The organism is Candidatus Synchoanobacter obligatus (assembly GCF_024259865.1).
GTDB classification, from domain to species: domain Bacteria; phylum Pseudomonadota; class Gammaproteobacteria; order Comchoanobacterales; family Comchoanobacteraceae; genus Synchoanobacter; species Synchoanobacter obligatus.
The window spans coordinates 288,357-346,027 of record NZ_JAKUDN010000001.1; the positions used below are offsets into that span (position 1 = coordinate 288,357).

The following is a 57,671-nucleotide window of genomic DNA, read 5'->3' on the forward strand; positions in this document are numbered from 1 at the left end:
TGTATCCGATCCAGCACCAACACTCTTGCTTGTTGGCTCACATCAATAGTGGCCAGTGATGCATATTGAAACTGAAATGTTGCCGCAATCCCTTGATGGCGATAAGCCTTAAACTGCGCAGGAAGCTGTTTTAAAACAGTCACTGCAACCTTTTGTTGCTTGGCTTTTTGAACCAAAGCTTGGTATATTTTATGCTTTGCAGATTCCACATATAATGTTGCAGTTTCATGATGCGGGGAAGACAACAATGCCTTAACTGCATGATCCCCATAAACAATTGTCATAGCTAACCTCGAAATAACTCTATCCTACCCAAGGTTTTCATTTTTATCAATAGTCTTTAAAAATCAGTTTACATTATTAACGTTTTCATTCATATTAATCTCATGGATGATTATGAGGCTTCACGATGAATAAACACAATGGCACCTTGGCATGTATTCGCCCAAACAACCAAACTTCATTAAGTATGTTTACAGTATGGATGATCGTGCTTGCCGTATTATCATCTCCAATCATTTCAGCCACACCGCTATCTGGTTTTGCACAAAAGAACTTACTACTGCCGCCACCACCGACTGTCAATGCTGAAGCCTATATTATCATCGATGCAAAAACGGGTTCCATTTTGTCTGAAAAGAATGCGCAAAAAAGAATGGCTCCTGCAAGCCTCACAAAACTGATGACCAGCTATGTTGTCTTTCACGCCCTAAAACAAGGCCACCTTCACCTCAGTGATGACATCCACATTAGCACAAATGCCTGGAAGACTGAGGGCTCAAGGCTATTTTTAAATGAAAACAGCACCATCAATCTACAAACCCTGTTAAAAGGTGTGATTATCACCTCTGGCAATGATGCCAGTGTTGCTATCAGTGAACACTTTGCAGGATCTGAAGATAACTTTGCATTGATCATGAACCGCTATGCTGAAAAAATTGGTTTATCCAGCAGCCATTTCATCACAGCAACAGGCCTTGATCATGAGCAACACTATTCGACTGCCCAAGATCTAGCAACCTTATCTTCTCATATTATTCATGACTTCCCTGAATATTTTCATTGGTTCCACGAACAGTCCATAACCCACAATGGTATCACGCAAAAAAACCGTAACACCCTATTATCCACCCATCCTGAGATTGATGGACTCAAAACAGGTCACACCAATAAAGCGGGATACTGCCTTGCAACAACGGCACAACAAAACAATACCCGTCTGGTTGTCATCACCTTAAACTCGCCTTCAAAAAAGAGTCGTGACAATGATACAATCGCCCTACTCAATTATGGTTTTCGATTCTACGAAACCGCATTGCTCTACCCAAAAGATACCATCATCTCCAATACCCAACTATACCGTGGCGTGATTAGTAACATAGACATAAAAAACAAAGAAACCTGCTGGGCGACCATTCCAAAAGGCACCCACAACAGTATGCAGATTGATTTAGATATCCAAGAACCGCTAACAGCCCCCCAATCACAGGATGTGTCAATTGGGACACTTACTGCAAGCATTGAAGGTCATACTGTTGGTGAGTACCCAGTATACCCCAATGATGACATTCAAGAGACCTCTGGAATAAAATACATGATTGACACCCTCAAGCTATGGGGGCAAGGATGGTTCCTGTAAGCATCAATGGGGTGCTGTCTCCACCAATGATATCAGTATTTGACAGAGGTTTTCTATTTGGGGAGTCCGCTTATGAAGTCATTCCAGTCTACCATCAGCAACCCTTTCAAATTGATGACCATTTGGCACGATTACAAACCAATTGCCAACAGTTAAGTCAAATAACTATTTCAAAGTCTCTAATCAAACAGTGGATCTTCAAATACCTTAGTATGGTCAATAACTGCGATAATCTCTACGTACAAATCACTCCCGGAGCGATTCCTATTCGAAACCACCTATCCCGCACAAACCATTTCACCTGTATCATTCACCAAAGCTTTCATGAAAAAATTGACTTTGATCGCTATAAGATCGGCTTTAATGCCATCACAGTCGCCGACACACGATCAAGTCATTCGCATCTCAAAAGCATACAACTGGCACTCAACACTCAAGCGCTACAAGAAGCGCATGCTCGTGGGTATGATGACGCCATATTTATTAAAAATGGTTATATCACCGAGGCTGCATCCAGCAATGTCTTTGCTGTCATCAACCAAACCCTTGTCACACCACCCACCCAAGGCATTGTTGCAGGGCTTACCCGTCATGCTATTTTAAATATCGCCAAGAACAATCAATTAAAGCACTGTGTTCGCCCCCTATCATTAGAGGATCTTCAATCAGCCAGTGAAGTCTTTTTATCATCATCCATTAAATTATTAAAACCCATTAAAACAATCGAGAAATTCTATCAAAACCTACATGGGCATCCATACTGGGAACAGCTATTTCAATTATTGATGAAGCACATTGACCATGCAACGCACCAAACCCAATATTGAGCACTTAGGACGGGTAAATTATCAAACCCTCTATCCAAGAATGCTTGAGCATGTTAAACAACAAAAGCCCTGTGCTATCTGGGTTTTAGAGCATTTTCCGGTCTATACCCAAGGTAAACGGTCCCTGCCAGAGCATATTCTCCATCACAATACCATTCCCGTTGTCTCAACCGACCGTGGCGGCCAAGTTACTTATCACGGACCTGGGCAAATGATTGTCTATCCCCTGTTAAAATTAGACCAATGGCATCTCTCACCGCTGGAACTGGTTAAGCGCTTAGAAATATGCACCACGAAAGCTTTAGCACAATTTAACATTAAAGCCTATCATGACCCTGATGCCAGAGGTGTCTATATCAACCAACAAAAGATTGCATCCATTGGTTTAAAAATCAAACAAGGTATGTCCTATCATGGCATTGCCATTAACCTCAACACCAATCTAGATGCCTTTCAAGCCATTGTGCCTTGTGGCAACCCCAGCCTCACGTTAACCAATCTCTGCCTTCATACCCCAACGTTTCATCAATTCCCAAATGTCTGGTTAAAACTCTTCCTAGAAATGCTTTGAACATAACGGTATACTGTGGCTAGTGACAGAATGGACATTCATGAACGACACAACGAAACAGCGCGGCTATCAAAAGCTTCAGCACATCACCATTGAATCAACGACCCCGATACCTCGGCATAACAAGCCCAAAATCAGACCCTCAGCAAAACAAATTCAAGAAGTCAGTCAACTTAAGAAACTTTTTTCTCAACAAAACTTAGTCACCGTCTGTGAAGAAGCCAACTGCCCGAATCTAATCGAATGCTATAGCCATAAAATTGCGACTTTTATGATTATGGGTGACAAATGCACCAGACGTTGCGCATTTTGTGATGTTGCCCATGGCAAACCCAACCCACTGGATCCTGAAGAACCCAGAAAACTGGCTGAAACGATTAAAAACATGGGCTTAAAGTACATCGTTATTACCTCCGTAGATCGTGACGACTTAAGAGATGGTGGGGCCAATCACTTTGTGCAATGCATTCAAGCTATTCGGCAAACAATACCCAAAATAAAAATCGAAGTCCTGGTACCTGATTTCAAAAAACGTCATCAATTGGCTTTATCTATCCTCAAACAATCTCCCCCAGACGTATTCAATCACAATATTGAAACCATACCTCGATTATATAAAACCGCTCGTGTGGGTTCAGACTACCAGCACTCACTCACACTATTAAAAGAGTTTCATGACCAACACCCATCCATTCCCACAAAGTCTGGGATTATGGTTGGGCTTGGAGAAACTGATGAAGAGCTGATAGAAGTATTCCAAGACTTACGAGACCATCATGTCTCTATGATTACCATTGGCCAATACCTTGCACCAAGCCCACATCACATGCCTGTATCCAGGTATTTATCAGAAGAAGGCTTCCTAGAACTGGGATCCATGGCTCATGAAATGGGATTCAGTAGTGTTGCAAGTGGGCCATTGGTTCGCTCATCCTACCACGCCGACAAACAAGCAGAGACATTGAATGACACTATATGATATCCTACCCGCCATTGGGAGCTTTTTTCAGTCACACCCTTATTGGGGGATTCTACTCTCTGGCTTTATTGCTTTTATTGAGTCCTTAGCCATTATTGGCAGTATTGTCCCTGGTTCTATTGTCATGACCATTGTCGGTTTTCTCTTAGGCATCGGCGCCATCCCTCTAAAGGCCACACTGATTAGCATCTTTATTGGTGCATTTATTGGAGACTTCATTAGCTATGGCGTTGGCTATTATTATAAAAACAGTATCGCGCAACATCATTGGATTCAACCTTACAACCATTGGATCCTTCATGGTGAAGCCTTCATGCGAAAACACGGACCATTGAGTATCATCATTGGACGTTTTTTTGGCCCAATGCGTAGCATGATCCCTTTAATTGCGGGGATAACAACCATGAACCTAACCGCCTTCACACTCTCAATCATTCCCACCATTATCCTCTGGTCCTTTGTGTATCTTACCCCTGGCGCACTGATGGGCGCCCTTTCCATTGATATGGGAGAGTCCATGTTCACTGCCATGGTCTACAAGACGTTAATGGTTGCTTTCTATATTGCGCTGTGGCAAGCCACTGCGATCATAGTCAGCATCATCCATCCATACATCAAACGTCTATTACCCCAGCAATTAACGGCAGTCAACCTAACACATCTCCTCAAATCTATGGTGCTCCTGATGGTCATTGGGATATTATTTCATGACTACTTACTCCAAAAAGATTATATCTTATCACTCAACAAAGCCTTTTATCATTTAAGCGAGACTTATTCATCCACCCAACACATTTTATTATCTCAAAAGATTTCTGCTCTAACAGACCCCGGCACCTCTTTGCTCATTATCAACGCATCATTTTGCTCGGTACTGTATTACCACCGCCACTCCAAGTTGCTACGACACTGGATCCTCATTTTAGCGGGCTGCTATACTATTATTACCGCACTGAAATATAACCTACACTTTGAGAGACCATCAACATTACTAGACAACACCAGCTTCCCTAGCGGCCATGTTATCATACCAGGGATTATGCTACTTCTCGCCTCCACTGTGATTGAATACAAATCCTATGCCATCGCCATTACCCTACGCCGCTTTAGCGTGATCTTATTACTCCTAGTCGGTTTATCACGGATTATTTTACAAGCCCACTGGGCCATAGACATTTTAATCAGTTACTTGGTTACCTGGGCAATATGGCATTTGATCTCAGTATGGAAAAATCARCTAATCCCCATGATTAGCTCTCGTCATATTAAACTGCTTAGCGCCAGCACCTTTATGGCTATCATACCACTGCTGTTCCTATACCCTTATATGTCGGCACCCATTTTACCCAAAAGCCCCCTATTACTAACAGTCAACCAATCCAGTGACCTTAAAAACCTGCCAACCGTTCGATACTCAAGAACCGGACATATCAATGCGCCGCTAAACATCATTTGGTCAAAGCCCCGAACTGATATTGAAAACACCCTACTCAGTAATGATTGGAGACAATTACCAAAAACACAAACAGTATCCGGACGGTTGATGGGCTTTTTACGCTTCAATGACTACCAAGAAACCCTACCCTTATTACCACCGCTGCTTAACTTACACGGTCCTGATTTGGTTTTTGTAAAAATTACTCAAAATACCTCCTATATTATTCAGCTATGGCAACTTGAAGGTGCCATGACAACATTCATCGGAACCATTGCTGCAGAAGACTATCCAGAGTCATTCTTTACCAGTAAATTATTCCGATGCCAGACTGGAAGGTTCAATATTGGCAATAACCTACCCAAAGGCTATCAAACTGTACAGCGCGAATCAGAAACACTTGAAAATAGTATTGAATCATTCTGTTGGGATGGTAAAGTTGCCGTATTTACCCATTAAATAATTTGGTATTTAACCTTAGATAAGGTATGATGAAAGTACGTTCGCAAGATGGATTTGACGATGAACCCAAGAAATATTGTATTAGCCTTTATAACAGCTCTTTTAGCCGCTAATGCTTCCTCTAAATCAGTTGATTATCCCTTAGAATCTACCCCTGAATTTTTTCAGTCGCTCACTATGGGACGGTATGACTTGCATGTCAATGTGCCTCATGACTATCAAATTGTTCAGCACTCTTTAGAACACAAGGAGCACACCATTGGTTTCGTTTTAGATGATCATAACCTCAACAATTGGCGTGAACATATTGGTGTTCATGTCTCTGTTGATACATCAGAAAGTGCCAGTGCCCATATCCGCCGCATCCAAGACTACATTATCAAAGAGCACCCTGGTGCAGAAATCCTGAAATCAGATATTGCCAGAAACAGCAATGGGATCCAAGATTCTCATACCAGTTTATTGTTTAATGATGGCACCAGTGATGTGGTCCTGGCCGCATCATACTATTCTGACAATAGCACACTGACTGGCGTTGAAGTGTCGGTTAGAGTCAACAAATCCGTTAAACGATCTCTCAGAAAAGCCGAGAAGATGGCAAGATCGATCATATCCCTTGATTAATCTTTGGGCGCAACCTTTGAAAGCATCGTGCGCCAAAGTTTCTCTAGCAGCAACATATAGCCTGAACCATTCTTCAACTGAGTGATTGATTCATCAGCTTTCATTGCTGCAGTCATCAACGGCACGTCAATAGAAGGATCGATACGGTCAGGCAGCAGTTTACACGCATAGCCAAGAGCTGACAATCGAGCGCGACCCAATAAGCTGTCTTTTTCTGTTTGCTGTGATGCGGCATACTCTAAATAAGATGCTGCAAAGTCCCTCATCCTGCCACGCGATGACTCAGCATCCCCAGGCCTTCCTCCCCAACAAGATACAGGAATTAATGGCCTACCCTCAGCAATTGCTTCAGCCATTGAAAGAATATTATGCTTCTCGACCAAATCACTGGTATAATCTTGCTTTAACAAGTGCGCCAAACTACTGGCATCAAAGCTACCATAACTGGGTAAAAACAACACTGCACCAATATGTCGATGACACATATTGACACTATTGGGATGCCCCACCACATCAAATACTTTTCTTTTACGAATACTCAAATAATTTTTTAGGTGCTTGCTCGCAGACCTAGAAAAAACACGATTAAAATAGGAAGAAACCAAAGAATAGCCTCCTGGACTATCAAATGAGTATATAGCAACAACCCTTTCCATCACCTGAAACGCTACTTGCCTAGCCTTTACATCATCCCCTTGATAGGCAACGTACGCTTGAGCCAATAACATATCAACGATTTTTCCTCCCATTGAATGCCCTGTTAACACGATAGAACCTTTGGGGTTCGATATCACATATGCCAACAATGTCTCATAAGCATCCTTTTGATAGTCTGAAATACCTTCTTGAGAAAACGCATGCTGAATGCCATCATAACGACAATCATCCACACCTATGGTTCCTCTCACAGCTATTGTCCTATATGAAGGATATGCCTTCTCTTCGACACAAACCATATATAAAGACGTTTTGGTCGGAAGAACCTTTGTGATAACCTCTTTGAAAATCTTGCTAAATATCGGATCATTAGACCCATACCTAAAATACGCAAAATAAGCCAGCCTAGCCGCTTCTGCCATGTTGTGTTGTTTTGGGAACAAATAATAAAACCAGTCTTTCATCTATATGATTTATTTAGCTTACTTTATCATAAATAGATAATAACAAAACGTCAATGACAAAAAAAAATACCACAATAAATACTGTGGTATTTTTTAAAAGCGACACGAATGGGTTAGATTCGAAAAGTGAGTATATCAGAACACTCGACATCACGAGCAGGAGAAACAACCTGACGAAAAGCCAATTGAAGTCTCGCGGGAATGCCAATATTTCCATCATTAATCTCTTTATCACTATAAAGATTATTTACTTTTTCTACCATACCATGATCGATAAGAGCCAAAGTGACTTTCAAGGACACCCACGCACTTGTTACCATCAATACAGGTAGAAAGGCAGGCGCAACTGCCTCTACCACAGACTTTAAAACTGCTAATGAGATTGCTAAAACACCAAATACACCTGACTCAGAAAAATCTCCCCCATGATGGTAAACATCAGCATATTTAAAAATCGCTAATAATATAACCTGGTAAATGGATGCCTTAATAATCAAGCCTGCAAACGTTGGCATGACTAAACCTAAAGCAGCGGTAGCCACGGTAATCCTCATTAAAACATCTTTTATATCACCATGCTCAGTCCCCAAAAGATAGTTGACTCTACCCTTGCTATTAGCAAGCATACGGCTGAATCTAGCTCTGAAAGCATTGACTGTAATCATCATTTTCTCCTTTATGTTCTAAATGCAGCATAACCTACAAATAAGAACAAATCAAGATTAATACATCATAATCAATCACATCCAAACCTTAACATCAGTAAAAAAAGACCTCGATCCTTATGAAGCGCAACGTCAGCTTGAAAAGCTCTTTTAATACCCCACTCACCATATACAAAAACTTCTTGGTATGGAGATAATTTTTAACAAGTTTTTTGATAATCTTGCTAAATATTGAGTCATTGGCCTCTACCTAAAGCAACTGCCGTCATGTTGTTAAGCTTACTTTGTCATAAACCAATAATCACAAAACGTCAATGACAAAAAAAAATACCACAGCGAACTGTGGTATTTTTTAAAAGAGTCACGAATGGGTTACATGCCCCATGTGAATATATCATCGATCTTTACAAGATTAGAGGCGCAAGCAATAGATCTAAGTGAATTTTCAGCTCTAGATTTGTCCAAGCTTCCATCAATAATACCATTAAAACAAGCTTTAACTGGTTCAACCACATTATTGTCTACAAGAGCCAAGGATATTTTTAAAGACACCCATGCACTTGCCATCATCAACATAGGAAGGAAGGCTGGTGATGTCAACTCTAAAGCAAGCTTCAGGGCTGGTATCGATAATGCCAAAAGCCCAAACGTAAACGTTTCAGAAAAATCTTCCTCGTTTTGATAAGCATGAGCAAACTTAAAAATCGCAAATAATGCAATATTGTAAAATGCTGACATAATCATCAAACTTGCATACGTTGGTATGACCATACCTAAGGCACAAGAGATGGCGGTAATACCGATCAAAAAATTCTTTAAACGTCGATGCTGATCAGGGACAAAAGCATTCTTAATGTTAGTTAACAACCTTTTTAATCTGTATTTGCTCATAATTTTCTCCTTTTTAATTTATAAAACTATAACATAAAAAAACAATAAATCAAGTTTAATCTTTTATGCTCAAATAGATATCAACCTGAACCTCTGCCGATAATGGATCTTCATAGTTATGAAACTCAAAGTCTGTTTGAAAAGCCCTTGTCACGCCCAGCTCACCTGCTTGGGTTTTTGCCCAAATCTCTTGCCACACCAAAGGAAGAACCTGATTAATCGGGCCTCTTTGTGAGGGATAACGCAGGTAACGTCCTCCAGGAATATCGAAGATTTCACAATCACTAGGCATGTCTTCTGGATCAATCACTTGATGCCCAATCGCATAGGTATATTCTCCAGCCTCATCACTGTCATAGTCCGTATAGAGCGCTATAATTCGATGGTCTGACTTCTCATCAATTTTTTCACTCATATTGTCTGCCATAAACTTTTCATACAACGATGAGATCTGTCCACCAGCCGTTGCCTCTAATTCATTACTGGTTCTAATTGCCGGTCCTATAACTGTAATCGGACTTAAGGTTATAATGTCATCATGCATCAACGAGCTCCATCTGAATAGATTCAATTTGGGAGGCTTCTACCATAAAACAGCGCCGACACATGGACTCATAGCGCTCATTGCCTCCAATTTCAACTTGCTCCCCCGTCATGACCATTGAGCCAGAACTGTTCATCCTAGCATTCATGGTCGCTTTACGCCCACAACGGCAAATGGTTTTAATCTCTATTAACTCTTCAGCCCAGGCCAGAAGGTATTGGCTTCCAGGAAACAAATTGCCTTTAAAGTCTGTTCGAAGCCCATAAGCCAGTACTGGAATCTTAAACTGGTCCACCACTCTAGATATTTCTTTAACTTGCACAAAGGTTAGAAACTGAGCTTCATCAACCAAAATACAGCTGATTTTTTCATCCTGAATCTTATGCTTTGCATAAGCAAACAGTCCCGTTGATTGATCATATAAGTCTGCTTCACTTTTCAGCCCAATACGAGAACTAACAAAACCTGTTTTATCTCGATCATCTAAAGCAGAGGTTAATATAGCAACCCGCATCCCCCGTTCACGGTAATTGTGTGCCGACTGTAGCAAAACTGTTGACTTCCCAGCATTCATCGCTGAATAGTAAAAGTACAGCTTAGCCATTTGAATCCGCCTCTGCTTCTTCCTCGAAACAGTCATACCGCATCATATTAAAGACACCAAACATCTTAAACCCTAAGGACCTGAGCAGTTTCTCAGAGCTATGAAGCCCAAAACCATAGACCTCTTCGCAACCAGCGTCTTTAGCAATATTCATTCGCTGTAACACCATCATACTTCCAACACCTTGACGCCGGTACATCGGTAAAACTGTATCCCAAAGTAATAATGATTGGTTGTCTTTCACAAACATGCCACAGCAACCAACAGACTTTTGATAAATTTGCGCCAAATACATGTTAACATTACCTGCCGCTGATTCATTCAGCTTAAAATACGCTTCAACATCTTCAACCGGCATGCCTTGACTCACCGAGAAGACATGACACCACTCATAAAATTGCTCATCATTTGAGACCTCAACCAATTCGACAGCCGGGTGGGATGTGAAATTAGGCGCATTGGATGACAGATGAAACACCCCCGCTTGAAGCTGTCCACGCTCTTCTAACCCTTCGTTAATTAAATATTGCTGTGAATGAATATGGTTATCCAGCAACAGCCATATAAATGGCTTTCTCTGATTACGTGCCAACTCTAATAATGCCGCAGAATTTAATACATTTGTTGGCTCTGTATGACCGCAAATCACATTAAATATCGGTGTATCTAACAATGAGTGCGCCATCAACCACCCTTCTTTTTCATCCGTAATCCCTACACTTTCTGAAATATAACGATAATAATATTGCAGTAACGTGATTATTGCTTCTGTTTTTTCAGTACGTTTGATCATTAACACAAGTAATACCCTTTTATTGATAGCACCAGCATAGCACGGCCGTATTGTTCTCGCAAGCCACATCAAGATGGAAAGTGGATAAAAAACTTGCAAAAACTGCCCTGACATCTTATGATTTTAGTTGAAGACAAATGGAGTTTTTTCAGCATGAAAGCTTATCTAATTTTGCCACTATTGTTCACATCCTCCATGTTACACGCCTTTACATTAAGGGACCAAGGGTTCTTCGACGTTGGTTTGGGCCCTAAACGAATAGACCCTATTACAATCAATAGGGAAAAAACGGAATACTATATTGGTCCCTGTTTTCAAACCAGTGTTGGTATTGGCTACAAAAACGGTTTAGGCGTTTCCTTGGTTTACCAATTTAACTACAACAAACGAAAAAGCGGACCGCTAAATCCTACCGACCCAACAGTGAATGAAAAATATGCCACAGAGTTTACCAACTATATTGCAGGCTTGAATTTCATCTATAAATTATTGCCCTCGTCGGAAGTTGCCTTTTTCCTCCAAGGTGGGCCTGGGATTGTGGTGAATACCGACCAAAAGCTTTCACCCACCACCTCCACCCAAACGGATACCACTGAGACAACCGTAAAGTCTGATGGCACATCATCCGTAGTCACAACTGAAGATACCACTCAAGAAAGTGAAGCCTTTTCTTTTTATGAGAACATTACCTTTGGCTATCAAGTAGGTGGTGGTATCGAATACCGCCAAGATGCTCATAAAGCCATTGTCATGCAAGTGAACTATCTTAGCACCCATATTTACCAAAGTACCTTTGATCCACAAGATTCAACAAGTGTGATCTCATCACTTGATGATGAATTGGAAGGACTCTCTGGTCACTTGTCATTACGCTATTATTTATAAAATCCTGAAGGCACTTGCAATAATGGCAACTATGTGCTGAAATACTTTCGTGAGGGTTAGCCTGTGGCGTTACTCCATCAACCCCGTCAGACCCGGAAGGGAGCAGCGGTCGTGGATTTAATGGGTGCAGGTGTGACTCTCACACTCATAACGATTAGGAACCCATGTCATATATTGTACTCGCCAGAAGATTACGTCCCAAAACATTAGATGATGTCATTGGTCAGCCATTGGTTGTGCAAGCACTCACCAATGCCTTAAACAATCAAACTGTTCACCCTGTTTACTTACTGACAGGCACCCGTGGTGTTGGAAAAACCACCATTGCGCGCATTATTGCCAAATCTCTAAACTGTGAAAATGGACCTCATCCATGCTTGAAATGCGATAGCTGTACCATGATTCAACAAGGGTCTTATCCTGATATGTACGAGATTGATGCCGCATCGAGAACAAAAGTTGAAGATACCAGAGAGATATTAGACCAAGTACAATACATGCCCCAGATAGGACGGAAAAAAGTCTATCTTATCGATGAAGTGCATATGTTATCCCAGCATAGCTTTAATGCCTTGCTAAAAACATTAGAAGAGCCTCCTGCCCACGTACAGTTTATCTTGGCCACCACAGAACCTGAAAAAATACCAAAAACCATTCTATCCCGGTGTTTACACTTTAATTTAAAATCCATTACTGCAAGCGACATCCAAGCATACCTTGCCACCGTACTAACTAAGGACAATATTCGTTTTGACGACGATGCACTACAACAAGTGGCTGAAGCAGGTGATGGCAGCATGCGGGATGCTTTAAGCATCCTTGACCAATGCTTGGCCATATCTCCTACCCACTTATCAAATGAGACCACCCAGTCATTATTAAATACCATCGCTCATACCCAACTACAAGAAGTCATACAAGCCATTGCTAACCAAGACATTGCTGCACTAGAAGAACGTTGCCATGCTTTTGAAAAGAACAATATTGACTTTAGAGACCTGTTAAAACAAATGGCAAACTTATTAATCCAAACATCTATCCACCAACTACAAGGGAAGACCTCTCCCTATACCGGTCTTTGGTCAAATGAATATCTTCAGGTTCTGTATAGAATGATTATGCAGGGTATTCAAGATCTCGAGTACAGTCCTAGCGTTAAACTCGGCGCACTCATGTGCATGGTTCGAATGGCTGTATTCAAACCCTCTCAAGAGTCTTCTACGCCCCAACCCAAGGTTACCGCAACCCCCAGACCTGTCAAAAAGAATCAAGAACCCGCTACAAATTTAGCGCCAAAGCCAACAAGTCACAACTGGACTGACATCATTGCTCAAATGACATTAACCCCGATGCTCAAAAATTTAGCTGAAAATGCAACGTTAGAATCTAAAACGGATCAGCAATGGACCCTGATATTAAATCAATCCCATAAACACTTGCTGTCTGATACCATCACCAAGAAATTAGAGCACGCAATCAATCAAACCTTTAATAAGACCATAAACCTTGTGATCAAGCTAACTGAAGCACCACAACAAACACCTGCTGCTGAAAAGAAAGCTGTAAAAGATACCAACGATGCCCAAGCGAAAGAAAAGATGCAAAAAGACCCTATCCTCAGTAGCTTGCTATCTGAACTTAACGTGGCTGATGACGCTGTTAGTATCACCAGCCACGAATAACTACCCCAGCATCAGATCTGACAACATGCCCTTCAAGGCACGCCGTTGCGACTTTAAAATAAACTTAGACAACCCAAAATGATCACTCTCATCAATAGAAAGATCTTTAACTGTTAAGTCCCCCACTTGCTCTTTTAACCAAGCGATTTGTTCTTGACGGGTTGATATCCCATCAATGAGTCCCAATGACAAACTCGATTTTGCAGCATAGACCTGAGCATCCTTAATCGCCTGGACTGATTTCTGATTTAAGCCGCGTCTTTTAACAATCAAATCTAAAAACCATTGGTTGTCCTCCTCAAGCATTATTTGTAAATGTTGGCGGACCTCTGCTGGCATGTCTTCAAAGCTATTTGGGTACCCTTTATAGCGTCCCGTTGTAATCTTCTCTTCTCTAATGCCTATTTTTTCCATCAGCTCTTTCACAATAAGATTACTAAACACCACCCCAACACTACCAATGATTGATGAATTATAAGCATAGATTCTATCCGACCCTAATGCGCCCATATAAGCACCTGATGTCGCTGAATTCTCCACCAGCACTGTTAGTGGCATTTTTGCATTTAACGCAGCAATCTCATGGTACAGTCGCTCTGAGTCCCCAATCCCTCCACCAGGAGAATTCATAATCACAATAGCCGCTTTTGTTTGCATATTGACTTTTTCGAACTGCTCCCAAAACTCACTTCGAAGTGAGATAGGCTCATCAATATGAATCATGGCGATATGATCTAAGACTTTTGCTTCTGGCTGACTGCCTCCTCTAGAAAACCACTGACTCAATAGGACCACCAACAGTAGCAATGCCAAATTACGCCACCTTTTATGCCAAACATCCCGGCGATTAACAGCAGATACTGCCTCTGCTATATCTTTTACTTCCTGTTTTGTCATCCTATCGTTCCTCCTATAACCTGACTAACCATTCCCAATATACCTTGTGGCAACACCCCAAACACAATCACCAACAGTGACAATCCAACCAGCACATAGTTCTTGTCTAGGGCAACTTGACTCTGTTCTGGGAAATACATGGTTCTCACAATATTCATATAATAGTAGGCACTCACAACAATGCACAGACCAGTCCATATCATGGTTTTATAATAGCCCTCAATGGCTAAGGCATAGAATACATTGACCTTAATAATAAAACCAACCAATGGTGGGATACCTGCCATCGCTGCCATGGTAATCAACATCGCAAAAGATTCATGCGGCAGTGATGCCGCCAATCCAGTAAGCTCTGAGACTTTCTCAATTCCTTTTGTGGCAAAAGATAACAGGACAGCAAATGCCACTGTTGTCATCAACACATAACCCATCATATAAACATAGGCACTGGTATATGCCATCGCCCCTGTTAAACATAATGGCAATAGAACAAATCCCATATGTGAAATGGATGCATAAGCCAATAACCGTCTTAGATTGTCTTGCCGAATGGCCATCAATACCCCATAGGTCAATGACAATAGAGCTATCCCCCATAATAACAGTGATACTGAAGGCACTTGTCCGAGCCCGGTTATTTGAAAGACTTTCAGTAACATCGCCAATAATGCCACTTTGGGTACCGTAGCAAACCAATACACCACCCCAATTGGGGCACTTTCATACACATCAGGAACCCACATATGAAACGGTGCAGCACCCAGTTTAAAACAGATCCCTGCCAATAAAAACACCAGTGCCAAACTTAACAGCCACATTGTATCCAAACCTCCCAACAATGGCGTAATACTTTGGTACATCAGACTGCCTGTTGACAAATAGAGAAAGGAGATGCCATACAATATAAAACCTGAAGCCACAACCCCCATGACAAAATATTTCAAACCCGCCTCACTCGCTGTCGGGTGTGATTTATCCAAAACACATAAAGCATAACTCGGAAGCGCCATTAACTCCAACCCCACATAGCACATAACCCATGAGGTCGCTGAGGTGATAACCAAAGCCCCCAAAATGGCAATCAATATCAGCACCACAGCAAATAACTGTTGCTCTTTTTTAAATGAGTGCTCACCAATCCATAGAACCCAAGCACTGAGCAATAGACAAATCCACTGGCTGATTTGGGCTAAGCCATCAACACGCCAATGCGTCCCTTCGGCATACCCATTAAAATACACCATCATCGCTGCCAACAATAGAATGCCAACAGCAACCGGAAACAATCGCTTGATCCAATCAAAACATGACCCTAGGATCAACCCCAAAGTCCCTATAATAAGTGTCACTTCTGCATATAACATACCTACACCAATAGTTTACTTGATACCGCCGCATCCAATAACTGGGTTATTGGTGGGTACAACACTTGAATGAGTCCCTGCGGATAAATCCCTAAGGCCAATACAACAAGCGATATAAACAATAGTAATGTGACCTCCCCCCGATGAATATCCCTAACTTTCTCTACAATATCCGATGGCATACCAAAGAAAGCTTGCTTGTACATCGTCAATAAATATGCTGCGGAAAGAACCAATGTGATGGCTGCACAGAGACCCACCAAAGGCATGGTTTGTAACGCTGTCATGATCACCAAATACTCTCCTACAAAACCTGCGGTTAAGGGCACCCCAATTGTCGATAGTACAAACAGTAAAAAGAACATCGAAAACCAGGGCATCTTTGTCCCCAAACCACTAAATTTGATGATTGATCGCTCATGGCATTGATGATACAAAAGCCCGAATGCACAAAATAATGCACCTGAGCCAAAAGCATGGGAGATCATTTGCACCACAGCCCCCGTCATCCCCAAACTGGCCATATCTGCATCACCAGCCCTATAAATTAAAAACAACCCCAAGGTCACAAACCCCATATGAGCCACCGAAGAATATGCAATCAAGCGCTTCATATCTTGTTGACTAAACGCCACAATCCCCACATACACAATAGCAATCAGCGACAAACCAATCATAAGTGGTGCAAAATACGCACTGGCATCGGGTAAGATTGGCATACTAACCCGAATCAAACCATATGCCCCAACCTTCAACATCAATGCTGCCAAGATCACTGAGCCCGATGCAGGGGCTTCCGTATGCGCATCAGGCAACCAAGTATGAAAAGGGAACATGGGTATTTTCACTGCAAAAGCTGCCAGTAGTGCTAAAAATAGCCACTGTTGCTCAAACAAACTTAAAGGCACTGAGGCCATTTGTAAAAATGAAAAGCTTTGGGCTTGGATGCCTAAATAAATAAACCCAACCAGCATCAATACCGATCCTAAAAATGTGTATAGAAAAAACTTCATCGCTGCATACGAACGCTGTGATGAACCCCAAACACCAATACACAAATACATTGGTATTAACATGCCCTCCCAGAACATATAAAACAATATCGCATCATAGGCCAAAAACACCCCAATGACCATACTTTGCATCAAAAGAAACAATGCCAAATAAAGCCGCATGCGGGTATAATTGACCAAATACGAACCTGCTATCACAATACAATTGATTAATAAAGTTAACCCCACCAATGCCCAAGACAACCCATCAATTCCTAACATATAACGGACGTTAAAGTAAGGAATCCAAGGCAGTGACTCCATCAATTGAATACCGCCATCAGAAAAGACCATTTGCTGAGTTAACCCATAAAAAACCCACAAGCTTATCAGAACAGTACCTGATGCAATGTGCCGACAATTAATCCTTGATCCTAATGCCATCACACCCAAACCACCTAAAAGACCACTTGCAATCAGTAAGCTTAAATACATCATACCAACCCCAACAATATTAGAACCAATGCCACCAGCATCACCAAGATGTAATGGTACAACTTTCCATTTGCGATACGCGCCAGTGGACCCGAAGCCTTTTTAACTTGAGCCGAAACCCCCATCACCAATCTTTGATCAATCAACCCACTGTCGACTATCTCGGAACAGTAAATACTGAGTCTCTGATACCCTGTCACCATATAACGCTCAAACAATGCATTCAGCCCATACTGACTGGCAATAAAATCGTACCCCCAAGCAAGCCGTTTTATCAAACGATCCAATACACTGGGTTTCTTCCAATACACATAGGTCAACACCGTTACAGAAAACAAGGTGAGTGTTAAAGGCAATGATGTCAATGCATGGTCAATAAACCCTGCAACATCCTGGATATCTTTAATGACCAGAACCGTTATCTGGTTACCCACATCAACAGATCTCAGTAACACCTCTAGATACGGCACCATGGCATAACCTAGATATATTGAAGCCGCACTAAGAATCCATAACGGCCAGCATATACTGTAACCTACTGGAACCGTCTTATTAATGGCACGATTCTGCCAAAATAATAAATAATACAAACGGGTTGAATATAACGCAGTCAATACAGCACCTCCCACCATCACCACATACGGCCACAATGACTGCTTGGCACTGAACATCAACATCGCATCTTTAGAAAAGAACCCACTCAATGGTGGTACAGCAATCATGGATAATAAACCAATAAACATCGATAAATGTATGGTTCGATGATTTGCCATACCAGAGATCTTCCTTAGATCTTGTTCATGGTTTGATGCGATGATAACCGCTCCCGCACTTAAGAACAATAATGCTTTAAAAGCCGCATGGGTTGCCAGATGATACAATGAAAACACATAACCGGATAACCCACAAATCCCAACCATCATCCCTAACTGAGATAAAGTTGAATACGCAATAACCTTTTTAATATCATTGGCAACCAATGCCACAATCCCCATTAAAATCATTGTTGAGAACCCCACCCACAGAACAATCGACAATGTTATCGGCGATAACTCAAACCAAGGTGCAAATCGGCAAACCAAATACACCCCTGCTGTTACCATAGTTGCTGCATGAATCAATGCCGAAATGGGTGTGGGACCGGCCATAGAATCTGGCAACCATATTTGTAATGGCATCTGAGCTGACTTTCCCATAGCACCCACAAATAGTCCCAAGCATATAAAGTCAATCCATCGCCAACCATGCCATACAACCCCCAAAAGCTGAGAGCCTCTACCCAAAATATTGGCATACTCTAAATCACCCAATTGTAGAAGGATCAATCCCATCGCAATGATTAATCCCATGTCTCCCACTCGGTTAACCACAAATGCCTTGATTGATGCACGTGCTGGATACGCTTTGGTTTGCCAAAACCCAATCAACAAATAGGATGCTAAGCCCACCCCTTCCCAACCAAAAAATACAAACAATAGATTATTGGCCATCACCAATATCAGCATTGCAAAGGTAAAAAAACTCACATAGGAAAAGTAAGTACTTTGGTTGGCATCCTCTTGCATATATCCTAAAGAGTAAACATGCACCAACAAAGACACTGACGTCACAATCACCATCATCATGAGTGACAGAGAGTCCAGAAGAAAACCGACTTCAAAATGATACCGGCCAATATCGACCCATGAGAACTGATAGAGATCAACCGCCTTCCCTATAAAGGCCACATCCCGAAATAGCGCACAAGCAAACAACCATGAAACCGTGATGGTGACAATCGTCAACCAACGGGCGTAAGCCCAATGACAGTAAAACCTTGCTGCCACAGCACCCAATAAAGGTGACAGCAAACAGATTAAAGCCATTTCATTCACTAACATCACTACCCCTTTAGTTGTGCAAATTTTTCAGTTTCAATAGACGCATAACGCTGATACAGTACAATGAATATGGCCAAACCTATTGCTGCCTCTGCTGCGGCAATGGCCAATATAAAAAACACCATGATTTGTCCATCCACCAGATCCAGATAACGGTCTATCGCCACAAAATTAATATTAATTGCCAAAAGCATCAGCTCTAAACACATCAAAATCGCAATCAAATTATTCCGATTCAGGACCATACCCAATAGTCCAATGGTAAAAACAATCCCCGCTAATACTAAAAAATGCATCAATCCAATCATGGCTTCATCCATGTTATACAATCTTCTTCCCGACGGTCCATTTGCTGACGAATATTTTGATATTTGGCCTGACTGTCTCTTTTGCCAACCAAGGCAATCGCTGCAACCATCGCACTTAAAAGAATCATCGCAATGTACTCAAACTCTAACCCATATTCTTGAAACAACCGAACACCAATGGTTCTTGTATTCGAACTATCCGTTATAGGTGCCAACATATTGTTTGGCAATACACCATATGCTCGCCAAATAATCATTAAAAATGACACCAGTAGTAATGAGATCATTCCCATCATCATATAACGGGAAATGTGAGACTTTAAATGATCAATATTGATCATAAATACAATAAACAAAAATAACGCCATCACTGCCCCAACGTAGACGAATATCAATGCCAATGCTAAAAATTCAGCGCCGATACTCAACCACAATACTGACGTTAACACAAATGCGCCAATCAGTGATAAAATACTGCGTACTGGGTAGGGACTTAATGCCACTGACAATGACGCCACGATCAATCCTAAAGATAAAAGATAAAATAACGCATCAACCATCATTGTCCTCACGTAAGTTATGCTGAATTCGGTCCTCATACATATCACCAATCATCAGCAATTGATCTTTTGCCAAAATATTGTCACCGCGTTGAAGAATGCTGTAATGCATTTCATCCGTACACACAATAGAATCTACCGGACAAGCCTCCTCACACAAACCACAGTTAATACACTTAAATGTATCAATATCAAAACGGGTTGTTTTTCTCGCCCCATCAGCCCTTTCTTCCGCCTCAATGGTAATGGCCAATGCTGGACAAATGGATTCGCATAGCTTACAAGCAATACAACGCTCCTCGCCATTCTCATAACGTCTTAATGCCAGAGCACCCTTAAACCTTGGTGATATTGGTAATTCTTCTCCTTCATCAGGATAATGCTGTGTGATCTTACGACGCCAAAAAGCACGCCCTGTCACTCCCAAGCCTTTTAGAAAATCCACCAGCAAATAACGCTTAAGCTGCTCTGAGCCAATCACCAACCAAGTTATGATAAGAAAAAATAACAATGTTGCAATAACAGCGCCAATATTCATACCCACTCCAATAGTCTCATCACACTCACCACAGGAATCCAAACCAATGCAACTGGAATCAGTTGTTTCCACCCTAAGGACATTAACTGATCATAGCGATAGCGCGGGAATGATGCCCGCATCCATAAATATAAAAATATAAAGAAACTCGCCTTACCCAAAAGCCAAAAAATCCCAGGAATAGGCAAACTGCCCAATAAGGGAATGCCTTCAAACGGTGACAACCATCCCCCAAAAAACATCAAGGTGGTAAAGACCGAGATAAAAATCATATTGGCATATTCAGCAATAAAGAATACTGCAAACATCATCCCTGAATACTCTACGTGAAAACCCGCAACCAATTCGCTTTCCCCCTCAGCCACATCAAATGGTGCTCTATTGGTCTCAGCAATCGCACAGATCCAATACACCATAAACATCGGGAGTAATGGCAACCAATACCAGTTAAACAATCCCCCTGATTGTCCTAGAACAATGGTTTTTAAATTCAGGCTTCCAGATAAAATCAACACCCCCACCAAAGCAAAACCCATCGCAATCTCATAAGAGATAATTTGTGCACAGGCTCTCATCGCACCAAGCATGGCATATTTAGAATTAGACGCCCATCCAGAAATTAAAACCCCATAAGCACTGAGTGATGTCATCGCAAAGACAAACAATACCCCAGCATCAATATTGGCAAAAACCCACTCGGAAGAGAATGGCACCACTGACCATACCAATAATGATGGAACTAACATTAACTGTGGCGCCAAGACAAACAAACGCCAATCCGCATCCTTAGGATACACCAATTCTTTTGTCACGAATTTAATGGCATCGGCGATTGGTTGTAAAACACCCGCAAAACCCACCCGATTTGGGCCCGTTCTCAATTGCATATAACCAATAATTTTCCTCTCAGCCGTCGTTAAGTATGCCACACAGACCACCAATGGGAGAATAATCATCAAGGCATATATCATCCAGAGCAACCACTGATTCATGATACATCTCCATCGTCAAGAGGACCCATCGTTTCAGCATAAAACACCTGCCCTCGTTCATAAACCAAGGTGCCTGGTGCAATCGTATCACTGTATTTTAAATTGGTTATCTGACCTTCTATCGATGCCTCTTGTGTCTCTGCCAACAGTACAAACTCCTCAATAGGATAAGCTTGTTGTAATGCGGCAGCATGTCTCACCAAGCCATCTCCCCGAACCCATGAGCTTAAGCCTACCCGCATCCATTGTGCCGAAATAACTTTAGGTTTTTCCACAGGAACCTGCTCAATATCTGGCCAAACCATCGTTCCATAAGCGCGATCAACATCCTGCGACAAAGTATCATAATCTTTAGCAACCACTTTTGATAACATAGACCCTAGTACATGATAGATACTCCAGCCCATTTTCGCCTCACCCCGTGGACTTGAAGCTGCGACAAACTTTTGCTGCAATCCCTGATAATTGAGGTAAGAACCTGGTGTTTCAGGGGCCAATGCCAATGGTAGTATCACATCAGCACAATCTCGTAAACTCGCTGTATCATAAGCGCTCACCGCAATTGTGAATGCTGATTTCAACAACTGGTATGCCCGTTTGGGATCAGACACATCTTGCATGGGATCCACTTGATGCAGCCACATCACATCCATCGTGTTTCTTAACATACGATAATAGCTTAAACCATTGGCTTTTGCAGCACCCCAAGCTTTATAATCGGGGGTACACCCACTGGCAGCGAGACCAAGACTATTAGGCCCCGGCGTTAATAGCATATACTCGCTTTCTGATTGGTCACACCAATGATGAACCATGGCCTGAATCTGTGCAATATCAACATGTATTAACGCCTCTTCCCCTAACAAGAATAACACCTTTCCTGACAGCGAACCCTGACCAGAAACCGGTGGATGTAACAGTTCAAAAACCCGCATAGCAAGTTCTTGCGGTTGGGTTAGATGGCATTGATATGGGAAATAATACTCATGTGCAATCGCACCAATACTGATAATATCCGAGCCCTTTTCTGATGCTTCTTTCAAACGCAAAGCCAATATAGGCTGCTCATAACGAATATTTGAGCCAATGAGTACGATGGTATCAAAGCTATGAAGGTCTCCTAGAGCAACACTCGATGGCCGTTGGTATAGTGGCACATCGGCATTCATCCATAACCGGTGATCAATATTTTCAACCCCCGAGCTTCGAAATACATGTTGTGCTAAATAACCTTCCTCTAATGTCATTTGTGATGACAACCACACCCCGACTTTCTCGGGATCAACGGCAACCATTCGGTTATAAATCAACGTCAGCACTTCCTCAAAACTTGCCTGACGCCAATGATCACCTTCCTTTAATAATGGTGTCTCCAAACGTTCTGAAGCATACAAACCTTCATAGCTAAAACGGTCTCTGTCTGCCAGCCAACCTTCGTTCAAAGCCATATTGGTATAAGGCACAACCCGCATCACATCGGTTATATTCTCATAACCTTTAGCCATGGTATGATACACAAGATTTGAGCCAATACAGTCATGTGAAGAGACACCTCGCTGCTGCTTAAACCCCCAAGAACGACCTTTAAAACGAAATGGTTTCGACGTTAATGCACCCACAGGACACAAATCAATCACATTGCCTGATAACTCAGACTTTAGGCCTCTGCTTAAATACGTACTGATCCCCGCAGTATCACCTCGGCCAATAAACGACAACTCAGGAACACCAGCCACTTCTTTCCCAAATCTCACACAACGCGTACAGTGTATGCACAAAGACATATCGGTTTTCACCAAAGGTCCTAGATCCTCATCCGCAACAACACGTTTTGACTCACTATACTCTGATACCCCTTTACCATACCCCATTGCTGTATCTTGAAGCTCACATTCCCCCCCTTGATCACAAATGGGGCAATGTAATGGATGGTTAATCAATAAAAATTGCATGATGGCTTTTTGTGCATCAATGGCTTTATGAGACTGAGTTTTTACCACCATGTTATCAGATACCAGTGTTGCACACGCTGGCTGGGTTTTCCCAATCCCTTCAATATCCACCAAACACATCCGGCAGCTGGCAACCACGGACAATTTTGGATGGTAACAAAACCTTGGAATATAAATACCTTCACGCTGAGCGACATCAATCAACCGCTCTCCCGGCTTTGCCACAATGACCCGCTCATTGATCGTTAACTCTATTGAATGACTCATATTACTTATTCCACATTGCGATTCACATGCTCATGCCAACTAAAACCTTTTGCTGGATCATGAACCAATGACTGACCATGCTCTGCAAAATGAGCAAACTCATCATAAAAATGCTCAATAAAACTGGTTACTGGCCAACTCATTGCTTCCCCAAATGCACAAATGGTTTTGCCCTCTATCTTTTTAGCAACGTCATGAATTTGCCCCACCAACCCTGATGACGCCTGCCCTTTTAAGATTCTTTGTAACATCTGCAATATCCAACCACTGCCTTCACGACAAGGTGTACACTGACCACATGACTCATCATGATAAAACCGCATCATATGGGTTAAAGCAGATACCATACAAGTGCTGTCATCCATAATGATCACGCCACCTGAACCAATCGATGAGTTCACCTTCCGCATCGCATCATGATCCATCGTCAATCCCTCTAAATGCTTTGCTGGAATCACCCGCATTGATGTTCCACCAGGAATCACCGCTTTAATAGACCGACCATACCGAACACCACCACATCGTTCTAATAATTCCGTAAAAGGTGTTCCCATGGGTAATTCAAAAACCCCTGGCTTATTCACATGCCCACTCACACAGAAAATCTTGGTACCCGCAGAATTCTCAACCCCTAAGCCTCTGAACCAATCACCTCCTCGTTCGATAATAATGGGTACCGAGGCTAAAGTTTCAGTATTATTGATTGTGGTCGCTTTTCCCCACAATCCTTTTTGTGCTGGAAACGGCGGTTTGTTCCTTGGCATGGCACGCTTGCCCTCAATCGACTCCATCATGGCCGTTTCCTCACCAACAATATAGGAGCCTGCCCCCAAGAGATGATGTACCTGAATCGATATCCCTGAGTTTAAAATATTCTCACCCACCAATCCTGCTTTGGTCGCTTCTGCCAGTGCGTGTTCGCACTGATTAAACTCTCTAATATACTCACCCCGTAAATAGTTATAAGCCACTTTGGCACCAATAACATAAGCACAAATTAATATCCCCTCGAGCAATTGGTGGGGGTTATGCCGAAGAATCAATGTATCTTTACAGGTTCCTGGCTCTCCTTCATCTGAATTACACACCAAATACTTATCACCCGGGGCATCACGGTTCATAAAGCCCCACTTAATCCCTGTCATGAAACCCGCACCACCTCGGCCTTGTAACTTGGACGCTTTGATTTCTTCTAAGACCACTTCAGCTGAGAGTTCACCACTCACCAATCTCTGCCAAACTTGATAACCACCAATAGCTTGATACGCCTCAAGGCCAGGATCATTGACCCTTAAACAAACTTTATTCATGTTCAACCTCTTGCTGCAAAGTCTCCAACAATTGATCGACTGATTTAGGCGTTAAATGCTCATGATAATCAACATCATTCACAATCCCTACCGGTGCGCCCTGACAAGCCCCAAGACATTCGGTTTCTTGTAGCGTCACCTGTCCATCCGATGTTGTTTGACCTAAAGAAATATTCAACTGCGACTCAATCTGCGCAATCACATCATAAGCCCCAGTCAAGCAACAAGATAAACTGGTACATATTTTCAAATAGTGTTTGCCTCCAGGCTGACGTCGATACATGCTATAAAAACTCACCACTTCATAAACATCAACCTTCTCAATCCCCAAATACTCTGCCACAGCATCTAAGGATTCATCAGACAACCAACCATGTCGGTCTTGTAAGATTCTTAAGGCCATTAGAACAGCCCCTTTAGGCTCAGGAAACTTCTGAACCCAGTGATCTATTTTGGTTTGATCTTCACGACAGATCATCGATCTATTTCCCCCAATACAATATCCATCGATGACAGTATCGTCACGACATCTGACAACATATGACCTTGACACAATTCACCAATTGCAGCTAGATGTGGCCATCCAGCCGCCCTCACCTTCATCCGATAAGGCTTATTAGCGCCATCTGAAACCATATAGATCCCAAACTCTCCTTTAGGATGCTCAACACTACTGTAAACCTCTCCCGGAGGCACAATAAATCCCTCTGAATACAATTTAAAATGATGAATCAACGCTTCCATATCATCCTTCATATCCACCCTAACTGGTGGGACAACTTTAGCATGATCGGCCAAAATAGGCCCTGGGTTGTCTCTAAGCCACTGAATACATTGTTGGATAATCCGATTGGATTGCCGCATCTCATGAATACGAATCAAATAACGATCATAACAATCACCATTTTTGCCTAAGGGCACGTCAAAGTCCAAACGATCATACACCGAATATGGCTGAACCTTACGCAAATCCCAAGCAATCCCTGTACTACGTAACATATGCCCAGTAAACCCTAAAGCTTGCGCCCGTTCTGGCTCAATAACACCAATACCAACAGTTCGTTGTTTCCACACCCTGTTATCAGTCAGCAAGGTTTCATATTGATCAATACATTTTGGAAAACGGTTGGTGAAGTCCTCAATAAAATCTAATAACGATCCTTGTCGCGCAGCATTTAACTGACTCAACTGCTTTTGAGTCTTCCAACTACTCTTTTTATATTGTGGCATGCTTAATGGTAGATCTTGTTTCACGCCCCCAGGCCGAAAGTAAGTCGCATGCATTCTTGCCCCTGAAACAGCTTCATACATATCCAACAGATCTTCTCGCTCTCGAAAACAATACAAGAACACACTCATGGCACCCAAATCTAACCCATGAGCCGCCAACCACATCAAATGATTTAAGATCCTTGTGATTTCAGAAAACATGACTCGAATATACTCAGCCCGAACAGGCACTTCAATATCCAACATCTTTTCAAGCGCCATCACATAAGCATGCTCATTACATAACATGGAGATATAACACAATCGATCCATATAGCCTATGGACTGTAAATACGGCTTGGACTCAACCAACTTCTCTGTGGCACGGTGCAATAACCCCACATGAGGATCAATCCCCACAACCGTCTCACCTTGCATCTCAAGGATCAACCTAAGGACACCATGCGCTGCAGGATGCTGTGGACCAAAGTTAATGGTATAATGTGATTCCTGTTTCACGATTGCGCCCTGTCTTCCTTAACGTAACGGTGATCATCCCGGATCACTTTGGGAACACCCACTCTATTTTCTATAGAGACTGGCTCATACACACACTGTTCCTTTTCACCATCATATCGCATCTCCACCGTTCCGATCAATGGAAAATCTTTCCGAAAAGGAAAACCTACAAACCCATAGTCTGTCAAAATCCTTCGCAAATCAGGATGACCTGAAAATATCACCCCAAATAAATCATATGCTTCCCGTTCATACCATAATGCTGATGGCCAAACCGTAGACAATGTCGGCATTGTTAAATCATCACCCAAATGAACTCGAACCCGTAACCGACGGTTGTGCACTATAGATAAAAAGTGACACACAACCACAAAACGTGGCCCCGTCCAGGTAGACTCCTCTGGCAACACTTCTGCTACAGCCCTTGGATAGCCTTGTGACGTTGAGCTCTCTCCCCCCCATTCTGCGACACCATAGTGGAGGTAATCCACCACACACACATCCAATAGCTGCGACATCAATAACTCTGGATGATCACGCAACACTGTCATCATCTGCCCCATCATGGATGGTTTAACGGTTAGGGTTAACTGATCTAACTCCTGACACTCAATATTTAACCAAAGCTTTTGGATAACCTCTTTCATCCACCCTCTCTATCTTGTTCCCAGCGTTTGCGGTATTTCACCTTCATCATCAATTGAATGACACCATATACCAATGCCTCTGCTGTAGGTGGACAACCTGGCACATAAATATCCACGGGGACAATACGATCACATCCCCGTACTACAGAATAAGAGTAATGATAATACCCCCCACCATTGGCGCATGATCCCATCGAGATCACATACCTTGGCTCTGGCATACTGTCATACGTTTGTCGAAAGGGTAATGCCATCTTGTTACATAAAGTGCCTGCAACAATCATCACATCTGACTGCCTGGGGCTACCACGATATAGTCCCCAACCAAATCGATCCATATCAAATCGAGACGAAGCACAATGCATCATTTCAACCGCACAGCACGCAAGCCCAAAACTCACTGGCCACATCGAGCCACCACGTGCCCAGGCAACCAGCTCCTCGACACTGGTTAATCCGTAACCTTGTTGTTGAACATCCATATTACTTCCAGTCTAATGCGCCATGTCGCCATTCAAAAACAAACCCAATGGTTAATATCAGTAAAAAAGCCATCATGACAAAAAAGCCATACCACTGAGTTTCGGACAGGGACACCGCCCACGGAAACAAAAAAGCCGTTTCTAAATCAAATAGAATAAATAACAAAGCCACCAGATAATATCGAACATCAAAAGGCACACGCATCGATCCCTGCGCAGGAAAGCCACATTCAAATGGTGCTATTTTTGCTTTGGTCGGCCGGTGTATCGCTACAATACGCGCCAAAATAACAGGGAGACCCCCTACAAGCATTGCCAAAAACAAAAATAACATAATCGGCAAATATTCCATCATCGCCACAACCAACCCTCCAAGACTGGTGCCGAAGGCCGGAGTCGAACCGGCACAGCGTTAATCCGCTACTGCCCCCTCAAGGCAGCGTGTCTACCTATTCCACCACTTCGGCTATCACATCTTCATCAACTTCTGATAAAAGTTGATGCGCCAACTGATTCTCTTTCATTCCTAGTGCGAGCGACGTCGCAAAAAACAAGATGGCACAAACTGTGGTCACTTTCACCAAAAATGACGTACTACCACTTGCACCAAAAACACTACTGGCATTACCACTACCATAGACAATTCCTGCATCCGCACCTTTGCCTTGCTGAACCAATACCAATACAATCAAAAACAAGCATACAATACAATGTATCAATAAGATCGCTGTTTGCATAATTTGACTACCTCCAACATTACTTTGGGCTTTAGTGATGCACCACCCATTAAAAAACCGTTAATATCTGCGTCGGCTACCGCCTCACAGTTATTTTCATTTATACTACCTCCGTATAGTACCGTAGCTTCTCCAGAATTACCAGGAATATTTTCGAGCAACCATTGTCTAATCATTGAAACCGCAGCATTTATATCATCAACTGATGCGACAACCCCTGTTCCAATACTCCAAACTGGCTCATACGCTACCATCACCTGGTCTAATGTCGTCAAATCTGCCAACTGAGCTGACAACACATCATCTCGTTTTCCTGACTCGTAAGCAGAAATATCCTCACCAATACAATAAATCACCCGAAGGCCCGCAGCCTGCGCCAATGCCAACGCTGCTTTAAAATCGCCACCTTGCTGCCTAACCTCACTGTGACCAATCATCACCGTACCCACACCCAGCTCTTGCAACATGCCAACAGACACCTGACCAGTATGAGCTCCCTGTGCATGCCCTGAAACACTCTGTGCTCCCACAACAACATGGGTATCTTGAAATAAATGTGCTGCTTGGGACAAATAAGGATGAGGCACCAGCAGCCCTAAACGCGTATCACCCACCAATGATGCATACTCTCTTAATAAACGCCCTGCAGCATGCATTTTAAAATTTCCGAAAATATGAAAGTTAGAGGTCACGTTCTAATCCTGGTCTGTGTGCTATCGGCACAAAAAACGCCGCCATTGCAGCAAAAAACATACTCATGGGTAAAATATTCAACCCATACTGATAATCATACAAGGAATACGATGATAATAAGTCCGCATCATGCTGAAAGTCAATCAGCCATGCAATCAACAAAGACAGCAAAGGCCCAAAAATCGTTGAGAGCATATTGGTAAAACCTATTGACGTACTTTTAGACCCTGGCCGTACATAATAATGGGCGATCGTAAAGGGTATTAAATACGCTGCTGAGAAAAATCCTGTCAAGAACAAACAGCACCGCATCATGAACAAATCCATCATGGGAAACATCACCACCAATGACAACAAAATGGAGGTCACCAACGCAGACAAAGACATCACCGAACGAATGTGTACAACCTTTGGGATGGCCAGACTCAATAATGGACAGGCAACCACCAGCCCCATGGTAATAAATGTGCACATACCAGCCGCATCTTCAAAGCTCATGGTGGTTGCATTCGATAAGAAATTAGGCCCCCACTGTGCCACAAAGCAGCTCAAACATGAAAACAACAGTCCTGAGTATATTCCATTGGCCCACATCATATGATCTTTTAAAAATCCTTTTAACTGCACCAACAAATCCCCCAAACTGATAAAAGGCTGCTGATCCTCTAAATAGTCCGGTCGATCCCTAATACACACAAAGGCCAGAACAGCCAACACCATCGCGGCATAACATATCCCTTGAATAAAAAGCCGCCACGAGATCTCTTGCAATGCCACCGCCAAGTACCGCATCACCCCAACAGTAAACGACAATGCAATCATCTCTGCAATACAAAACATCTTAGAGAAATCATCTTTTCGCATCCAATTGGCAATCAAATAGGCCATAGAAACAAAAGCAAAAGACAAGCCTGATCCCATAATAAGCCGAAAAACACACGCTGAAAAAAACGAATCTGCATGAGAAAACCCATAAGCACCAATTGAGCAGACCACCGCGCCTACTGACAGCACTTTTCTAGCACCAAACCGATCTGTGACAATACCTGCAGGAATCTGAAAACAAATATTGGGATAAAACACCATCCCCATCAACACCGCCACTGAAACCGCATCAAGAGAAAACTCTTGAGACAACTGTGACGCCAACATACCTGATGACACCTGAATCGTTAACTGCACTAAAAAACACGATACAGCAATTCCCCAGTTAATATAGGGTAGTAGCTTTTTTCGCCATGAACGCAAAACCATTTTCAGCCAATGTCACTATCAGTGACTATAGTATATTATATCAATATCCTAAGTGCTATCGCTAAATGCACATTTGACATATTTTCTTTAGACCCTTAATATAAAATAGATTTCACATTACAAGGAGTACCCAATGCAAAAAAGAACATTCATCATCAGCTCATGTATCAGTGCTGGAATTCTTCTACTTGGAATTCAAGCATTAAAAATATCCTATGTCACCAAAGAACTAGAAGCAATTGCGGCAAATGATCGCGCCATTCAGATCAACTTCATGAATTCTGACTATCTTAGCAATACCATCAATGCTCAAATGGCCATCAATGGCATGGTCGTTGATGCTTATATATCCCCGCATTTTTTCAGCACCGGCTTCACATACAGACTCAACGATGCCCACACACTATTCCCCGAGGCCATTGCCACAACCTCAAAATTTGACGTAACCGGTGATTTTAGTCCAAGTAACGAAATACTGACCCTAAACCTCCCCAAGGCTCGCTTTACAGCAGGTAACAACACTGCTAGCGTTTCATCACTCTCAACCACTGTTCATACCCAAAGTGATACCGTACTGGCTCCTACAGCCTTAATATCCCTTACCTTTGCTGACCTCGCTATCAATATCGATCAGGAACCCAACTTTTTCATCGAGTCATTCTCCTTTGACAGCAGCGCTTCAACTGAAAACCGCTTTAAAATAAAAACCCGGATTAATCAACTTGATATGACCCTACCGGAAGCAAAAGAATCAACAGACCTTGCAACAACACAACCATTTGTTACAGAGGACTGGCATCAAATCGCACAACATCTACTTCCTATAACCAGTGCCATAGATGTTGATGTCGACACAACACTGGTTAACCTTGCTATGGGCAATACCCAGTCCCTTAATGTCACCGAGCCAATAGATGCAAAAGCAAAAATCTCTTCATCCATTCCGTTCTCGTCTGGTATAGTAGAGGGCCAAGTATCGATCAAACCCGATAACGAGCAACTCTTACTCAACGCGTCATTTAACCAAGAAAGCGCCACATCCGACCAAAAAAAGTTTGAAGAATTTGCATCCATGATTGACACCATGAATCAAAAGAGTCCATACGGCCTCCTGAATATAAGCTATAAAGAGGCAAAAATACATGAAATCAAGAGCTCTACAAGTGTACTAACACTCAAAGCCAATATCCACCCTGAAAGCTATCTCTTTAGCAATATTTATGGTGAGTTTTCTAGCTCGGTGTCATACACCCAATCTCCTGATAGCAAGACAGGCTTTAAACTGGATATTCGCGACCCTCAAACCATGTCACCCACCATGTTCTATAAAATTAATGGTGAATTTGTAAGCTTTCCTACTTTAGGCATCACCCTACCGGAAGACGATAACATCACTCAAATATTTCATCTGGAAACACAAGACCTTGCCATTGAGCATACGATAGAAAATTCAATAAAAGAGATCATTAGCGAAGAGATTAGCCTTCCTCCACAAAAAGGCAATACCTTTACCGTTGAGATCTTTAGCCCAAATTAGCGCATAGCGATACGCTTATAGACCACCTTCACATCTTGTGGCAGGTGGTCTGGTATTTGATCTAAGATCACATTAAAGTGCTCAACCAGATAAGAACTCTGCCACCAATGATCGCTACTAAACCCTAAGTTTAATAATCCGACCATAATCAGCAAAGAGACAACCATACCACGAATACAGCCAAAAATACCCCCCAATACATAATCAAGCCCCATCAACCCGACTTGATTGATTAACCAATGCCCTCCTTTACGGAGCAAAGAGCTACCTGATAGCACAACCACAAAAACTGCCAATACCATTAGTGCAACACGCATCGAGGCAGTCTCGATATACCCATCCAAGTGGGTCGCCAAATCATCCGCATAAGCATATGACAACCATGCTGCCAACATCCAAGCAGTTACCGTCACCGCCTCCTTAATAAAGCCACGGAACAATCCGTACAAGGTAGAGATACTGATCACAACAACCAGCACCCAATCAAACCAATTTAATGCAGCAATCCACGCTGCGACTGTTTCATTCATAATCCATTACCGCTGTTGTGAACTCGATGAATGCGCCAACATAAACTGTTGTGCCAATCCACCAACTCGAGAGAAAAACCGCTCCCCAGAACTAAGCTGCGCCTGAGAAGAGACTTGCACCACTGGCCCCAACGACCCACTTTCAAACAATCCTTGATCTCTATCAATCAAGACCGCCTCAAAGCCACTTTTTTGTGCCCTACCAAAAAACTGTGAACCACCAACTTTTCCATAAGACAACGCATCTGATGCCACCCCAAGCTGCATAAACTGGCCTTTAATGTCTTTTGCAGACACCCCTTTCCCCAAACCTTGACGGTAGGTTTCAACCAACTGATCCAACTCAACCAACAACCCTTGATCCACATGATGCAGGCCACTGCCATCTTTGTTAATTAAGCTTGAGTCTTTACGAATCTTTTCTTTCAGCCATGCCAAGAAAGCCTCACCTTCCATCAACTCTGGTGGCACCTGACTCACCACAGACTGTTCAAAGTCCATATCTTCACCCACACCTTTGGCCAATTTTTCCACATCAAGTTCAACCTCTAATTCAGAAAACCCAGATTGCACATCAGATAACGCATTAACCCATGCCAAAAACAAAAATGGTTCTTCAGTCAACCACGACATCCCAACCTCTGGCATCACAACTTGCGCGTAGACCAAATGCATTTGCTTCACAAACGCTTCATCCTGACTGGCAATTGCTCGAACTCTATAAAAGCTCCCCTGAATCAACCCAGAATTTGGAAACCATGTCTTCACATACTTGCCATCTGTTTCACAAACAAGCACACGACGGTCTTGAAACGCCCGCCCGATTCCTGACAAAAGTGTTGCTGAAAACAATGCATAAATCAGTCGATCAACATCATAACCAAACCCATTATTGGCAATCACCTTAGGCGCACAATGCCGAACCACACCCAATGCGCGTCTCAACGACCGATCTAACAAGCTCTGCTGCAACTTATCTCTAGGTACTGACAACGCCTGTACATATGTTGCATAACGACGCAATAAATCCACATACAATAGTTGAAATAACTCAGGCTTAATATTAACCACCCGCTCTACTGCCGTGATATAATCCGCATACATCGGCTTTGCAAAAACTTTCTTACCCGAGACAATTGGAAAAACAGCCAGCTCATTAAACTCTTTTTGATTATATGACCCACCTTGATCTCTAAACATCCATTTCTCCTAATAACTGACTACCATCTCCATCCGGAAACACATACCGATTTGAATAACCAATTGCTCTTAAAAATAAACCTTTTGCCGGAGCTTGTCCAGGTACTGCCTCACGATTTTTCTCCTGAAGTATTTCCCTCACTGCATGAATGGCCATCTTTCCCTGCCCTACAGCAACCAATGTTGCCATAATCTTTCTGACCATATGGTGCACAAACGCATTGGCTTCAATATGACAATACGTTAACTGACCTTTTTGCTCAAAGCGTATTTCTTTAATACACCGTATCGCATGATCCGACTGACAATGCCTTGACTGAAATGCATAAAAGTCATGCTCACCCAACAGACCCACAGCAGCCTCTTGCATTGAGGCAATATCTAGCACCCCAACATACCAGCTGTATCTTGCTAAAAACAAGTCTCTAGCCTGATGTTGCAACACATACACATACCGTCGGCTCCTGGCACTAAAACGCGCATGAAAGTCCCCATCCACTTCTTGCACCCAACGGATACATATATCATCCGGTAAATGCGCATTAACACCTTTTTCCCATGCCTGGAGACTACGCGATACCGACGTATCAAAATGCACCACTTGCAACAATGCATGCACCCCCTTATCGGTTCTCCCTGCACAAGAGATCCTCACAGGATGATCCGCTATCTGAGATATGGCTTTTTCAAGATGTTCTTGAACCGATATATAATCATCCTGGCATTGAAAACCATGGTAAGCTTCACCAATATAACTCAACCCCATTGCAATTCGTCTCACACCCCCCCCTAGGAAAACCTTTTAAATTATTATATGCTATAGTTAAGATCAAAGAACGCAAACCCCATGATACTTTCACCCGCAGAATCTTTCACTCTCATTGCCGCATCATTATCGATCAGCGCTTTAATCGTTATTGCAGTCTTTAGAGAACATGCCACCACATCAACATGGTGCCATGTTGGCAAAGATGAATATAACTTCATGGGAAGCGAAGACAGCGAACAATCTCGCCTAGACCTCGCAGAAGCATTCATTGACATCGGACAAACATCCGAGGCCCAAACCATTCTTAACGAACTACACCAATCCCCAAATCCTATCACAAAAGAGAGAGCAAAACAACTACTTAGGTCAATTTAACTACCTTGTCATCTTTGGTGGACTGAATGGCTTTCCTGGCGCAGGCTTGTCTTCCTTGTCCGAACCCTTTCTATAGTCTTCATCCTTCTTTTGCTGCTCCATCTCAGCTCGCGTTAAAGGCTCATCACTGGACTTCTTCACCGCAATCGTCCGCCCTTCATCCTTCTTCGACTTAAAGGTTTGGACACTTTTTCCCGTCTTTAAATCAATGACTTTAGCACCTTTAATCGCACCCTCTGCACTGTACTGCTGAATCATTTGCCTGACCTCATCAAGGCTCATGGCTTGCGTATCCACACCCAATTGATTCAGAATCTGCACATAGCTGTCTTCAGACGCCTGACCACCAACCTCACCACCAGACTCTGTATCATCTGTTCGGGTTATATCCCCTGACTTCTTACTTACCATAACTCACCTCATTTCTTTGACTGCAAAAAATCGTTTTGCAATTTCGCATACATTCCAAGCGGCACCTCGATAGACATTATCGGATACAACCCACAGACCCACAACCCGGTCTTTAACCTGAACTCGACCAACATGAACCTGATGACACTCCTTAGCATCTCTAGGCTCAGGAACTGCATCTTCATATAATTTAATATAAGGACAATCCCTAAATTTCTCAAGTAGCTCTTTCATATTCACCGTCGATGCCAAGGTTACCCTTAAATGCATACTATGCCCATATCGTACCGGAACCCTCACTGCCATCACGGATACGGGGATATCTATCCCCAATATCTTATTCACTTCATACTGAATCTTATCTTCCTCACCCGTGACCCCATCATCACCCATAGAACCAATCTCAGCTCGCACAGAGTCATACACCCCTTGCTGACTATCCAAGTCTCGCATGGCTTGCATCCCTGCACCGGATACCGACTGATACGTCGAACCCCAAACACCCTCAAGCCCCCACTCTTGTAATAATGACAATACCAACACCATCGGTATTGCCACACAATTGGGACTTGCTACCACCTGACCAACTGTCTCTTGAAAGATCTCAGGAACCACCAATGCCACAGAATCCTCTCTACGAAAAGCACTACTATTATCAATCAACCAAGCCCCACCCAATGATGCTCTAACCTGACTGGCACAAACATGCCCAGCACTCATCACAACACCATCCATAGCACCAAAGTCAAAATCCTCTGAGGCAGACACTGGATAAGACATCTCACCCACATCAATCACTTGCCCAACTGAACGGCGTCCCAAGGCATATAATTCCACCTCACAAGAAGACAAAATCCCCAACATCTGACGCCCAACAATCCCATTGGCACCCACAACCGCAACCTTCACCCAAACCTCCTATTCAGTATGACTCTAAGATACGGGATTACCCCCATCTACTCAACGAGAACGCTTCATCGCTGTCTTCTCAGCAACAACAGAAACTAAAGTTGCACCAATCTCAATATCTCCATCTCCTATTTCCCATTTATAGAAATGATTTGGATAGGACTTAAACCCTTTATTCTCCAACAATATCTTTACAGATGCTTTTGTTATCTTACCCGCTCCATCCTGCAACTCTGACCCATCAATAAGATAATCTTCATGACTCACATCATAACCTGACTTTTTTTGAATCATCAATCTCACCCTAAAAGGAGACTTTCCCCGCCCTGAATCGACACTATCCCGACCAGAAACTTTTACCGGTGTTTTCACTGCTTCTGCCATCAATGGCTTCTTTTCTTCATCCGCTTTCACACAACACGGCAATAAATACGACAATAATGACATGTTTTCTCTCTTTTTATCAACAATTCACTCTATCCCACATCCTTAATCTTGTCTATAAAAACCTCTGCCCCATCTTGACAACACCCAATCATACCCCTTAAAATATCTATCCTTACGACAGGAGTCATCATGAAACCCCAAAAGTCCACCATGACATCAAATAGCTTTGTTCATATCGCCTACTTCCCTGTTCAACTCCTAAAAAACCTCATCGTATTTCTCCTAGACAGTATCATACTATTCTTTGAGACCCTTAAGTATCCATTCACTCCCCCTAAAGAAACCACCCAAGAGTCCCCAGAAGTCACCATCTTATTGAAAGAAGTTAAAGACAAACTATCCTCTATAGAGGCAACAGTCTCCCCTCAACTCACTCAAATCCTCACTRCTGTAAGCACCTGCAAGAAACGTTTAACCCCCAAAAGAACCTCCCCAAAAGTAGGAAAAATGTGCAGCCCATTAACCGTAAGGCCCCCCATGACCCCCGGGAGACTGAATTTACTTAGTAACATTCGTAATACCCCATCCCGTGCCAAGACATTCAAATCACCCAAAATGACCAAACAACCTAGCAGCCTACAAACCGCACTCTTAGCACGTCTTGCTCAAATGCAATCGGTCTATCAATCACCCCCTGAATCCCCAGAAACACCTAGTCATGCCTAGATACCGCATTGATCCAAATATCCTCTCTCATTCACATGACGATGAGGATATCCCCATCAATTCAACATACCCTGATACCTATAAAGCCCCCAGCACCCCCAACCTGACATTAAGACAACTAAAGTCCGGTAAAATCCCCATTCATAGCACCATCAATCTTAGAGGACTCTACCAAAAAGAAGCCCGAGAACAACTCCAAAATCTCATCCAACAGAATAACAAACAATCCCTGTATTTAATTATCCATGGCAAAGGACTCCGCTCTGACAATAACATCCCTAAAATTAAGAACCTACTCCTCAGTATGATCTACCAACACCCCAAAGTCATTGCTTATACACCCGCACTCGCCAAAGACGGTGGCGAGGGTGCTTGTTATGTACTGTTAGGTGAAGGTGTTACCAGTCTTTAATTCAGAACCTTGCCCTGACTCAACTTGCTTTCCCTTAGTTACTGCCGCCACTTCCTTAGCAGCTGTTTCTCCCCTGCCAGCTGGACTAGGGGGATTAACAACAAGATCGTGGCCTCTGGCGCTTGCGCTAGCAGAGGTTTCGCCGCCTACCTTCCAATAAGTAGCATAGACTATGCTACTGTTGGCTCCCGGCGCATTATAACCAGAATATCGCGAATCTACATTTTTAACCACCTTGGAATAAAGGGCATTACTACCTATAATCGGTGCATTACCAGGCCTTGGTTGATTATTTCCCCTTTGTTGATTATTTCCCCAGGCATCATAAGTGTTATTCTCGTCTTCCATAAAATTGCCTGCAACGTTAACAGCAGGAGAATACATTGCGTTATCGTCATTCCCTGTATCAGCAGGAAGGCCGTTATATAAGATAGTACCTGCAGCAGAAGCATACAATACGTTAGGTATTAACGGAACAGATGCTATATGAGCTGCTTTGACCTCATTTGGGTCTTTGTCTAAGGGATTTGCTAATTGTCTAGATTCCTGCATACGCTTACCATAATTCATTCGATCTAAAGTACTAGAAGTGGTTACTCCTACACCTCCTGCAGTGATAAGAGCACCAATAACGACAATGGCCAAGGCAGCGCCTCCTGTTAAGAGAACTGCCGATGCAATAATAGCCGCAATCCCAAAAGCCATAGCCATCGATCCGTATGCTTGCTTTGTTTTGGCATAATTTATTTTACCAGGTAGAGTTTCATCAAATTTTCTTTCCGCAGCTCTCTTTTCAAGCACCTCCTTACTCTTTGTACGCGCACCGGATATGCTTAAATTGTTAGGACCTTGTTTTGTGAGCGCCTCTATAAAGAGTGAATATCGCTCGTCTGTATGCTCACCGCTAACAAATCCATCAAGGATCTCTGCCCTTTTGTTAAGCTTAGCTTGCCAAACTTCATCCGCTACTGCCTGCGGCTGGGTGGTAAGGGAAGCAATCAAAGTACTCAGTTTATCTTCACCCAATTTTGAACCTGAGCGAACATAAATGTCTTTTATAGCATCATTTATTTTTGTTTCAGGGCTTCTACTACCTCCTACATAGATAGCACCGACTTCTGGAGTTTCCCCTAGCATAACACACCTCTCTTTTATTCAGTTAGGATTGTTATAGTGCATTATAAATATTTGGCAGATTTTTATTGGTATGATGAGACAATAATACCGATGAGGATATAAAGACCTGCAGATTGGTTGAGGAGAAAGGCTTTAAAATAATATGATTGTTTAACAAACTTGAGCTGTTGGTAAAGGTTATGGGCTAGGGGTATTAGAAAAAGGTGAAAGAATCCATTAAGGGTTAAACCCCATAGTAACCATGAAAGGATCAGAATGATGTAGCCATACTGAATAAAAGGGAAGACATAAGACCCTAAGGCAATGGCGGTGGATCCTACGGAGGTATGGATATCATCCTGATAGTCTGTTAAGGCATAGATGGTATCATAGATAATGACCCATAATACCACGATAGCATAGAAGAGGATTGCTTGGGCCCCTATAGGGGTATTGGTTGAGAGATAAGCCATAGGTATGCCTTGGGAGAATACCAGCCCAAGAAAGAGCTGAGGTGTGCTGATATAACGCTTTGTGTAGGGGTATATGGATAACAATATGCCTGAGAGTAATCCACATAGCTGGGCTTTAAAAGGTAGGAACCATAATAAAGTTGCTGCTGATAGCATGAGGCATACAAAGAATATCAGTGCTTGGTTGGGAGAGACTTGTCCTGTAACCAGTGGTCTTTGAGCCGTTCTAGAGACTTTAGCATCTAACCACATATCTGCATAATCATTGAAGACACAACCTGCTGATCGGGTTAAGAGGATGCCTGCAATAAATAGGATCCATAAGGAGGGCGTACTGGCTTTGGTTAAGACCAATGCGGAAAGTGTGGGCCATGCCAATAAGACAATACCCCAAGGCTTGTCCAATCGTGCCAACCGAATATAAGGGCCAAATTGTATCCCCATATGGGTTTTTATCCCGTACACATTTGTTCTCCAATAACCTTTGTCAATGTAGCAACATTTTACTTGATTTCAGTAGTTCATCAACGCAAAATATCCGGTATATGGACACGCCAATCATCATCATTGTTGCTGGACCTTCAGCAAGCGGAAAAACTCATTTTATTGAGCGTTTATTCCAACGACACCCTGGATTTATGGCCATTGTTTGTGCAGACAACTATTACTACCAACAAGATCATATTCCATTACATCAACGTTTAACGAAAAACTATGACCATCCTGATGCCATTGAGTGGTCATTATTAGAAAAGCACTTGATACAACTGAAACAAAACCAGATTGTTCAAAGTCCTAAATACTCTTTTGTGAAGTGTAACCGTTTAGAGACGACTTTAACCATTAAACCCAAACCGATTATCTTATTAGACGGACTGTTATGTTTGGCCATGCCCAATATCCGTCAACATGCCCACTTATCATTGTATATTGATACCCCATTGGATATTTGCTTAACCAGACGTATCAAAAGAGATATTGCAACCCGTGGGCGAACATCTGAACAAGTCATTCAACAATATTTAACCAAAACACGGCCTATGTATTATCAGCATATCTTACCCTCTCGAGAACATGCTGACTTGATTATGCCGTCCACCGATCATATCGATAAAGTCTGTGTACTTTTAGAGAAACATTTAGTAGGATATATAGACCAAGAGTAATGGAAGACTCAGTATGGCTAGTATCTTAATATATGGCAACAAAAGCATTGTAAAACCTTTTACCAAAGCTTTAAAAGCGCAAGGAAACCAACCTTTTACCATCACCCCTCATCAGGATTATGACCCCAATAGTATTCATATCCATAAGGATATTTTTGCCCTTCAGCAAAAGGATCTGCCTGCAGTATCTTATGCATATTACTTTCCAGTATTGATTAATGATGATTTGGTGCAATATAAAAAATCATACATTCATGGTCTTTGCCACCTATTACAATTATTACCCACATCAACCAAAGTTATCTTGGGATCCTCTGAGAAAGTATATGATGATCTATTGGGACAAACCGTCACCGAAAACACCCTGATTCAATCGGACTGTCCCAAAAGTAGGGTCATTCAAACGGCTGAAAAACAGGTGATCAACAGCCAGCACCCATACACCATTTTAAGAATGGCAAACGTATACTATAGTATCACTGATATCGAACACCAGATCAAACAACAAACCATTGGTTATAGTCAACGTCAACATATGGTGAATCAAATCCATATCAATGACTGTATCAATGCCCTACTACATCTAGCACCGTATCAAGGGATTTACAATGTCACAGACCGAGGACCATTACCATTAAATACCATATTGTCTCTCATCAGTGCCCGGTCTGGTTTGGTGGTTAAAAGCCCAAAACGCTGGATTAACAGAGCCAAAGGGGTTCGGTTATCCCCTGCAAAACTCTTGGGAACGGGGTTCCATTTTGAAACCCCTTCAATGATTGGTCATACCGAGACTGAAAGCACTTAGTTGGCTTCCTCTTTCCCATGCCCTAGAACCAACTTGGATTCATAACCCTTACTCTGAGTTCTAGGCATCAACAAGTAGTCACCGTCTGCCCATATCGGCAATAAGTCTGAATAATGTTTTGATAAGACATTACCGGACTCACCCATCGGGATAATGAAATGCCCCTGTTGACTTTCAAGGTCAACAACCATTCTCAAACAAGCACCCTGGGTACCCATAAAGCCTTGACGGCCTGCAAACCAGCGGCTTCTATTCAAACTATCTCTGGTACCATCCACTTCAGCCTGGCGTGCTGACAGTTGTTTCAGTAACGGTACTTTCTTGAAGATACCGTGCTTGAACTGCGCCTTATGAGAACCTTTCCACTGCCACTGCTCAATGTCCTTAGTACCGTAACGAGCACTCAACTGAGCCAATGCCGCTTCTAGTGTATCCGATAGGAAGTCTTTACAATCACCCCCATTGATCTGACAAGCCTTCGTATTGTTCTTAATGGTATTGATCACAAAGAAATCATCATGTACCGGCTTCGCCCATGATGGTAGTGTTTGCATGATATCTAGATAGATCTTAGAGGCAATTTCACGTTGCCATGCACTAAAGATCGTGACTTCATAGGATGTCCTATCGGCCACACCATCCCATTGATCCAAGGCTTGGATTGCACCTTTAGCCAGATCAGATCGTGGCTCAACCATCATCAATGTATCTTTCATCACAAACCATTGCTGATCTTCATTGTCTAGCTGAATCCGCTTATTGTCTTCTGCTGTATAGGCTTTATCTTCCTTAAGCATCTTTGCCAAACGAATGGCTCTTAAATCATCAAACCCTAGCTTGGAGACATTGTATCCATAATGTGGAGACACCACATAGTTATTGGCATTCATTACATAACCACGGGGTGGGTTTTCTACATAAGGCATTTCCCAATAAGGAATGGGTTTCTTCCAACGATAGGCCTCGGTTGCAGGCACTGCAACCCGTCCTGAATGCTGACGAATCGGCACATTACCCAAGACATACAAACCATAATTGCCCTTATTATCAGACATAACCATGTTTTGAGCGGGCGTATGGAAATACTTAAATGATTTTTTAGCTTCTTTGAGTGAGCTGGCATTACCAATATTGTGTAGTGCATCTAGGGTCATATCAACTGACACCATACCCGTCCAATTGAGTGCGACATCATATTCAGACCCTGGATCGGAGATCAAAGTACCATAATCCGTATCGTAGTAAGTCACTGTGACATCTTTACCACCTAAAACCTTGATGGTCTCAATTCGCTCTGTTTTTCCTTCAATGTCTTTGGCATAGAAGATATCACTTTGTGCCAAACGACTGTTGGTGAACCCCCAACTAATGTTGGCATTACGGCCAATAATAATACCTGGAGCCCCTGGGATCGATGCCCCTGTTAGCTCTAAGGTATCTGACTTCATATGTATCAAATAAAATGTATTGGGCACGTTATAACTCAAATGAGGATCTGATGCCACAATCGCAGATCCAGACTTCGTCCGCTTGGGTGATATAACCCATGCATTTGACCCTGGTGCCAAGGTTTCATCTGATGACATTCCTGTTAGTACAGCATCATTCAACTCCGCATATCGGGTCATGGATTGCACAACTGCAGCAGGAATCTCTGGACCATCTGGATAAAACTTTGGTTCATCATCATACGGTAGGCGGTGACGTTTTAAATCACTGTCTAAAACACTGGGCTCCACCACCACCTCTTCAGGGAAAAACTCATCCAAACGTGCATTACCATGAATCGATGCCAACGCCGTATTACGAATAATTCTAGGCCAATGTCGACTGAGGTCAAACGCAATGGCTTTTTGAATCACCACACTATCCTGAGGTCGCCACTTCTCTAACTTAAAGCCTAAAAGACGCTGCTCTAATGTTTCATGGTGTTCCTCAATATACGCATTCACACCAGCTGCATATGCTTCCAATGCCACCTTGTGACTGGGTCCAAACTGTGCATAACTGGCCTTCGCTGACTGCTCAATATTAAACAATCGCATATACTCATCAAGTTTCACGGTTTTTTTACCGACCAATTCACTCATCCTCCCCAAGAACATATACTTCAACATCGTCATTTGGAAAAGACGATCTTGAGCATGCACATAACCTTGAGCATAATAGACATCTTTATTGCGGTGACCCACAATTCTTGGCACACCCACGTCATTACGAATCACCTCAACATCTTCATGTAGGTAAGGTTGCTCTAAATACCCTCGGACCATTGGCATGGATGCCCAGCCCACATAAAACAAATATGTCACCGCCATTAATATGATGGCACCGACAATAGCTGCCAAACGGCTTAAAGAATAACGTTTAGTTTGATTAGTTTGGCTCATTGAACTCACCTATATAATTTACATCTCATTGCCCTGAGCAGGATTCGAACCTGCGACCTATCCCTTAGGAGGGGAACGCTCTATCCAGCTGAGCTACCAACGCTCAGGCCATATTATGCCATGACTTTCCGCTTCATGGCAAGTTTTACCAAGGATCCTCAATCATAATTTGCTATTTAATACAGATTCTGGTTAGATATCATCATACATGGGAGTTTAAAAAAGATGATCATCCAACCTATATACATGGCCGCTGCAGTCTCAGGCATCACACTGATCGCCATTATCATGAAACGCTTAACCTCTCAACACAGTGACCACGAATTTATTGACATCCCTCAACCCACTGCCAAAAAAAACACTCTTAGTCTACCAGAACTGGTAACCATTTATTTAATCCCCGAGCAACCAATCAATGGACATGAATTGTTAAAATTCTTCCTCTCTCATCGACTACAATATAATGATTATCAAATTTTCGATCTTCCAGGACCTCAACACAACCAATTTAGTATCGCCACATTGTCTGCTCCAGGAACATTTGACCTCAACACCATGAGTGAAGAAACTTTTTCTGGGTTAAGCTTTTTCCTCCAACCCAGACAATCTGATACACCACTTGAAGATTTTGACACCCTATGTCGCATCCTTTTTGACGCAAAAGACACCTTCTCTGGAACACTACAAAGCACCAATAAAACAGAAATAACCTTAGAAGCACTCAGAGACCTTCGAGAAAAAATCCACCATGAAGCGACATAAATTACTGATTTGGCTATTCATCACACCCTTGTGGGCGCTAAACCCAATGCAAGAATGGAGCAAACCATTTCCCTCTCAACATTTGGTCACCAGGCAAAGCCCTGCAACGCCCAACACCCCTGAACCTCCAGAACCTCCAGAACCTACTGTAGCGGTAACATATAACTATGAGGACATCATTGTTTTTGGTTTAACGGCAACCGTTGCTGCATTTCATGTCAACCCGGAGACCTTTTTAGAAGACCATGAACGCCTAAATAAATACTTTGAACCACAAGCATTACAGCAAATCAACCAAAAACTGTTCCCAGGATCTGGCCAAGGCCTACTCGATCATTGCATCCTCAGTCAAACATCCTGTGATGCCATCACCCATGATGTTGTTCAAATACTGCAAGAAGCACCGCATTATATAGAGCTCAAACTGCCCATAAAACTAAACAACCAACAAAAAACCAACGTGATTATCGCCATCCAACGCCAACCCGATCAGCCCTTAAGGATCACTGATTTCACCCTAGAGGAAGAACAATGACATACCAAGATTATATGACTCTAATCGAAGAAATAGAACAGCACAATATGCATTACTACGTCCACAGCAACCCTGTGATTTCTGATGCACAATTTGATCAACTCATGCAACAGTTGATTCAAATGGAACAACAAAACCCTGAGCGGATTATCCCACAGTCGCCAACTCAAAGAGTTGGTGGGACCGTTGACCAAGCATTCCAACCGATTGCTCACAAAACCCCCATGCTGTCACTTGATAACAGCTTCAACCACGAAGATATTCATGACTTTTACCAAAGAATCTCTAAGGTGGCAACAGACTTAGCACTCACTGCAGAGCCCAAGCTGGATGGATTGGCACTTAGCTGTATTTATATTGATCACAAGCTCGATAAAGCCATTACTCGAGGTGATGGTACAATGGGAGAAGATGTGACCCATAATGTCCGCACCATTAAAAACATCCCTCAGATTCTCCCCAAAACTGCACCCAAGTATCTAGAAGTTAGAGGGGAAGTGGTCATCCATAAAGCAGACTTTACCACAATGAACGCTGGCCTTGAAAAACCTTTTGCCAACCCAAGAAATGCAGCCTCTGGTAGCTTAAGGCAACTGGATCCAGCCATTACCGCCAAACGGCCCTTAACCTTTTATGCCTATAGCTTGCTTGGGGACACCCTCCCCAACACCCATGCAGAAAGAATGGCATGGTTAGAAGTACACCACTTTCAAACCCCAAAGCCCTTCTACCTCTTAGAAAGCTTGTCAGAAGTGATTGGTTATTTAAATCACATTCAAGAGATTCGCCATGAACTAGGCTATGAAATCGATGGTGCGGTTATCAAAGTTAACCATATTGACGATCAAGACAAACTGGGTAACCGCTCCAAATCCCCCCGTTGGGCAACCGCTTACAAATTCCCAGCAGAAGAAGCCCAGAGTCTCATCTTAGACATTGAATTCAGTGTTGGTCGTACTGGTGTGCTCACCCCTGTTGCCAAGCTCAAACCCACCAATGTATCTGGGGTCATTGTTAGCCAAGCCACCCTACACAATATCCATGAATTGAGACGAAAAGACATCCGTATTGGTGATACCGTATCAATCAGAAGAGCTGGGGACGTTATCCCTGAGGTCATCGAACCCATTCTGAGCCAACGACCGCAAGCAACACAAACGATCACACCACCAACCCATTGCCCCAGTTGCCATACTCCTGTTATCCAAGAAAAGACCTTTATCCGATGCCCCAATGGACTCAACTGCCCCGCACAACTGGCCTCAGCAATCATCCATTTTTCATCGCGCTCAGCGCTAAACATCCAAGGCTTGGGCAAACAACTGATCCATCATCTTTGCCAACAACAGTTGGTCAAAATTCCTGCAGACTTATTCACCCTTTCTGCCACCGATATTCATACCCTTCCTAAGATGGGTGAAAAATCAACCCAAAATCTACTCAAAGCCATTGATCAATGCCGTGACATCAGCCTTGATCGACTCATTTATGCCCTTGGCATAAAAGACGTTGGCAAAGACACCGCTCGTATATTGGCCCAACACTTCACTCTGGCTGAACTCAAACACCTAACTCTGGAACAAATCACAGCACTTAATGGCATTGGCGACAACACGGCCAATAGTCTGATTACCTATTTTAAGGACGAAGCCGCCTGCTCCGCTTTAGAAAAGCTCGAACAACAACTCAGAATACGCCAGCTACAAACAACACAAAACAACCAATTTTCTGGTTTGAAATTTGTCATTACCGGCACATTGTCACAACCACGCGAGGTGATCAGTCAATTCATCAGAGACCATGGCGGCACCATATCTGGCCAAGTGAGCCAAAAAACTGACTATTTGGTTTATGGGGAGAATGCAGGATCTAAATTCACCAAAGCCCAAAAAATGGGCATTCAGTGCATTGATGAAGCAGCGCTCTCTACCTTAGCCACCTCTATTCGTTAATGGCTCTGCTTCGTTAAGGGTTGCTTGATACAAAGGGTTTGCATAACAAGTATACTTTGCAATAAGACCAGCGAGTCGATTGCCTTTTCCTAACGGCTGACTGGTTTCTAATGCTATTGGACGCCAATGCCTGTCTCCAGGCCCTTCAGCAAAGTTATACCCTAGCAAATACAAGTGTTTTACCAACACCAGTGGCCATTTAAAATACAAAACAGACTGTTTTACTTCTTGAGCATCCCAAAGACTAATCAACCCTGAGCTCAACAAGACAAACAGTTCAACCTGGGCATTCATTAAGATGGCAGGAACAGCGATCAAGGCCCATAGCCAAACACGGTAATGAACCAATGCAAATACAATACCCGAGCTAGGGTCTCTGTCACCGGCGCCATGTACAAGTTGATAAAACAAACCATACAAGCCAGATTGCATCTGATTCCACGCAACAAATGTTCGCCAACTGATCAACCATTGTACCCAAGTCATACTGACCACCGGACTGGCAACAATAATGGGCATTAATAAACCGATAGTTGCAGGAAGTAGTTTACTCGCCAGTATACCAACACAAACAAACATCACCAACGATAATACGATTCCTATCATTTTATAATCAAACCGCTTTTGACGCCCCAAATAGTGATGATAAGATGCACTACCATCGTCTTCTGATTCTTTTTTGGTCCCACGCAACGAATCTAAATCATCTGCTACGTTTTTAAATACATAGCCTAAAAAAGTCCACTGAAGCGGCCCCCCGGCTTTTCGACGTACTCGTAGAATGTCTACTTGTAGTACCTGTAACACAAACCATGTATGAATTGCTGAAGGTTTTGCATTGATATTAAAACCAAGCTCAAATCCATTGAGTTTAATAGACAGTGCTGGAAACAACACCTTTTCCTTGAATGTTAGCATTCCCATAGTAAACCTCCTGTTTTACAAGATTATGCTACACCCTCCTCAATTGAAATGCAAACGGTGTCTCCGAACTTTTTCTGAATTCCTGCTAACAAAATGGTCCATAATTCCGACAAATAATAGGCACTGGTGACCACAACCTGATCACCTTCCTGAAGATCGGATATCACCCGCTCTGACAGAGCGGCTTCTTGCTCACACACCACAATGTGTTTGGAGGCATAGACTGATAGATCAATCTGATGCTTCGGGGGTAATAATATATAGGCTTTATTAGCCTGTAACAATGCAGCATAGGTACTCTCATCCATCACACCATGACGTTGCGTATACGTTCCAGGATGATAGATCAGCATGACTCTCCCCCTAGCTGATAAAGCTTGGCATACTTGAGCCACAGCTTTAGGATGATGCGCAAAATCATCGTAAGCCCATACCGCGCCTTGGTAACGCACCATTTGCCGTCTATCAACCCCATGAAAATGATTTAGGACAGACAACGCTTTTTCACGATCTAGTCCCAAAATACAACCCGTCTCAACCGCTGCTAAGATATTCGCTAAGTTAAAATCACCGACCAGTTGCTTGGGTAAGACCATCCCTTGCTTTTTGGCTTTCGAGACAGAGTACTGCACATATTTCAGGCCAAAGGCTGTCATTTGATCTTGTAAAGATGCGGGTATACCTGTTGCAACCACAGCACCATCGGCTGGCAATAAACGCATCAGATACTTGTACTGCTGTACCATAGCCTCTAAGCTGGGATAAACATCCGCATGATCAAAATCAATATGACTGATTACCACACATGAAGGCCAATAATGCAAAAACTTTGGGCGCTTATCAAAAAATGCCGTATCGTACTCATCTGCTTCAATAACAAACACATCCCCCGTCCCCAAATTGGCGCAACCTTGTAGCTGTTCCACATAACCACCGATCAAATACCCCGGATCCTGCCCCAACTGTTTGAGCATCCAACTGATCATGGAAGTAATGGTCGTTTTACCATGAGTCCCTGTAACCGCAATAACCCGCCGATCTCGCAACACATAGGTCATCAGCCACTCTGGACCTGAATACAGCTTGTGTCTTTTTGCCACCAAAAATTGAATAATGGGATCACTGCGCTTTAATTGATTACCAACAATCACCATGTCAGCATCATTCAGCACCAGTTCCTTTGGATAGCCCCGATGCAATGTTATGTCTATATCTTCCAGAACCTTTTTCATCGGGGGCTGAAAGGCCTTATCATAGCCAATGACTTTATGGCCCTTCTGGGAAGCCAAGACAGCAATCCCTGCCATTAACTTCCCACAAACCCCTAGTATGATTACGGAGTTGAAACTGAGACCTCTCTACTTTCCTCTTCTTGTTCCTTAACAAGCATCACCATACCGCAGGCAGCACCGCCATATAGAACCGAAGAAAACACACCATTAGCAAGCAATACGCTCAACGGAGGGTTGGATAAAAAATTACACGAAAAAAAACCAATGCCTACACCATGATCAAATCGCATCATGAAAATCCTCAGATTATGCATAAAATGTGCGCCCCAACCAAGCTCATTACCATCGGTAAATACTTGACTTATATAGTAAGGTAGGGATGTCGTCAATGCATAACTGATAAACTTCTGAAAACCTGAGACCCATGCCCTACCAGTTTCTACGGGATTGAACATATGGGCTGCAGCAAAAATAGTTGCCATAAATAAAATATCGACAACCTGCCGATATAGACTTCTCTGTTCTTGCACTACTATTTTACCCTCAACCTGACTTTTTGATCCGAAGCCTGCATAAGTCCAAATCATATCCAGTGCCGTTCTGAAAATAATTTCTTCATACAATGTTTGCAGTAATACTTCTACCAGCAAGAATGCACAGTACGTCACATATGTCACAAAATCCCACGAAAAAAGGTTTGCAGAAAATACAAACGTAGATGTACTAAGCCATGAGACAGGATTCAGCAGAGACATTGGCAATATAATGATAATCACCCCACATAAAAAGTACCTGAATGACTCAGAAAAGCTCCGATTCGCTTGCTGGAACAAATGAGCAAAGTCATACCCCAAGACTCCTTTTGCCACCAATGCAATTCCAAAGATCTTTGTAGCATAAGAGACCAATGATGCCAAAATGATTTCAAATTTGCTACGTAGTGTAAAGTTGGCAATGATACGGCCAAACCCAACGATGCACCCAGAAAAAACGTATACTGAGACGAGCACGACCAATGCTGATTTAACATACCGCCAAGAATCATCTTTTTGTTTTGTGGCATAAACAGGTCTATTTAACGTGAGTGCTAGCATCACTAGCAGTCCTTCATACAAACCAATACCAACTGAGTTGAAAGCCCGTTTCAAAAAACTTGCAAAAGCTGAACCTGTAAACCAATGGCTAGAAAAAAATATCAGCGCTGCAAAGGCATACGATAATCCCCGAACTTCATTAAAAAAGTCTTTTTCTTCGGCATCTTCAACATGCCAATATGTCAAAAACTCAGCGACAACAACATATGAAACCAATACAGGCATGCTCACAGAAGCAGCACTTACAAACCCAAGACACGTCAACCCCACTAAATAGAGTTCTCGAAGCGACAAGTCCTTGATAGAGCGATACCTTAACCAGCGTCCTTTAGTTGTACTGGTTCCGTCATCATTTGAACCAATTACTGCACTATTCATTAAATTTATCCAATCAGCTTTAATGTATACAAGATGTTAAATGAGTTTCCAAACATTGTCAACGAAGGAAAATCAGTGATTGCCTAACATAAAAAATAGTGCTATATTTTATACACTTAACAAACAGATACCCCATGTCATCACCTGCACCTACTGTATCCTCACTGCTACGCGCAGCACTTCCGCTGATATTGGCAGGACTATCATCTAACCTCTCTATTTTCGTAGATCGAAGTATCTTATCACACCATGATGTCAATATGATGAGTCATGTGACTGCTGCCATGAATTACTGCTGGACATTCCTATTTGCAACCACAGGAATTACATGGATATCCAAAGTATTTATTGGGCAGTACAATGGCGCCAAACAATACCAGAAAGTCACCAATATGACTTGGCAAATGATGATATTTTCCCTATCCACCTTAATTCTATTTATTCCTGTGGCTTATTTGGGCGCATGGATTATTCCTTATATGGCTCATGAACATGGCTTGATATACTTTCAAGTTCTTATGTTAGGTGGCTGCCTCTGGCCAATGTGTAGCGCTCTCAGTAGCTTTTTTATCGGGACATACCAAACCAAAACGGTTTTAATCAGTTTAATTTTTTCCAATCTTATTAATGTTGCATTGGATCTCTACTGGATCCCCAGCATGGGAACCTATGGTGCTGCATTGGCAACCATCACCAGCATGGTCTTTCAGCTCATCTTTCTTCTTGGATTTTTCTTAAATGCTCGTAATGCGAAGAAGTACCATACCTTTAACGTCCAATACCATCCAAAAATGATGCTACAAGCCATTAAGCTTGGACTTCCAGAGTCTTTATCACACTCCTGTGAGATGCTGGCATGGGCAACTGTGCTCAACATTATTTCAACCAAAGGTGCTGACTACATGGTGGTGACAACCCTTGCACAAAATCTCTTTATATTATTTATGTTTGTTTATAGTGAACTGGGTAATGCCGTTAAAGCCATGGCGGCCAACTATATTGGTGAGAACTTAAACGCCCTCCTTCCACAGCTCTTACGGTCTGCGTTCATCATTCATACAAGTTTTATGCTTTGTATTGGTGCCTCTTTATATTTCATACCGTCATGGTTCATGCAGCTCTTTGCCCTTAACGAGCAAACTCAATCACTACAGATGGTCATCATAACCAGCTTAAAAGGTGTGATGCTATTCATGTTCTTAGATGGTTTGGCATATATCTTCGCAAGCTTCTTAGCAGCATTTGGAGACACTGTGGCCAGTATGCTCATTACTGCAAGCAATATGTGGCTATTTTTAGTACTCCCCACTTATCTCTTGATACATTACTACCCAACCACTGCTGCCACGCACTCACTGGTTGTTCTTCCCTTCTATGGTGTTTTGACCGTGATTTGCTATGGCTTAAGACATCAAGTTGCTAAAAAACAAGATGTATCAGTGATTGGGGCAACATCTCTATAAATCGGTGATACTTCCCAAGGCCTGCTCACAAGCCAATGATGTTGTCTCAACCAATGTTGGGTGTGGCATTACTGTCAAGGCCAAGTCTGTCAACGTTGCCCCCATTTCAATCGCCAAGCAGAATACACCGATGATTTCACCGGCATGACGACCAACAATTGATGCACCCAATATTCGCTCTGTTTCTGGGTCGGCATAGACCTGGGTCTCACCAATCCCTTGACCGGTTGCCAATGAACGTCCACTGGCCATCCATGGGAATTTTCCAATTTGACAGCCTTTGTCTTTGGCCTCTTGCATTGAAATCCCTACCCATGCCACCTCTGGGTCTGTATAGGCCACTGAAGGAATGGCTCGAATGTCATAACGTATGTTATGACCTGCAATGATCTCAGCCGCCAAATGACCATGGGCTGTTGAACGGTGCGCCAACATTTGATTGTCAAATGGTGTCAATGCAACATCCCCCACTGCATAAATATGCTCTTGGTTGGTACGCATATACTCATCTACCGGAACAAAACCTCTATCATCAACGCCAACACCTGCCGCATCCGCATTGATCTCTAACCCGTTCGGCTTGCGACCTACAGAATATAACACTTGGTCACAAATAACCTCTTCTTCTCCCAAATCAATACGAATCTGATCCTCTTCCGCCTCAACACCTTGGATATTGACACCTAATTGGAACTCAATACCTTTACGCTCCATGGCCTGCTGACAAACCTTTGCCTGCGCAGGATCTGCGCCCATCATAATGGTTGGCGCAATCTCTAACACCGTTACCTTAGCGCCCATGGCCTGATAAATGGTTGCCATCTCACAGCCAATAATACCACCACCAATAATCACCAAATGACCTTCCACGTCCCGAAGCTCCAGCGCACCCGTTGAATCAAAAATACGATCATCTTCTGGAAGAAAAGGCAACCTATTGGGCTCAGAGCCTGTTGCAATAATCGCATGCTTGAACTGAATGATTTGATCACCTGACTCACCTTTAACATGGAGTTCATGAGAACCTGTGAACGCAGCAACGCCCTGAATGGTTTGAACACGACGTTTACTCGCCAGCATATTCAACCCACCGGACAGTTTTGCCACCACCTCATTTTTCATGGCTAAAGTTGCTACAGCATCCACCGTTGGTTCTGAAAATGTCATGCCACTTTGAGACAATGACATGGCATCATGCGACTTTTCTGCAAGACTCAGTAATGCTTTAGATGGAATACACCCAACATTTAAACACACACCACCAAGCTGGGAATACTTTTCAATCAATATTGTTTGCACACCCAAATCCTGAGCTCGAAATGCTGCTGCATAACCTGCAGGACCACTACCAATCACCACCAAATTTGTTTCTATAACATCCATTTTTCACTCCTATCCTTGATATGCCAGGACATCATTTGCCATTTTTGCTGGCATCTCTGCCAGCACTTGCGCTATCCCTACCACAAACCTCGCACCATCTGCACCATCAATTAGACGATGATCGTAACTCATCGATATCGGCATCATATAGCGCTTTTTGACATCATCTTGCTCAAAAACAGCCTGATATGCTGCTCTTGACACCCCCAAAATAAAAGCATCTGGTGTGTTTACAATCGGGGTAAAATGCCCACCTCCAATACCGCCCAAACTTGATATGGTCGCACAACTACCGGTTAGATCTGCTTTGGTTAACTGCCCCTTTCTGGCTTTTTCACTCAGTTGCTGAATCTCGAGCGCCAACGTTTTGATGTTTTTTTTATCCACATCTCGGCACACTGGAACAACCAACCCTTTCGGTGTTTCACACGCAAAGCCAATATGGCAATACTGACGAACACAAAACCGCTCATCTCCGACCCAAGCGCGTCGATAGACATCATGCTCTTGCATCACTATCGCCATCGCCTTCATCATGAATGTAACCATCGTTAGCCTATGCTCACTAACAGACTTTCTCACTTGTTCTAACTCAGTAATATCTACCGTATGATGCTGTGTCACTTGAGGAACCGTTTGCCATACATAAGATAAATGTTTTGCAGACAGTGACTGAATCTGCGTCATGCCTATATAATCCACGGCTCCATGTTCAGAGAAATCAACCTCAGGCAATGCCTTGGCTGATCCCAAATACCGCTTCATGTCCTCTATCGTAACTCGACCACCGGACCCAGACCCTGGCACCTGGGATAGATCGATATCCAACTCAAAGGCCATCCGTCGAACAAAGGGCCCCGCATAGACTTCTGTGTTATTTGACATCGACTTTTGATCTTTAATAATCTCTGGCGTACTGGGAACGACTGGCTCTTTAGTCCCATCAGGAACCACACAATCTTCCATCTCTAAGATCACATCACCCTCTTGCACCTTATCCCCAACAGTTATCCGAAGCTGCTTCACCACCCCAGCAACAGTCGCGGGAATCTCCATAGAGGCTTTATCAGACTCCAAGGTGATCAGTGGATCATCCACAGAAACTGTATCACCCTCACTCACCAAAACTTCAATGACCCGACTTTTATCGTTTCCACCCAAATTAGGCACCGTTATCATCATATCGCTCATACCGACCTCCGGTCATCACTCATAGGGTTGATATTTGGCATATCCTCAATCCAAGCATCTGCTGTCATTTTATCAATCAATGCCATCTCTACCATCGCTTCTAATACTGCTTTCACGATACCCTTCTCTGAAACGCCATAATACGATCTCAATGATTCCCTTGTATCACTCATACCAAAACCATCTGTGCCTAACGTATGATACGGCCTGCCTATATAATCATGTAACAGCCCAGGCACAGCCCGAACATAATCACTGGCGGCCACCACCAATTGAGTAGAGTCCCCCAAACACTGTTCTAAATAAGAAGGCTTCTGTTCCAGCTTCTTTGCCTGTGCATCCCTTGCCAGCTCGCTCCAACTGGTCACACTCCACACTCGTATGGATATCGATGTATGGTCTCGCAGCCATTTTGCTGCCAATTGCATTTGCCGCAGAATGGTCCCTGATCCCATCAAATCAACCACACTATTAGGACTGTCTTCGATACAATACATCCCTTTACAAATCCCTTCCTCCACGCCCTCTGGCAACGATGGATGGATATAGGTCTCATTCATCATGGTCATATAATAAAAGACATCCAACTGTTGCTGGTACATCTCCTCCAAACCTTTTTGTATAATAACAGCCATCTCATAAGCATAACAAGGATCATAACTTTTACAGTTGGGAATGGTTGATGCCATTAACAGACTGGTTGCATCATTATGCTGCAACCCTTCTCCACCCAACGTGGTCCTTCCCGCTGTTGCCCCCATTAAAAATCCTCTGACCCGACTATCCGCTGCTGCCCAAATAAGATCACCTACCCGCTGAAATCCAAACATTGAGTAATAACTATAAAAAGGAATTAACGGCAAATTATGCACCGAATAAGATGTCCCTGCAGCAAGCCACATGCTGGTTGCCCCTGCTTCATTGATACCCTCCTGGAGCAGTTGCCCTTTACCATCTTCTCTATAATAACTCACATCCTCACGATCATGTGGGGTATACTGTTGCCCACCACGCTGGTAAATACCAATTTGTCGGAACAAACCTTCCATTCCCAAGGTTCTGCCTTCATCCGCTAAAATAGGCACAATACGTTCTTTAATAACCTTGTCCCTCAACATTAAATTCAACAACCGCACAAACGCCATGGTGGTTGAAATCTTCCGTTCAACCTCAGGGTAACAGACTGATTGAAAAGCCTCTAAACCGGGAACCTTTAACGACTCAGACTGCATTCGCCGCATAGGCAAATGCCCCCCCAATTTTTTCCGTTGCTGCTGCATATAAGACATTGCTGGATCATCTTTTGCCAAATCCCATTCTAGAGCATGATTGTCTCTCTGCAAGAACTTTGCATAATCCAGTATTTGAGCCTCAGACAAACTCTTTTGATTATGAGAACTATTGGTGGAACACACATTGGGGATCCCAAAGCCTTTCTTTGTCATGGCCAATATGACCACCGGTTTGGTTGCTATCTGTGCCTGAGAAAAGGCATTGGCCACCAATTGAATGTCATGCCCTCCAGGAAGCAATGCTGCAAACTGAGACCCATCCCACCCAGCAACCAAATCTGCTAACTTTGCATCAGCTTCAAACCATGCTTTCAATGCATCCTCATTGACAAACATTGCTTGGATCGCACCATCACGTAATCCCATCAGCTTCTGTTTTAAATAACCTGACCTATCTTTTTCAACCAACGCAAGCCATGCTTGTGACCATACTAACTGAATAACCTCCCAACCAGCACCAGAGAAATATCCATTTAACTCCGGCATTATTTGCCCACTGCCACGACAAGGGCCATCCAACCGCACCAAATTACAGTTTATGACAAAAATCAAATTATCCAGGCCTTCTCTTGATGCCACACCCAAAGCACCCAATGACTCAACCTCATCCATTTCACCATCACCACAAAACACCCAGACCTGCCGATCTGATTCTGGCAACAATCCTCTTGCTTCTAAATACTTCATCAACTTGGCGTGATAAATGCCTTGTAAAGGCCCTAGGCCCATTGATACCGTTGGAAATTGCCAATAACTCGGCATTAACCAAGGATGTGGGTATGATGAGATCCCCTTTCCATCAACTTCTCGCCTAAAGTGCGACACCTGCTCTTGAGACAATTGCCCCAACAAAAAAGACCGCGCATAGATCCCTGGTGACGAATGCCCTTGGAATAATATCAAGTCGCCCAATTCGGTCTCACTGCCACGAAAAAAATAGTTAAATCCGACTTCATACAAATGCGTACTGGATGCATAAGACGATATATGCCCACCAATTTCCGAGCCATATGTACCCGCTTTAACCACCATGACCATAGCATTCCAGCGGACCAAACGACTGCTTCGCTCAACCAATGCTACATCAACAGGAAATAATGGTGATTGGCTGTTCCAATACTCACCAACAGGATTGAGCCCCAAACTAACAGCTAGCTGTGATAACACTGTTTGCGCATATCGATCACCCTTTTCTTCCCGCATGACCTGTAACGCAGCCGACCAATCCCGTAACTCAGATGATAGCTCCTGCTCCTTCATCATAAAATTCCTTTTAATTTAGATCGTTGTCCCCTTGGCTAGACACCGATGTGGGATACTCTCTCACAACATAAAATGATGATAAAATAAATGATAGCACGGTAAACCCCTGAATCACAGAAGCACCAACAGCCGACAAAACACCAGCCCCAATAGCAACCTTTACCATCAATAGTGA

At 42.9% G+C, this 57,671-nt stretch carries 59 protein-coding genes, 2 tRNA genes and 1 other RNA gene (2 of these 62 cut by a window edge); 19 read left to right on the top strand and 43 right to left on the bottom strand.

Going from position 1 to position 57,671, the window contains the following annotated elements; all coding sequences use genetic code 11:
* Nucleotides 1–284: the beginning of a 23S rRNA (guanosine(2251)-2'-O)-methyltransferase RlmB gene (rlmB, locus tag MKS91_RS01370; RefSeq protein WP_258569052.1), read on the bottom strand. Its footprint begins 415 nt before the window's first position; only the first 284 of its 699 coding nucleotides appear in the window; it begins with the start codon at nt 282–284; its stop codon lies off the left edge, out of view.
* Between the two features lie 125 nt (nt 285–409).
* Between rlmB and MKS91_RS01375 the strand changes: the two genes are divergently transcribed.
* The 6 genes from MKS91_RS01375 (at nt 410) to MKS91_RS01400 (ending at nt 6,537) form a co-directional block, all read left to right on the top strand.
* Nucleotides 410–1,639, top strand: a complete 1,230-nt coding sequence (locus MKS91_RS01375) for a D-alanyl-D-alanine carboxypeptidase family protein (RefSeq protein WP_258569053.1) — start codon at nt 410–412, stop codon at nt 1,637–1,639.
* A complete protein-coding gene (locus MKS91_RS01380; protein ID WP_258569054.1) occupies nt 1,627–2,466 on the top strand; it encodes an aminotransferase class IV in 840 nt (279 codons plus the stop codon). The genes MKS91_RS01375 and MKS91_RS01380 overlap by 13 nt, the downstream gene beginning before the upstream one ends.
* Nucleotides 2,441–3,037: a lipoyl(octanoyl) transferase LipB gene (gene lipB / locus MKS91_RS01385; RefSeq protein WP_258569055.1), complete on the top strand. Its 597-nt coding sequence runs from the start codon at nt 2,441–2,443 to the stop codon at nt 3,035–3,037. Before MKS91_RS01380 ends, lipB begins: the two co-directional genes overlap by 26 nt.
* Before the next feature lie 40 nt (nt 3,038–3,077).
* Nucleotides 3,078–4,016, top strand: coding sequence for a lipoyl synthase (gene lipA, locus MKS91_RS01390; protein ID WP_258569056.1), 939 nt, complete (start codon nt 3,078–3,080; stop codon nt 4,014–4,016).
* The gene (locus tag MKS91_RS01395) at nt 4,003–5,910 is read left to right on the top strand and encodes a VTT domain-containing protein (RefSeq protein WP_258569057.1); all 1,908 of its coding nucleotides are present in this window, start codon (nt 4,003–4,005) and stop codon (nt 5,908–5,910) included. Before lipA ends, MKS91_RS01395 begins: the two co-directional genes overlap by 14 nt.
* Before the next feature lie 63 nt (nt 5,911–5,973).
* Nucleotides 5,974–6,537, top strand: coding sequence for a hypothetical protein (locus tag MKS91_RS01400; protein ID WP_258569058.1), 564 nt, complete (start codon nt 5,974–5,976; stop codon nt 6,535–6,537).
* Here the strand turns inward: MKS91_RS01400 and MKS91_RS01405 are convergent.
* From MKS91_RS01405 to MKS91_RS01430, 6 genes are all read right to left on the bottom strand, one after another.
* Entirely contained in the window at nt 6,534–7,658 is a 1,125-nt protein-coding gene (locus tag MKS91_RS01405) for an Mbeg1-like protein (RefSeq protein WP_258569059.1), read from the bottom strand. The two genes, MKS91_RS01400 and MKS91_RS01405, sit on opposite strands and share 4 nt — an antisense overlap.
* Nucleotides 7,659–7,771: 113 nt before the next feature.
* The gene (locus MKS91_RS01410; RefSeq protein ID WP_258569060.1) at nt 7,772–8,326 is read right to left on the bottom strand and encodes a hypothetical protein; all 555 of its coding nucleotides are present in this window, start codon (nt 8,324–8,326) and stop codon (nt 7,772–7,774) included.
* Between the two features lie 369 nt (nt 8,327–8,695).
* Nucleotides 8,696–9,214: a hypothetical protein gene (locus MKS91_RS01415; protein WP_258569061.1), complete on the bottom strand. Its 519-nt coding sequence runs from the start codon at nt 9,212–9,214 to the stop codon at nt 8,696–8,698.
* A gap of 55 nt (nt 9,215–9,269) precedes the next feature.
* Nucleotides 9,270–9,758 carry a GyrI-like domain-containing protein gene (locus MKS91_RS01420; protein WP_258569062.1) on the bottom strand — a complete coding sequence of 163 codons (489 nt, stop codon included), beginning with the start codon at nt 9,756–9,758 and terminating at the stop codon, nt 9,270–9,272.
* On the bottom strand, nt 9,751–10,362 hold the full coding sequence (locus MKS91_RS01425; RefSeq protein WP_258569063.1) for a thymidine kinase: 612 nt from the start codon (nt 10,360–10,362) through the stop codon (nt 9,751–9,753). The genes MKS91_RS01420 and MKS91_RS01425 overlap by 8 nt, the downstream gene beginning before the upstream one ends.
* Nucleotides 10,355–11,155, bottom strand: coding sequence for a GNAT family N-acetyltransferase (locus MKS91_RS01430; protein ID WP_336604803.1), 801 nt, complete (start codon nt 11,153–11,155; stop codon nt 10,355–10,357). Before MKS91_RS01430 ends, MKS91_RS01425 begins: the two co-directional genes overlap by 8 nt.
* Nucleotides 11,156–11,308: 153 nt before the next feature.
* On the opposite strand from MKS91_RS01430, the gene MKS91_RS01435 reads away from it, so the two are divergent.
* From MKS91_RS01435 to dnaX, 3 genes are all read left to right on the top strand, one after another.
* Nucleotides 11,309–12,040: a hypothetical protein gene (locus MKS91_RS01435; protein WP_258569065.1), complete on the top strand. Its 732-nt coding sequence runs from the start codon at nt 11,309–11,311 to the stop codon at nt 12,038–12,040.
* 50 nt (nt 12,041–12,090) lie between these two features.
* An RNA gene (ffs, locus tag MKS91_RS01440) (signal recognition particle sRNA small type) lies at nt 12,091–12,185 on the top strand.
* A 19-nt stretch (nt 12,186–12,204) separates the two neighbouring features.
* Nucleotides 12,205–13,722 (top strand): DNA polymerase III subunit gamma/tau, encoded by a 1,518-nt coding sequence (dnaX, locus tag MKS91_RS01445; RefSeq protein WP_258569066.1) that lies wholly within the window; start codon nt 12,205–12,207, stop codon nt 13,720–13,722.
* Here dnaX and sppA read toward each other — a convergent pair whose 3' ends face one another.
* From sppA to MKS91_RS01540, 19 genes are all read right to left on the bottom strand, one after another.
* Entirely contained in the window at nt 13,723–14,619 is an 897-nt protein-coding gene (gene sppA, locus MKS91_RS01450) for a signal peptide peptidase SppA (RefSeq protein ID WP_258569067.1), read from the bottom strand. It lies immediately after the preceding gene.
* Nucleotides 14,616–15,983, bottom strand: coding sequence for an NADH-quinone oxidoreductase subunit N (locus MKS91_RS01455; protein ID WP_258569068.1), 1,368 nt, complete (start codon nt 15,981–15,983; stop codon nt 14,616–14,618). Before MKS91_RS01455 ends, sppA begins: the two co-directional genes overlap by 4 nt.
* A 2-nt stretch (nt 15,984–15,985) precedes the next feature.
* Entirely contained in the window at nt 15,986–17,473 is a 1,488-nt protein-coding gene (locus MKS91_RS01460) for a complex I subunit 4 family protein (protein ID WP_258569069.1), read from the bottom strand.
* Nucleotides 17,470–19,350 carry an NADH-quinone oxidoreductase subunit L gene (nuoL, locus tag MKS91_RS01465; protein ID WP_258569070.1) on the bottom strand — a complete coding sequence of 627 codons (1,881 nt, stop codon included), beginning with the start codon at nt 19,348–19,350 and terminating at the stop codon, nt 17,470–17,472. Before nuoL ends, MKS91_RS01460 begins: the two co-directional genes overlap by 4 nt.
* 2 nt (nt 19,351–19,352) lie before the next feature.
* Nucleotides 19,353–19,658, bottom strand: coding sequence for an NADH-quinone oxidoreductase subunit NuoK (gene nuoK / locus MKS91_RS01470; RefSeq protein ID WP_258569133.1), 306 nt, complete (start codon nt 19,656–19,658; stop codon nt 19,353–19,355).
* Nucleotides 19,655–20,221 carry an NADH-quinone oxidoreductase subunit J gene (locus MKS91_RS01475; RefSeq protein ID WP_258569134.1) on the bottom strand — a complete coding sequence of 189 codons (567 nt, stop codon included), beginning with the start codon at nt 20,219–20,221 and terminating at the stop codon, nt 19,655–19,657. The genes nuoK and MKS91_RS01475 overlap by 4 nt, the downstream gene beginning before the upstream one ends.
* A complete protein-coding gene (nuoI, locus tag MKS91_RS01480; protein WP_258569071.1) occupies nt 20,211–20,756 on the bottom strand; it encodes an NADH-quinone oxidoreductase subunit NuoI in 546 nt (181 codons plus the stop codon). Before nuoI ends, MKS91_RS01475 begins: the two co-directional genes overlap by 11 nt.
* Nucleotides 20,753–21,748: an NADH-quinone oxidoreductase subunit NuoH gene (nuoH, locus tag MKS91_RS01485; RefSeq protein ID WP_258569072.1), complete on the bottom strand. Its 996-nt coding sequence runs from the start codon at nt 21,746–21,748 to the stop codon at nt 20,753–20,755. The genes nuoI and nuoH overlap by 4 nt, the downstream gene beginning before the upstream one ends.
* The gene (gene nuoG / locus MKS91_RS01490) at nt 21,745–23,967 is read right to left on the bottom strand and encodes an NADH-quinone oxidoreductase subunit NuoG (RefSeq protein WP_258569073.1); all 2,223 of its coding nucleotides are present in this window, start codon (nt 23,965–23,967) and stop codon (nt 21,745–21,747) included. Before nuoG ends, nuoH begins: the two co-directional genes overlap by 4 nt.
* Before the next feature lie 5 nt (nt 23,968–23,972).
* Entirely contained in the window at nt 23,973–25,277 is a 1,305-nt protein-coding gene (nuoF, locus tag MKS91_RS01495; protein ID WP_258569074.1) for an NADH-quinone oxidoreductase subunit NuoF, read from the bottom strand.
* Nucleotides 25,270–25,755 carry an NADH-quinone oxidoreductase subunit NuoE gene (gene nuoE / locus MKS91_RS01500; RefSeq protein WP_258569075.1) on the bottom strand — a complete coding sequence of 162 codons (486 nt, stop codon included), beginning with the start codon at nt 25,753–25,755 and terminating at the stop codon, nt 25,270–25,272. Before nuoE ends, nuoF begins: the two co-directional genes overlap by 8 nt.
* A complete protein-coding gene (locus MKS91_RS01505; protein WP_258569076.1) occupies nt 25,752–27,005 on the bottom strand; it encodes an NADH-quinone oxidoreductase subunit D in 1,254 nt (417 codons plus the stop codon). The genes nuoE and MKS91_RS01505 overlap by 4 nt, the downstream gene beginning before the upstream one ends.
* On the bottom strand, nt 27,002–27,652 hold the full coding sequence (locus tag MKS91_RS01510; protein ID WP_258569077.1) for an NADH-quinone oxidoreductase subunit C: 651 nt from the start codon (nt 27,650–27,652) through the stop codon (nt 27,002–27,004). Before MKS91_RS01510 ends, MKS91_RS01505 begins: the two co-directional genes overlap by 4 nt.
* Nucleotides 27,649–28,134: a NuoB/complex I 20 kDa subunit family protein gene (locus MKS91_RS01515; RefSeq protein WP_258569078.1), complete on the bottom strand. Its 486-nt coding sequence runs from the start codon at nt 28,132–28,134 to the stop codon at nt 27,649–27,651. Before MKS91_RS01515 ends, MKS91_RS01510 begins: the two co-directional genes overlap by 4 nt.
* 1 nt (nt 28,135) lies before the next feature.
* Entirely contained in the window at nt 28,136–28,495 is a 360-nt protein-coding gene (ndhC, locus tag MKS91_RS01520) for an NADH-quinone oxidoreductase subunit A (RefSeq protein WP_258569079.1), read from the bottom strand.
* Between the two features lie 17 nt (nt 28,496–28,512).
* Nucleotides 28,513–28,601 (bottom strand) — tRNA-Leu (locus MKS91_RS01525).
* Nucleotides 28,584–28,871: a preprotein translocase subunit SecG gene (secG, locus tag MKS91_RS01530; RefSeq protein WP_258569080.1), complete on the bottom strand. Its 288-nt coding sequence runs from the start codon at nt 28,869–28,871 to the stop codon at nt 28,584–28,586. The genes MKS91_RS01525 and secG overlap by 18 nt, the downstream gene beginning before the upstream one ends.
* Nucleotides 28,850–29,563 carry a triose-phosphate isomerase gene (gene tpiA, locus MKS91_RS01535; protein WP_258569081.1) on the bottom strand — a complete coding sequence of 238 codons (714 nt, stop codon included), beginning with the start codon at nt 29,561–29,563 and terminating at the stop codon, nt 28,850–28,852. The genes secG and tpiA overlap by 22 nt, the downstream gene beginning before the upstream one ends.
* The gene (locus MKS91_RS01540; protein ID WP_258569082.1) at nt 29,553–30,818 is read right to left on the bottom strand and encodes an MFS transporter; all 1,266 of its coding nucleotides are present in this window, start codon (nt 30,816–30,818) and stop codon (nt 29,553–29,555) included. Before MKS91_RS01540 ends, tpiA begins: the two co-directional genes overlap by 11 nt.
* A gap of 133 nt (nt 30,819–30,951) precedes the next feature.
* Here MKS91_RS01540 and MKS91_RS01545 point away from each other — a divergent pair, with 133 nt between their 5' ends.
* Nucleotides 30,952–32,355 (top strand): hypothetical protein, encoded by a 1,404-nt coding sequence (locus tag MKS91_RS01545; RefSeq protein WP_258569083.1) that lies wholly within the window; start codon nt 30,952–30,954, stop codon nt 32,353–32,355.
* Here MKS91_RS01545 and MKS91_RS01550 read toward each other — a convergent pair.
* The 3 genes from MKS91_RS01550 to truA are packed head-to-tail and all read right to left on the bottom strand — an operon-like array spanning nt 32,352 to nt 34,866.
* Nucleotides 32,352–32,885 carry a CvpA family protein gene (locus MKS91_RS01550; RefSeq protein ID WP_258569084.1) on the bottom strand — a complete coding sequence of 178 codons (534 nt, stop codon included), beginning with the start codon at nt 32,883–32,885 and terminating at the stop codon, nt 32,352–32,354. The two genes, MKS91_RS01545 and MKS91_RS01550, sit on opposite strands and share 4 nt — an antisense overlap.
* Before the next feature lie 6 nt (nt 32,886–32,891).
* Nucleotides 32,892–34,085 carry a TraI domain-containing protein gene (locus MKS91_RS01555; RefSeq protein ID WP_258569085.1) on the bottom strand — a complete coding sequence of 398 codons (1,194 nt, stop codon included), beginning with the start codon at nt 34,083–34,085 and terminating at the stop codon, nt 32,892–32,894.
* The gene (gene truA / locus MKS91_RS01560; RefSeq protein WP_258569086.1) at nt 34,078–34,866 is read right to left on the bottom strand and encodes a tRNA pseudouridine(38-40) synthase TruA; all 789 of its coding nucleotides are present in this window, start codon (nt 34,864–34,866) and stop codon (nt 34,078–34,080) included. Before truA ends, MKS91_RS01555 begins: the two co-directional genes overlap by 8 nt.
* Before the next feature lie 66 nt (nt 34,867–34,932).
* On the opposite strand from truA, the gene MKS91_RS01565 reads away from it, so the two are divergent.
* Nucleotides 34,933–35,229, top strand: a complete 297-nt coding sequence (locus tag MKS91_RS01565; protein WP_258569087.1) for a FimV/HubP family polar landmark protein — start codon at nt 34,933–34,935, stop codon at nt 35,227–35,229.
* On the opposite strand, the gene MKS91_RS01570 is transcribed toward MKS91_RS01565, so the two are convergent.
* The 3 genes from MKS91_RS01570 to MKS91_RS01580 are packed head-to-tail and all read right to left on the bottom strand — an operon-like array spanning nt 35,230 to nt 36,996.
* On the bottom strand, nt 35,230–35,640 hold the full coding sequence (locus MKS91_RS01570; RefSeq protein ID WP_258569088.1) for a hypothetical protein: 411 nt from the start codon (nt 35,638–35,640) through the stop codon (nt 35,230–35,232). It abuts the gene before it with no gap.
* A gap of 3 nt (nt 35,641–35,643) precedes the next feature.
* On the bottom strand, nt 35,644–36,549 hold the full coding sequence (locus tag MKS91_RS05300; RefSeq protein WP_258569089.1) for an aspartate-semialdehyde dehydrogenase: 906 nt from the start codon (nt 36,547–36,549) through the stop codon (nt 35,644–35,646).
* Between the two features lie 51 nt (nt 36,550–36,600).
* Complete coding sequence (locus MKS91_RS01580; RefSeq protein ID WP_258569090.1) at nt 36,601–36,996, bottom strand: hypothetical protein; 396 nt, start codon at nt 36,994–36,996, stop codon at nt 36,601–36,603.
* A 129-nt stretch (nt 36,997–37,125) separates the two neighbouring features.
* Between MKS91_RS01580 and MKS91_RS01585 the strand changes: the two genes are divergently transcribed.
* Nucleotides 37,126–37,662 carry a hypothetical protein gene (locus MKS91_RS01585; protein WP_258569091.1) on the top strand — a complete coding sequence of 179 codons (537 nt, stop codon included), beginning with the start codon at nt 37,126–37,128 and terminating at the stop codon, nt 37,660–37,662.
* Nucleotides 37,655–38,074 (top strand): Smr/MutS family protein, encoded by a 420-nt coding sequence (locus MKS91_RS01590; protein WP_258569092.1) that lies wholly within the window; start codon nt 37,655–37,657, stop codon nt 38,072–38,074. Before MKS91_RS01585 ends, MKS91_RS01590 begins: the two co-directional genes overlap by 8 nt.
* On the opposite strand, the gene MKS91_RS01595 is transcribed toward MKS91_RS01590, so the two are convergent.
* Both MKS91_RS01595 and MKS91_RS01600 read right to left on the bottom strand, forming a co-directional pair.
* On the bottom strand, nt 38,048–39,211 hold the full coding sequence (locus MKS91_RS01595; RefSeq protein ID WP_258569093.1) for a hypothetical protein: 1,164 nt from the start codon (nt 39,209–39,211) through the stop codon (nt 38,048–38,050). The two genes, MKS91_RS01590 and MKS91_RS01595, sit on opposite strands and share 27 nt — an antisense overlap.
* 62 nt (nt 39,212–39,273) lie before the next feature.
* Nucleotides 39,274–40,128 carry a 4-hydroxybenzoate octaprenyltransferase gene (locus MKS91_RS01600; RefSeq protein WP_258569094.1) on the bottom strand — a complete coding sequence of 285 codons (855 nt, stop codon included), beginning with the start codon at nt 40,126–40,128 and terminating at the stop codon, nt 39,274–39,276.
* An 80-nt stretch (nt 40,129–40,208) separates the two neighbouring features.
* On the opposite strand from MKS91_RS01600, the gene udk reads away from it, so the two are divergent.
* Entirely contained in the window at nt 40,209–40,829 is a 621-nt protein-coding gene (gene udk, locus MKS91_RS01605; protein WP_258569095.1) for a uridine kinase, read from the top strand.
* Nucleotides 40,830–40,842: 13 nt separating this feature from the next.
* Nucleotides 40,843–41,637, top strand: coding sequence for a Rossmann-fold NAD(P)-binding domain-containing protein (locus MKS91_RS01610; protein WP_258569096.1), 795 nt, complete (start codon nt 40,843–40,845; stop codon nt 41,635–41,637).
* On the opposite strand, the gene MKS91_RS01615 is transcribed toward MKS91_RS01610, so the two are convergent.
* Nucleotides 41,634–44,027 carry a penicillin acylase family protein gene (locus tag MKS91_RS01615; RefSeq protein ID WP_258569097.1) on the bottom strand — a complete coding sequence of 798 codons (2,394 nt, stop codon included), beginning with the start codon at nt 44,025–44,027 and terminating at the stop codon, nt 41,634–41,636. The genes MKS91_RS01610 and MKS91_RS01615 overlap by 4 nt on opposite strands.
* Before the next feature lie 29 nt (nt 44,028–44,056).
* Nucleotides 44,057–44,130: transfer RNA gene (locus MKS91_RS01620), tRNA-Arg, on the bottom strand.
* A 122-nt stretch (nt 44,131–44,252) separates the two neighbouring features.
* Between MKS91_RS01620 and MKS91_RS01625 the strand changes: the two genes are divergently transcribed.
* The 3 genes from MKS91_RS01625 to ligA are packed head-to-tail and all read left to right on the top strand — an operon-like array spanning nt 44,253 to nt 47,276.
* Nucleotides 44,253–44,789: a cell division protein ZipA C-terminal FtsZ-binding domain-containing protein gene (locus tag MKS91_RS01625; protein ID WP_258569098.1), complete on the top strand. Its 537-nt coding sequence runs from the start codon at nt 44,253–44,255 to the stop codon at nt 44,787–44,789.
* The gene (locus tag MKS91_RS01630) at nt 44,776–45,324 is read left to right on the top strand and encodes a hypothetical protein (protein WP_258569099.1); all 549 of its coding nucleotides are present in this window, start codon (nt 44,776–44,778) and stop codon (nt 45,322–45,324) included. Before MKS91_RS01625 ends, MKS91_RS01630 begins: the two co-directional genes overlap by 14 nt.
* Nucleotides 45,321–47,276, top strand: a complete 1,956-nt coding sequence (gene ligA, locus MKS91_RS01635) for an NAD-dependent DNA ligase LigA (protein WP_258569100.1) — start codon at nt 45,321–45,323, stop codon at nt 47,274–47,276. Before MKS91_RS01630 ends, ligA begins: the two co-directional genes overlap by 4 nt.
* Here ligA and MKS91_RS01640 read toward each other — a convergent pair.
* Genes MKS91_RS01640 through MKS91_RS01650 form a run of 3 tightly spaced genes read right to left on the bottom strand, consistent with a single transcriptional unit; the run spans nt 47,256 to nt 50,904 of the window.
* Nucleotides 47,256–48,200 carry a hypothetical protein gene (locus MKS91_RS01640; RefSeq protein ID WP_258569101.1) on the bottom strand — a complete coding sequence of 315 codons (945 nt, stop codon included), beginning with the start codon at nt 48,198–48,200 and terminating at the stop codon, nt 47,256–47,258. The two genes, ligA and MKS91_RS01640, sit on opposite strands and share 21 nt — an antisense overlap.
* Nucleotides 48,201–48,223: 23 nt before the next feature.
* A complete protein-coding gene (locus tag MKS91_RS01645; protein ID WP_336604804.1) occupies nt 48,224–49,534 on the bottom strand; it encodes a Mur ligase family protein in 1,311 nt (436 codons plus the stop codon).
* Entirely contained in the window at nt 49,534–50,904 is a 1,371-nt protein-coding gene (locus MKS91_RS01650; protein ID WP_258569102.1) for a CPBP family glutamic-type intramembrane protease, read from the bottom strand. Before MKS91_RS01650 ends, MKS91_RS01645 begins: the two co-directional genes overlap by 1 nt.
* Before the next feature lie 134 nt (nt 50,905–51,038).
* Here MKS91_RS01650 and MKS91_RS01655 point away from each other — a divergent pair, with 134 nt between their 5' ends.
* Complete coding sequence (locus tag MKS91_RS01655) at nt 51,039–52,367, top strand: MATE family efflux transporter (protein WP_258569103.1); 1,329 nt, start codon at nt 51,039–51,041, stop codon at nt 52,365–52,367.
* Here the strand turns inward: MKS91_RS01655 and lpdA are convergent.
* The 4 genes in view from lpdA to MKS91_RS01675 are tightly spaced (at most 10 nt apart) and all read right to left on the bottom strand, a layout consistent with a single transcriptional unit that may run on beyond the window.
* Entirely contained in the window at nt 52,362–53,750 is a 1,389-nt protein-coding gene (gene lpdA, locus MKS91_RS01660) for a dihydrolipoyl dehydrogenase (RefSeq protein WP_258569104.1), read from the bottom strand. The genes MKS91_RS01655 and lpdA overlap by 6 nt on opposite strands.
* A gap of 9 nt (nt 53,751–53,759) precedes the next feature.
* Nucleotides 53,760–54,941: a 2-oxo acid dehydrogenase subunit E2 gene (locus tag MKS91_RS01665; protein ID WP_258569105.1), complete on the bottom strand. Its 1,182-nt coding sequence runs from the start codon at nt 54,939–54,941 to the stop codon at nt 53,760–53,762.
* Nucleotides 54,938–57,496, bottom strand: coding sequence for a pyruvate dehydrogenase (acetyl-transferring), homodimeric type (gene aceE / locus MKS91_RS01670; RefSeq protein ID WP_258569106.1), 2,559 nt, complete (start codon nt 57,494–57,496; stop codon nt 54,938–54,940). The genes MKS91_RS01665 and aceE overlap by 4 nt, the downstream gene beginning before the upstream one ends.
* A 10-nt stretch (nt 57,497–57,506) precedes the next feature.
* Nucleotides 57,507–57,671: the end of a cation:proton antiporter gene (locus MKS91_RS01675; RefSeq protein WP_258569107.1), read on the bottom strand. The gene runs 1,005 nt beyond the window's last position; 165 of the gene's 1,170 nt are visible here — the last part of the coding sequence; its start codon lies off the right edge, out of view; the stop codon is at nt 57,507–57,509.

Coding starts and splice junctions, on each gene's coding strand:
- MKS91_RS01435 (WP_258569065.1), top strand. CDS start 11,309: ATGAAAGCTTATCTAATTTTGCCACTATTGTTCACATCCTCCATGTTA.
- MKS91_RS01565 (WP_258569087.1), top strand. CDS start 34,933: ATGATACTTTCACCCGCAGAATCTTTCACTCTCATTGCCGCATCATTA.
- MKS91_RS01570 (WP_258569088.1), bottom strand. CDS start 35,640: ATGGTAAGTAAGAAGTCAGGGGATATAACCCGAACAGATGATACAGAG.
- MKS91_RS01540 (WP_258569082.1), bottom strand. CDS start 30,818: ATGGTTTTGCGTTCATGGCGAAAAAAGCTACTACCCTATATTAACTGG.
- nuoF (WP_258569074.1), bottom strand. CDS start 25,277: ATGAATAAAGTTTGTTTAAGGGTCAATGATCCTGGCCTTGAGGCGTAT.
- MKS91_RS01475 (WP_258569134.1), bottom strand. CDS start 20,221: ATGATGGTTGATGCGTTATTTTATCTTTTATCTTTAGGATTGATCGTG.
- lipA (WP_258569056.1), top strand. CDS start 3,078: ATGAACGACACAACGAAACAGCGCGGCTATCAAAAGCTTCAGCACATC.
- MKS91_RS01545 (WP_258569083.1), top strand. CDS start 30,952: ATGCAAAAAAGAACATTCATCATCAGCTCATGTATCAGTGCTGGAATT.
- nuoG (WP_258569073.1), bottom strand. CDS start 23,967: ATGAGTCATTCAATAGAGTTAACGATCAATGAGCGGGTCATTGTGGCA.
- lpdA (WP_258569104.1), bottom strand. CDS start 53,750: ATGGATGTTATAGAAACAAATTTGGTGGTGATTGGTAGTGGTCCTGCA.
- nuoL (WP_258569070.1), bottom strand. CDS start 19,350: ATGTTAGTGAATGAAATGGCTTTAATCTGTTTGCTGTCACCTTTATTG.
- MKS91_RS01625 (WP_258569098.1), top strand. CDS start 44,253: ATGATCATCCAACCTATATACATGGCCGCTGCAGTCTCAGGCATCACA.
- MKS91_RS01590 (WP_258569092.1), top strand. CDS start 37,655: ATGCCTAGATACCGCATTGATCCAAATATCCTCTCTCATTCACATGAC.
- lipB (WP_258569055.1), top strand. CDS start 2,441: ATGCAACGCACCAAACCCAATATTGAGCACTTAGGACGGGTAAATTAT.
- MKS91_RS01515 (WP_258569078.1), bottom strand. CDS start 28,134: ATGGATGTTCAACAACAAGGTTACGGATTAACCAGTGTCGAGGAGCTG.
- MKS91_RS01640 (WP_258569101.1), bottom strand. CDS start 48,200: ATGGGAATGCTAACATTCAAGGAAAAGGTGTTGTTTCCAGCACTGTCT.
- MKS91_RS01400 (WP_258569058.1), top strand. CDS start 5,974: ATGAACCCAAGAAATATTGTATTAGCCTTTATAACAGCTCTTTTAGCC.
- MKS91_RS01460 (WP_258569069.1), bottom strand. CDS start 17,473: ATGATGTATTTAAGCTTACTGATTGCAAGTGGTCTTTTAGGTGGTTTG.
- secG (WP_258569080.1), bottom strand. CDS start 28,871: ATGCAAACAGCGATCTTATTGATACATTGTATTGTATGCTTGTTTTTG.
- MKS91_RS01410 (WP_258569060.1), bottom strand. CDS start 8,326: ATGATGATTACAGTCAATGCTTTCAGAGCTAGATTCAGCCGTATGCTT.
- MKS91_RS01555 (WP_258569085.1), bottom strand. CDS start 34,085: ATGTTTAGAGATCAAGGTGGGTCATATAATCAAAAAGAGTTTAATGAG.
- MKS91_RS01425 (WP_258569063.1), bottom strand. CDS start 10,362: ATGGCTAAGCTGTACTTTTACTATTCAGCGATGAATGCTGGGAAGTCA.
- MKS91_RS01430 (WP_336604803.1), bottom strand. CDS start 11,155: ATGATCAAACGTACTGAAAAAACAGAAGCAATAATCACGTTACTGCAA.
- MKS91_RS01380 (WP_258569054.1), top strand. CDS start 1,627: ATGGTTCCTGTAAGCATCAATGGGGTGCTGTCTCCACCAATGATATCA.
- ligA (WP_258569100.1), top strand. CDS start 45,321: ATGACATACCAAGATTATATGACTCTAATCGAAGAAATAGAACAGCAC.
- aceE (WP_258569106.1), bottom strand. CDS start 57,496: ATGATGAAGGAGCAGGAGCTATCATCTGAGTTACGGGATTGGTCGGCT.
- MKS91_RS01420 (WP_258569062.1), bottom strand. CDS start 9,758: ATGCATGATGACATTATAACCTTAAGTCCGATTACAGTTATAGGACCG.
- MKS91_RS01510 (WP_258569077.1), bottom strand. CDS start 27,652: ATGAAAGAGGTTATCCAAAAGCTTTGGTTAAATATTGAGTGTCAGGAG.
- MKS91_RS01650 (WP_258569102.1), bottom strand. CDS start 50,904: ATGAATAGTGCAGTAATTGGTTCAAATGATGACGGAACCAGTACAACT.
- nuoH (WP_258569072.1), bottom strand. CDS start 21,748: ATGAATCAGTGGTTGCTCTGGATGATATATGCCTTGATGATTATTCTC.
- MKS91_RS01405 (WP_258569059.1), bottom strand. CDS start 7,658: ATGAAAGACTGGTTTTATTATTTGTTCCCAAAACAACACAACATGGCA.
- MKS91_RS01595 (WP_258569093.1), bottom strand. CDS start 39,211: ATGCTAGGGGAAACTCCAGAAGTCGGTGCTATCTATGTAGGAGGTAGT.
- sppA (WP_258569067.1), bottom strand. CDS start 14,619: ATGACAAAACAGGAAGTAAAAGATATAGCAGAGGCAGTATCTGCTGTT.
- MKS91_RS01415 (WP_258569061.1), bottom strand. CDS start 9,214: ATGAGCAAATACAGATTAAAAAGGTTGTTAACTAACATTAAGAATGCT.
- MKS91_RS01655 (WP_258569103.1), top strand. CDS start 51,039: ATGTCATCACCTGCACCTACTGTATCCTCACTGCTACGCGCAGCACTT.
- MKS91_RS01375 (WP_258569053.1), top strand. CDS start 410: ATGAATAAACACAATGGCACCTTGGCATGTATTCGCCCAAACAACCAA.
- MKS91_RS01630 (WP_258569099.1), top strand. CDS start 44,776: ATGAAGCGACATAAATTACTGATTTGGCTATTCATCACACCCTTGTGG.
- nuoK (WP_258569133.1), bottom strand. CDS start 19,658: ATGATTGGATTGATGCATTTTTTAGTATTAGCGGGGATTGTTTTTACC.
- MKS91_RS01580 (WP_258569090.1), bottom strand. CDS start 36,996: ATGTCATTATTGTCGTATTTATTGCCGTGTTGTGTGAAAGCGGATGAA.
- MKS91_RS01665 (WP_258569105.1), bottom strand. CDS start 54,941: ATGAGCGATATGATGATAACGGTGCCTAATTTGGGTGGAAACGATAAA.
- MKS91_RS01550 (WP_258569084.1), bottom strand. CDS start 32,885: ATGAATGAAACAGTCGCAGCGTGGATTGCTGCATTAAATTGGTTTGAT.
- dnaX (WP_258569066.1), top strand. CDS start 12,205: ATGTCATATATTGTACTCGCCAGAAGATTACGTCCCAAAACATTAGAT.
- nuoI (WP_258569071.1), bottom strand. CDS start 20,756: ATGAATATTGGCGCTGTTATTGCAACATTGTTATTTTTTCTTATCATA.
- nuoE (WP_258569075.1), bottom strand. CDS start 25,755: ATGATCTGTCGTGAAGATCAAACCAAAATAGATCACTGGGTTCAGAAG.
- MKS91_RS01455 (WP_258569068.1), bottom strand. CDS start 15,983: ATGTTATATGCAGAAGTGACACTTATTATAGGGACTTTGGGGTTGATC.
- udk (WP_258569095.1), top strand. CDS start 40,209: ATGGACACGCCAATCATCATCATTGTTGCTGGACCTTCAGCAAGCGGA.
- MKS91_RS01615 (WP_258569097.1), bottom strand. CDS start 44,027: ATGAGCCAAACTAATCAAACTAAACGTTATTCTTTAAGCCGTTTGGCA.
- MKS91_RS01610 (WP_258569096.1), top strand. CDS start 40,843: ATGGCTAGTATCTTAATATATGGCAACAAAAGCATTGTAAAACCTTTT.